A 57199-nucleotide genomic window follows, 5' to 3' on the forward strand; every position below is an offset into this window, starting at 1 on the left:
TCGTCCACAGCGGCGACCAGCAGACCGAGACCGACGGCGCCAAGCCGATCGACAGTGCGCAGTTCTACACCCGCCTGGGCCAGCGCATCATCCACCTGCTCACCGCGCAGACCGCTTCCGGTGCGCTGTACGAGGTGGACATGCGCCTGCGTCCCTCGGGCGTGTCCGGCCTGCTGGCCAGCTCGCTGGCGGCCTTCGAGCGCTACCAGGAAAGCGAGGCGTGGACCTGGGAGCACCAGGCGCTGGTGCGCGCCCGCAAGCTGGCCGGCTCCGACGCGGTGGCGACCCAGTTCGAGCAGATCCGCGCCCGGGTGCTCGGCCGCGAGCGCGATGGCGCCGCGTTGCGTGCCGAAGTCGGCGAGATGCGCGCCAAGATGCGCGACAACCTCGGCAGCAAGTCCACCCTCGGCGGCACCGCGCCAGAGGCGTTCGACGCGGCGGCGACCTTCAATCTCAAGCACGATGCCGGTGGTATCGTCGATATCGAATTTATGGTGCAATATGCCGTTCTCGCTTGGTCGCGGCAGTACCCCGAACTGCTGCGTTTCACCGACAACATCCGCATTCTGGAAGGGTTGGAGCAGGCTGGCCTGATCGCGAGCTCCGACGTCCGACTCCTGCAGGAGGCCTACAAGGCCTATCGAGCAGCCGCCCACCGCCTGGCCTTGCAGAAACAGGCCGGCAGCGTCGGCGGAGACCACTTCCACGAGGAACGCCGCGGCGTGATGCGGATCTGGCGCGAGCTGGGGCTGGCCTGAGCCGCCCCGAAGCAACCACGAATTCTTGAAGGAGCTGGCAAATTATGTCGATGGCCGATCGTGATGGCGTTATCTGGTATGACGGTGAACTGGTGCCGTGGCGCAGTGCGCAGACCCACGTACTGACCCACAGCCTGCACTACGGCATGGGCGTGTTCGAGGGCGTGCGCGCCTACAACACCCCGGATGGCACCGCGATCTTCCGTCTGCAGGCGCACACCGATCGCCTGTTCGACTCCGCCCACATCATGGGCATGAAGATCCCCTACACCAAGGAAGAGATCAACGAGGCCACCCGTGCCGCGGTGCGCGAGAACGGTCTGGAAAGCGCCTACATCCGTCCGCTGGCCTTCTACGGTTCGGAAGGCATGGGCATCCGCGCCGACAACCTGAAGGTGCACGTGGTCATCGCCGCCTGGCACTGGGGCGCCTACATGGGCGACGAGGCGCTGGAAACCGGCATCAAGATCCGCACCAGCTCGTTCACCCGTCACCACGTGAACATCTCGATGACCCGCGCCAAGGCCAGCGGTCACTACATCAACTCGATGCTGGCCCTGCAGGAAGCCGTCTCCGCCGGTGCCGACGAGGCCCTGCTGCTGGATCCGGAAGGCTACGTGGCCGAGGGTTCGGGCGAGAACGTGTTCATCGTCAAGGACGGCGTGATCTACACCCCCGAGGTGACCGCCTGCCTGAACGGCATCACCCGCAGCACCGTGCTGACCCTGGCGCGCGAGCAGGGCGTCGAGATCGTCGAGAAGCGCATCACCCGCGACGAGGTGTACATCGCCGACGAGGCCTTCTTCACCGGCACCGCCGCCGAAGTGACCCCGATCCGCGAACTGGACGGCCGCCAGATCGGCGCCGGTCGCCGTGGCCCGGTCACCGAGAAGCTGCAGAAGGCCTACTTCGACCTGGTCACCGGCAAGACCGCTGCCCACCCTGAGTGGCGCACCCTGGTCAAGTAAGTCGCTTGCCGCGTAGGTTGGGTTGAGGGCCGCGCTCGCTACCCAACAAGGGGCTTGTTCGCTGGCGCCGCGTTGGTTTTCGCGGCGCTCAACCCAACCTACGATTCTGTCGAATTCCTATGAATATCCTGATCATTGGCCCCAGCTGGGTCGGCGACATGGTGATGGCGCAGACGCTGTTCCAGTGTCTCAAGCAGCGTCATCCCGACTGCCAAATCGACGTGCTGGCCCCCGAGTGGAGCCGGCCGATCCTCGAGCGCATGCCCGAAGTGCGTCAGGCGCTGAGCTTCCCGTTTGGCCACGGCGTACTCGACCTCGCCGGCCGCCGCCAGATCGGCAAGTCGCTGGCCGGCCGCTACGACCAGGCGATCCTGCTGCCCAACTCGCTGAAATCCGCGCTGGTGCCGTTCTTCGCCGGCATTCCGCAGCGCACCGGCTGGCGCGGCGAGATGCGCTACGGCCTGCTCAACGACCTGCGCAAGCTGGACGAACAGCGCTACCCGCTGATGATCGAGCGCTTCATGGCCCTGGCCTACGAGCCGGGTGCCGCACTGGCGCAGCCCTATCCGCGTCCGCAACTGCAGATCGACCCGGTCAGCCGCGAGGCGGCGCTGGGCAAGTTCGGTCTGAGCCTCGACCGCCCGGTGCTGGCGCTGTGCCCCGGCGCCGAATTCGGCGAGGCCAAGCGCTGGCCGGCCAGCCACTACGCCGCGGTGGCCGACGCCAAGATCCGCGCCGGCTGGCAGGTCTGGCTGTTCGGCTCGAAGAACGACCACCCGGTCGGCGAGGCGATCCGCGACGAACTGATCCCCGGCCTGCAGGAAGAGGCGGTCAACCTGGCCGGCGAGACCAGCCTGGCCGAGGCCATCGACCTGCTGTCCTGCGCCAGCGCCGTGGTGTCCAACGACTCGGGCCTGATGCACGTGGCCGCCGCGCTGAACCGCCCGCTGGTGGCGGTGTACGGCTCCACCTCGCCGCAGTTCACCCCGCCGCTGGCCGAGCAGGTGGAGATCGTCCGCCTGGGCCTGGACTGCAGTCCGTGTTTCGAGCGCACCTGCCGCTTCGGCCACTACAACTGCCTGCGCGACCTGCCGCCGCAGCCGGTGCTGGATGCGCTGCAGAAGCTGGCCGGCGATCCGCTGGTCGACCCGCTGCCGCTGGAGCACTGAGTGCGCGTTCTGCTGATCAAGACTTCGTCGCTGGGCGACGTCATCCATACCCTGCCGGCGCTCACCGATGCGATGCGCGCCATCCCCGGCATCCGTTTCGACTGGGTGGTGGAGGAGGGCTTTGCCGAGATTCCGCGCTGGCATCCGGCGGTGGACAGGGTGATCCCGGTGGCCCTGCGCCGCTGGCGCAAGAACCTGTGGAGTACCCTGCGCGGCGGCGAATGGCGGCAGTTCAAGGCGCGCCTCAACGAGCAGCGCTACGACCTGGTGATCGACGCCCAGGGGCTGGTGAAGAGCGCCTTCCTGACCCGCTACGTCCCGGCCCCGGTCGCCGGACTGGACCGCGCCAGTGCCCGCGAGCCGCTGGCCAGCCGTTTCTATGATCGCGGCTACAGCGTGCCCTGGGGCATGCACGCGGTGGAGCGGGTGCGCCAGCTGTTCGCCCAGGCACTCGGCTATGCGCTGCCCACCGGCAGCGGCGACTATGCCCTGGACCGCCAGCGCCTGCTGGCCGGCCGCGCCGCCGCGCCCTACCTGCTGTTCCTGCATGGCACCACCTGGACCACCAAGCACTGGCCGGAGCGCTACTGGCGCGAGCTGGCCGAACTGCTCAGCCAGCAGGGCTGGGCGATCCGCCTGCCGTGGGGCAATGCCGATGAGCTGGCCCGCGCCGAGCGCATCGCCGCCGGGCTCGTCGGCGTGACGGTGCTGCCGAAACTCAACCTGGCCGGCGTCGCCGCCGAGCTGGCCGGCGCCCGCGCCTGCGTGGCGGTGGACACCGGCCTCGGCCACCTGGCCGCGGCACTGGATGTGCCGACCATTTCCCTCTACGGCCCGACCAACCCGGGCTACACCGGCGCCTACGGGCGCGGCCAGATCCATCTGGCCAGCGACTTTCCCTGCGCGCCCTGCCTGAAGAAGACCTGCGCCTACCAGCCCACGGCTGAGGACCGCCAGCGCTTCGATCTGACTAGCGAGCAGCCGCTGTGCTTCACCCGCCTCAACCCCGCGCGGGTGGCGAGCGAACTGCAGGCCCTGCTGGCGGAGAGAATCGCCTGATGCAACTGGCCTTCGTGCTCTACAAGTACTTCCCCTATGGCGGCCTGCAGCGCGACTTCCTGCGCATCGCCCTCGAGTGCCAGCGCCGCGGCCACGCCATCCGCGTCTACACGCCGATCTGGGAGGGCGAGGTGCCCGCCGGCTTCGATGTGCGCGTGGCGCCGATCAAGGCCTTCTTCAATCATCGGCGCAACGAGAGGTTCAGCGCCTGGCTGGCGGCCGACCTGGCCCGCGATCCGGTCGACCGGGTGGTCGGCTTCAACAAGATGCCGGGCCTCGACGTCTACTACGCCGCCGACGGCTGCTACGAAGACAAGGCGCAGACCCTGCGCAACCCGCTGTACCGCTTCAGCAAGCGCTACCGCCACTTCGCCGCCTACGAGCGTGCAGTGTTCGCTCCCGAGTCGAAAACCGAGATCCTGATGATCTCCGAGGTGCAGCAGCCGCTGTTCGTCAGGCACTACGCCACCCCGGCCGCGCGCTTCCACCTGCTGCCGCCGGGCATCGCCCAGGATCGCCGCGCGCCGGCCAATGCCGCGCAGATCCGCGCCGAGTTCCGCCGCGAGTTTGCGCTGACCGACGACGACCTGCTGCTGGTGCAGATCGGCTCCGGCTTCAAGACCAAGGGCCTGGATCGCAGCCTCAAGGCACTGGCCAGCCTGCCGCGCGAGCTGCAGCAGCGCACCCGGCTGATTGCCGTGGGCCAGGATGACCCCCGCTCCTTCCAGTTGCAGGCCAAGGCGCTCGGCGTGTCCGAGCGGGTACAGATCCTCAAGGGGCGCAGCGACATCCCGCGCTTCCTGCTCGGCGCCGACCTGCTGATCCATCCTGCCTACAACGAGAACACCGGCACCGTGCTGCTCGAGGCGCTGGTCGCCGGCCTGCCGGTGCTGGTCACCGATGTCTGCGGCTACGCCCACTACATCAGCGACGCCGACTGCGGCCGGGTCGTGTCGAGTCCGTTCGCACAGGAGCAACTCAACCGCATGCTGGCCGAGATGCTGGCCGACGATGCCGCCCGCTCCCGCTGGGCCGCCAACGGCCTGGCCTATGCCGACACGGCCGACCTGTATTCCATGCCGCAGCGCGCCGCCGACGTGATCCTGGGAGGGCAGGCATGAAGATGATCCGTAGGGGCGAATTCATTCGCCTTGTCGAGCCTCTGCAGGCAAATGAATTCGCCCCTGCGGGAGCGCTGCGATGCAACTGATCCTCGCCGAGCCGTTCAAGAGCCTGTGGGCCGGCCGTGACGCCTTCGCCGAGGTCGAGCGCCTCGAGGGCCTGGTCTATCGCGAGCTGGAAGGCCGCCGCACCCTGCGCACCGAAGTGGCCGGACGCGGCTATTTCGTCAAGATCCACCGCGGCATCGGCTGGGGCGAAATCGTCAAGAACCTGCTCAGCGCCAAGCTGCCGGTGCTCGGCGCCGCCCAGGAGTGGGCCGCCATCCAGCGCCTCACCGCGGCCGGCGTGCCGACCATGACCGCCGTGGCCTTCGGCGAGCGTGGCCGCAATCCGGCCGCCCAGCACTCTTTCATCATCACCGAGGAGCTGGCGCCCACCGTCAGCCTGGAAGACTTCAGCCGCGACTGGCGCGACACGCCGCCGGAGCCGCGCCTCAAGCGTGCGCTGATCCAGCGGGTCGCCGAGATGCTCGGCGCCATGCACCGCGCCGGAGTCAACCACCGCGACTGCTACATCTGCCACTTCCTGCTGCATACCGACAAGGTGGTGACCGCGGACGACTTCCGCCTGTCGGTGATTGACCTGCACCGCGCGCAGACTCGTGCTCAGGTGCCGACCCGCTGGCGCAACAAGGACCTGGCGGCGCTGTACTTCTCGGCGCTGGACATCGGTCTGACCCGTCGCGATGCACTGCGCTTTCTCAAGTCTTATTTCCAGCGCCCGCTGCGCGAAACCCTGCAGGGCGAGGCCGCCCTGCTGGGCTGGCTGGAGCGCAAGGCGGCCAGACTGCATGCCCGCTACCTGCGCAAGTACGCCCCGGGAGCCTCGGCATGAGCCACTGGCAGCTGGCGGCCGAGCTGCCCGCAGCGGCGTGTGAGGCATTTGCCGATCTCGATCGGGTGTTCGCCCTCGAGGGGGAGTGGATCGCCGGCGACCAGATGTCCAAGGTGCTGCGCGTCGAAATCGCCGGGCGGCGCTACTACGTCAAGCAGTACTGGGGCGCCGGCAAGGGCCTGCGTCGCTGGCTGGGCCGGCCGCGGGTCAAGGCCGAGTGGCAGAACCTGCGCCTTTTCGCCCAGTGGGGAATTCCCACCGCCCCGGTGGTGGCCTGGGGGCTGGAGCGCCGTTTCGGCAGCTTCGTCCGCGGCGCGCTGATCACCGCCGAGCTGGCGGGCACCGAGGATCTCGCCGCGCTGGCCCGCAACCACGATCCGCGCCTGCAGCAGCACGACTGGCTAGACAAGGTCAGCCGCCAGCTGGCCGAGGCAACCCGGCGCATGCACCTGCACGGCTTTGCCCACAACGACCTCAAGTGGCGCAACCTGTTGGTCGACCAGAGTGGCGAGCTGTACCTGATCGACTGCCCGACCGGCAGCTTCTGGTGGGGGCCGCTGCTCGACTACCGGATCATCAAGGACCTCGCCTGCCTGGACAAGGTGGCCAAGTACCACCTGTCGAGCACCCGCCGCATGCGCTTCTACCTGCAGTACCGCGGCCGCCAGCGCCTGTCGGCCAACGACAAGCGACGAGTGCGCAAGATCCTCGCTTTCTTCGCGGGGCGCGAATGAGCAGCCGCGTGGGGGAGGGCAAGCGATGCGCCTGAACGAGCTGGCTGCGGCCGGGCGCAGCCCGGCGCTGCCACTGAGCATCGAGCTGCCGGGTGGCGAGTTGCGCCTGCTCAGCCTGCTGCGCGTGCTGCCCGGCCAGCGCTACGTCGGCGAGGCCGAGTGGCAGGGCCGCCGCGTGCTGGCCAAGCTGCTGGTCGGCCCCAGGGCCGAGCGCCATCACGCCCGCGAGCTGGAAGGCGCACGTCTGCTCCGCGAGCAGGGTCTCAATACCCCCGCGCTGCTGGCCGAAGGCCTGGCGGTGGGCGAGGGTGGCTGGCTGCTGTTCGAGTTTATTGATCAGGCGGTCAGCCTCGGCGACGTCTGGCAGGCCGTAGCCGAGCAGCCGCTGCTGTCCGCTGCGCAGGAGGCGGTACTGGGCGAGGCGCTGGGCGCCATCGGCCGCCTGCACGCGCGCGGCCTGTGGCAGGACGACCTGCACCTGGACAATCTGTTGCGTCGCGACGGCCAGCTGTACCTGATCGACGGCGGCGGCATTCGCGCGCAACTGGCCGGCCAGCCGCTGGCCCGCGCGCAGGTCCTGCAGAATCTCGGCGTGTTCTTCGCCCAACTGCCGGCCGAGCTGGAACCGTTCATCGACCAACTGCTGGCGGCCTATCTGCAGGCCAATCCCGCGCACGCGCTGAGCGCCCAGGATCTGCGCGCGCCGACCGCCCAGGTGCGCCGCTGGCGGCTGCGCGACTACCTGCGCAAGCTCGGTCGCGACTGCACCCTGTTCTGCGTGCAGCGCAGTCGCGAGAAGCTGCGCATCGTGCGGCGCGACCAGGAATCGGTGCTGGCGCCGCTGCTGAACGATGTGGATGCCGCCATCGCAGCCGGCGTATCGCTCAAGCAGGGTGGCAGCGCCACCGTGGCGCGCATCGAGCTGGCCGGCCGCCCGCTGGTGATCAAGCGCTACAACATCAAGGGCTTCGCTCACTGGCTCAAGCGCTGCTGGCGCCCCAGCCGCGCCTGGCACAGCTGGGTGGAGGGCAATCGCCTGGATTTCCTCGGCATCGCCACCCCGCGGCCGCTGGCCATGCTGGAAAGCCGCCGCTTTGGCCTGCGCGGGCGCGCCTGGCTGATTACCGAGCATGCCGCCGGAGAGGATATACTCACCCGCTTTGCGGCTCATGTGGACGGTGCTCCTCCCGAGGCGGAGCTGCAGGCACTGGATCGGCTGTTCGCCGCGCTGTTGCGCGAGCGTATCGGGCATGGCGACCTCAAGGGCACCAACCTGCTCTGGCAGGACGGCCGCTGGGCGCTGATCGACCTCGACGCCATGCGCCAGCACCGCTGCCCGCGGCGCTTCGCCCGCGCCTACGCGAAAGACCGCGCACGCTTTCTGCGCAACTGGCCGGCCGACTCGGCCCTGTACCGGTTGCTCGACCAACGTTTACCGCAGGTGCCCGGCACCTGCCCTGAATAGATAGAGGGATACATCTGTGGCATTGACCGTCCTCGGCCTTTCCGGCGCCCTCAGCCATGACCCGTCCGCGGCCCTCTACATCGACGGCAAGCTGATCGCCGCCGTCGAAGAAGAGCGCTTCGTGCGCGACAAGCACGCCAAGAACCGCATGCCCTACGAGTCGGCCAAGTTCTGCCTGGAGCAGGCCGGCATCAAGCCGGAAGACGTCGACGTGGTGGCCATTCCCTTCGCGCCGATCAGCATCTTCGAGAAGGCGCGCTGGCAGTACGCCAAGCGCTACGCCTATGCTCCGGATCGTGCCCTCGACGCCATCCTGTTCGGCAATCGTCGCTACTATCGCTACAAGAAGCGCATCCAGTGGTGCCTGCAGCAGCTCGGCTTCGACCTCAAGAAGGTCAAGCTCGAGCCGGTCGAGCACCACCTGGCCCACGCCTCCAGTGCCTACCACTGCTCCGGCTTCACCGAGAAGACCGCGATCATGGGCATCGACGGCAAGGGCGAATACGCCACCACCTTCTTCGGCTACGGCGAGAACGGCAAGATCCACAAGATCAAGGAGTTCTACGACCCGGATTCGCTGGGCGGCCTGTACGGCGCGATCACCGAGTTCCTCGGCTTCGAGATGCTCGACGGCGAGTTCAAGGTGATGGGCATGGCGCCCTACGGTGACGCGGCCAAGTACGACTTCTCGCGTCTGGCCAAGTTCGAGAACGGCGAGCTGGTGATCAACACCGAATACGCCAACGTCATCGGCTTCCGCCGCTACAAGGAAAACGGCAAGGGCTACTACTTCTCGCCCAAGCTGATCGAGTGGCTGGGACCCAAGCGCGAGGGCGACATCGCCGACGATCCGTACATCCACTATGCCGCCAGCATGCAGGCGCTGTTCGAGAAGCTGGCGCTGGAGATGATGGACTACTACCTGGGCGACATCATCAAGCAGACCGGCAAGATCGCCTTCGCCGGCGGCTGCGCGCTGAACGTCAAGCTCAACCAGAAGATCATCGCCCGCGACGAGGTCAAGGAACTGTTCGTCCAGCCGGCCTCCGGCGACGCCGGCACCGCGGTCGGCGCCGCCGCCTACGTGTCGGTGGCCCGCGGCGTGCCGGTGGAGAAGATGGAGCACGTCTACCTCGGCCCGGCCTACTCCAACGAGGACGTGATCGCCGCCTGCGCCCGTCATCCGCAGCAGCCGGTGTTCAAGCGCATCGACAACACCACCGCGCGCATCGCCAAGATCATGGTCGACGGCAACCCGGTGGCCTGGTTCCAGGGCCGCATGGAGTTCGGCCCGCGCGCCCTCGGCGGCCGCTCGATCATCGGCTGCCCGAGCGCGGCCGGCGTGGCCGACCGCATCAACGAGCAGATCAAGTTCCGCGAGCGCTGGAGGCCGTTCTGCCCATCGATGCTCGACACTGTGGCGCCGCAGATGCTCAAGGTCGACCATCCCAGCCCGTTCATGACCTTCACCTTCGAGGTCAACGAGGAGTGGAAGAGCCGCGTGCCGGAAGTGGTCCACGAGGACGGTACCTCGCGTGCCCAGGTGCTCGAGCGCCGCCACAACCCGCGCTGGTACGACCTGATGCTCGAGCTGGAAAAGCTCACCGGCAACGGCGTGTCGCTGAACACCTCACTGAATCGCCGCGGCGAACCGATGGTCTGCTCGCCCACCGATGCGCTGAACATGTTCTTCGGCTCGGACCTGCAGTACCTGATCATGGAAGACATTCTGGTGGTGAAGGACGGGGTGGACTGGTATGACGCCGTCTGAGCCGCTGATCAGCGTCGTCATCCCGGCCTACAATTACGCCAGGACGCTGCCGCGGGCGCTGGTGTCGGTGCTGGTGCAGCTGGACGAGGCGGCGGCCGAGCTGATCGTCATCGACGACGGTTCGACCGACAGCACGCCGCAGGTCATCGCAGCGCTGCAGACGGAGCATCCCGGGTGCTTCCGGGCGATCCGCAAGGAAAATGGCGGGCTCTCCTCGGTGCGCAACCGCGGCATTCGCGAGGCGAGGGGGCCGTATCTGATGTTTCTCGATGCCGACGACGAGCTGGCGCCTGGCGCACTGGCAGCAGTCGAACGGCATCTGGCCGAGCATCCGACGACGCGGATGGTGATCGGTGGCCACTATGCCGTCTGGGACGATGGCAAACGCCGGGAGCACTTGCCCGCGGCCTTGCCGGCGTCCCCTCTGGAGCGGCTGCGTGGTTATCTGTTGGACAAGCGTATCGCGTTGTCCAATGGTGCTTGCGCCATGCATCGCGAGGTGTTCGAGCGCGGCGATTATCCGGAGCGCTTTCGCAGCGCCGAGGATATCCCGGTGTTTGCCCAGACGCTGGCCAACTATCCCTGCACGGTCCTGGCGCAGCCGCTGGCGTTGATCCACAAGCACGACGACAGCCTGCGCCATCAGTTCAGCCACGCCAAGGCCGGCGGGCTGGCGCTGGTCGACGAGGTGTTTGCGCCGCAGCGACTGGGCAGCGAGTTCCAGGGGCTGAAGCGCGCGTTCTATGTGCAGCGCTGCCTGTCGCTGTTTCGCAGCGCCTGGCTGGCCGGCGACGTCGAGGCGGCCAAGGAATACTTCCGTGCGGCGCTGAAGCAGGACTGGCGCGTGTTGCTGAAAGGCTCCTATGCGCGTAAGGCGTTGCGGTTGTGGTTGGGGCGTCGGCCATGACGCGCAAGATCAAGGTGCTGCAGTTGCAGAACCGCTACAACGTCAATGCATCCGATCTGGCCGAGCAGGTGATCCAGGGATTGCCTGCCGAGCGTTACGAGGTGACCACCGCCTTCCTGCGTGGTCGGCCGGGGCCGGGCGAGCCGGTCAGCCGGGCCGCTCGTTCGGTCTACTTCGGCTTCAGTCAGGGCGCTACCAAGGGCCTGCGCCTGCGGGTGCTCTGGACGCTCTACCAGCACTGTCGGGCTGAGCGCTACGACGCGGTGATCGCGCACCGCTTCAAGCCGATCAATGCGCTGATGCTGCTCAATCGCTGGCTGCGGATTCCTGCCTGCATCGGGGTGTTGCACGGCCTTGGCGAATACGATCGCGCCTACCGGCGCTGGGAACTGCGCCGGCTACTCACGCCTTTCTGGCGGCTGGTCGGCGTGTCGCGCGCGGTGCGTGACGATCTGCTGGGTTGCGGCGCCGGGCTCACGAGCGACACCGTCCGGCAGATCAACAATGCCATCGATATCGCCCGTGCCGAGCAACTGCAGCACCCACGCCAGCACGCCCGCGAGTTGCTCGGCCTGTCCGCGGACGACTTCATATTCGGCACCATCGGCCGGCTGGTGCCGGTGAAGGGGCACATCCACCTGATCGAGGCCTTTGCCAGGATCAAGGACGAATACCCAGGCACGACACTGGCGATCATTGGCGAGGGGCGCTCGCGCGACGAGCTGGAGGCGGCGATCGAGCGGCACGGGCTGCAGGGGCGCGTTCGCCTGCTGGGCGCGAAGGACGATGCGCTGCAGTACGTGCGGGCGTTCGATGTCTTCGTCATGCCGTCCCTCAGCGAGGGGTTGCCGCTGGCGCTGCTCGAAGGCATGAGCGGGCATCTCCCGGTGATTGGTTCGGACATCGACAGTCTGCGGCCGATTCTCGAGGACTGTGGCGGGCGCATCTTCCCGGTCGGTCAGCCGCAGGCACTGGCCGAGCGGCTGCGCGAGGTGCTGGAGCTGTCCTCCGCGCAGCGGGTGGAGGAGGGCGAGCGGGCCTATGCCTATCTGTGCCGGGCGCATGCCGTCGACGATTTCCGCCGGCAGTACCGCGAACTGCTGGACGAGCTGCAGGCCAGGAGAGGCTGAAATGAGCGAGCAACCTCTGGTCAGCGTGATCATCGCTTCCTACAACCATGGACCCTACATCGAGGCGAGCATTCTCAGCGTGCTGGAGCAGAGCTATCCGCACATCGAGCTGCTGGTCGTGGACGATGGCTCCAAGGACGACAGCGTCGAGCGAATCAGGCAGCTGCAGGAGCGTTACGATTTCGACTTTCGCGTGCAGGCCAACCAAGGATTGGCCACAACCCTGAACGACTGTATCGCTCGCGCCAAGGGCAGCTTGATTGCACCATTCGGCTCCGACGACATCATGTTGCCGGGGCGCATCGCCATGCAGGTGGCCTACCTGCAGGACAAGCCGGAAGTGGGCATCTGCGCCGGCAACATCGAGCAGATTGATGGCAGCGGTAATCCCTTGGTCAAGCGCAATCGCGAGCGGCCATTCCGGCGCCTTGATTTCGATGCGATGTTCAACTCCGACCAGGCCGGGCCGCCCGCACCGACCTTGCTGTTCAGGCGCGAAGCTTTGGAGAAAGTCGGCGGCTTCGATCCCGAGATCAAGCTCGAGGATCTGCTGATCGAGTTGAAGATCGCCCGCGCCGGCTATTTCATCGATGTGCTGGGCGAGGTATTGGCCAAGTACCGGGTGCATGACAGCAACACCTACAAGAACCGCCGCTTCATGATCGACAACGTGCTGAAGACCTATGCACAATTCAGCGATCATCCGGCCTATCCGCAGGTCTGCGCCCGCTTCGTCAACTCGATGCTGCTCAAGTGCGCCAGTCATGACAAGCCACTGGCCCGTGAGCTGCTCGGGCAGTTACCGCTGCGCCAGTGGAACGGCAAGACCCTGCGGGCGTTGGGGCGTCTATTGCTGGCTCGCTGAGCGGGTGCGCATGTAGTTGAGGAGTTCGCCGATCTCCGGCGAGCAGATTCGCAGTTTCGAGCCTTCGCTCCAGTCATGCACCTAGGACATGCCGTAGGTGCCGACGTTGACAAGGTAATGCGGGTGGCGGTCGCGGAACGTTTCCTATATCCAGTGCAGTTTGAGCGGCTTACGCAGCAGATGACGTAGCCGATTCAGCAATGAATTCATCAGTGTTCACCCGCCCCCTGCAGTCGGCGCAAGGCCTGCGCCAGTCGATCTGCGGACACCCGCCCGCAATACTGGGCGTAACCGCTCAACAGGTTCTGGCGATGTAGAACAGTCAGCCAGTGGCTGTCCTCTGCATACCGCAGCATGTGCTGCAGATTGCGTTCGCGCTTCCAGCGAGCCAGAGGCCGTCCGCTGATCTGCATGTCCGAGAGGTCGATCAGACCGAAGCGGCCATCTGGAAGGATCAGCACATTGCCCAGATGCAGTGAGCGGAAGTACACGCCGAGCTCATGCAGCTGGCCAAGAAAGGCGCCGAAGCGCTCCACTTCGGCAGCCCGTCGTTCATCATCCAGGGCTTGCCAGTGGCTGCGCAGGGTATCGCCGGGTAGTGGCTGGTAGCGCACGCCGTTGAGCTTGCGGCTGGGCACTCGCAGTGTCTCGACGATGGTCGGCGCAGGAATGTTCAGCCGTCTCAGGTGCTCGGCGTTGTCGGCGAAGCGGCGCGCCGGGGGGGACCACAGAGCGGAGCTGAGCAGGCGTTTGCGTCGGTACAGCTTTAGGTAGTCGCCGCTTGCAAGGCAGGCAACCTTGATGCCGTAGCCGTCCTCCTCGATGACTCGAGCACCCTGCAGGAGTGCGTCGAGGTTGTCTTCGTTCAGGTTTTTCATCAACCAGTCTGTTCCAGGCGTTTTCGTATGCTCAGGCTCGCGATCAGGGCTAGTGGGATCCAGCTCAGAAACCAGCTCTCATTGGGGCGGGAAAGGAAGTTGCTGCCTTCGGTCATACCGGCCATCAGGCCGTAGATCAGCAGCGCCGAGGAAATCGAGAATTCGGCGCTCGCACGGTAGCGGATGCAGGACGCTAAGGCAGCAGCATAAATCAAGCACCACAATAGCAGCCCAATGACTCCCAATTCGAACGCGATAGCTAGCTCCATGTTATGCGGGTCGGAAAGAGTTTGGCCCAAGGCGGGAGCCCAGATGGCCAGCGGGCTTCCATACCCCTTGCCTAGCCAAGGAGTTTCCATTATTTGCTGGAGTGCCTTCGACCAGATTTCCGGGCGATGCGAGAGGCCGCGTTGAGTGAATAAATCTGGTGTCAATGCAAAAATCACAGCGAGACCAATGACAAGTAAGGCGATAGGGAGAAATGCTCGTCTCGAGCGCCAAGTGCAAGCGAGCCACAGGCTGGTGGTGGCGAGGGCGAGTAGAGGGGTTCTGGAACCGGTTGCCAGCAAGGCTACCAGCAAGATGGAGCCGCAAATGATTGCAAGTGCCTGGTGCTGTTGTGCGCAGGTCCAGCGTGCTAGCCAATAGGCGCAGGCAAAGCCAAAGAGGTGTGATGTCAGCAACGGATTGGACAGGCTGCCGCTGCCAACCAGCCGATCTTGGTTTGGGTCGGATAGAAATAAGAAAAAGCTGTATGCGGCGCCGATTGTAGTGATAAGCGAGGCGTATAGCAGTGTATTGCCCAAGGTGGTGCTGGCTTGTGATAAGGCCATGAACGCGCAGCCGCCAAACAGCATCAGTACATAGAGCGGGCGTTTGATTTGGGATGACTGGCTATGGTCGCTGCTGCTCCAAAATGTGCTGGCAATGAGCCAGGCAGAAAATATGACAAAGAAAATAATGATCGGCTCTTTGGCTAGGAGTGCTGACTTTTTCGGGCTATTCAGCATTGCCAGTAATGCAGGGAAAGCGATCAGTGCATAGAATGTCTTCGAGAATAGGCTTCTTTCAGGTAGCCAGAAGAGGCCGGTCAGCAGCACAAAATATCCGATGGGTAACCAGCAGCTTGAAATTATCGTGTCGATTTTTTCCCTCAAAGGAAAGGGGGTGGGCATTTTTGCAACCCTTGCAGTGTAGGGGGAGGCATGGTCCATTGGCGGGGAGATTCTCGGTTCTCGTTTGCTATGTATCCAGCGGTCTTGGATACAAATTTGGTGAGTTCGTGAGTCCCGCTGGATTGCGCTTGCTAAGAACCTTGTCTAGCTTGGTGCCGTCAAGAGCCGACCAAACCGGGCGCTTTGCTGGGATTGGAGAATCTAATGGCATGCACCTGTGGCACACGACTCAGCCCTCCTGGCTCATGCGCTTGGCGGAAAATCTCACGGGCCTACTCATGCCAGTCGCAAGCTGGGCTGCCGCTGATAATGATAGATTCCCCATTGCAGTCGGCCACGGCCGTTGTACTGCCTGTGTGGCCAGGGAGCCGATGAAGCCGGCACCGCCGGTGACGAGTATTTTCATGCTAGCGTTCGAGACTGGGTCGCCGAGAGGAGAACTGCATCAATTGGGTACGGCGTAGTCTAACCCAAGCGGCAGAGTGGGGGCAGGCGTCTTTGTGCTAGACTCGCGCGCTTGAAGTCTTGGACTCGCGTCGAATGACCCATCGTGAACAGGGCGCCTCCGGCGCCTCCAGCCTCAAGATCTACTTCCGCCTGCTGTCCTACGTGAAGCCCTATATCGGCTACTTTCTGGTCAGCATTCTCGGTTACGTGATCTTCGCCTCCACCCAGCCGATGATGGCGGGGATTCTCAAGTACTTCGTCGATGGCCTCACCAACCCCGAGGCCGCCCTGTTTCCCGGGGTGGAGTGGCTGGCCGACCTGCCGCTGCTCTACGCCGTGCCGATATTGATCGTGCTGATCGCCGCCTGGCAGGGGGTGGGCTCGTTCCTCGGCAACTACTTCCTGGCCCGGGTTTCGCTGGGGCTGGTGCATGACCTGCGGGTCGAGCTGTTCAACAGTCTGCTGACCCTGCCCAACCGCTACTACGACAGCCACAACTCCGGACACCTGATCTCGCGGATCACCTTCAACGTGACCATGGTCACTGGAGCGGCGACCGATGCGATCAAGGTGGTGATCCGCGAGGGGCTGACGGTGGTATTCCTGTTCGCTTATCTGCTCTGGATGAACTGGCAGCTGACCCTGGTGATGCTCGCCATCCTGCCGGTGATCGCCTTGGTGGTGAGCAGTGCGGGCAAGAAGTTTCGCAAGCAGAGCAAGAAGATCCAGGTGGCAATGGGCGACGTGACCCATGTTGCCTCGGAGACCATCCAGGGCTATCGGGTGGTGCGCAGCTTTGGCGGCGAGCCCTACGAGCAGGCACGCTTCCTGCGCGCCAGCCAGGGCAATACCGACAAGCAGCTGGGCATGATCAAGACCTCGGCTGTCTACACGCCGACCCTGCAGCTGTTGATCTACACCGCCATGGCGGCGCTGATGTTCCTTGTGTTGCTGCTGCGCGGCGACGCCTCGGCTGGCGATCTGGTGGCCTATATCACCGCTGCCGGCCTGCTGCCCAAGCCAATCCGTCAGCTTTCCGAGGTCAGCGCCAATATCCAGAAGGGTCTGGCAGCGGCCGACAGCATTTTCGAACAGCTCGACGAGGCGCCGGAAGTAGACACCGGCAGCGTCGAGCGCGAGCGGGTCAGCGGTCGTCTCGAAGTGAAGCACCTAGGCTTCGTCTATCCTAGGACCGACAAGCGGGTGCTGCACGACATCAGCTTCAGTGTCGAGCCGGGCCAGATGGTGGCGCTGGTCGGACGCTCCGGCAGCGGCAAGTCGACCCTGGCCAACCTGATTCCGCGCTTCTACCATCACAGCGAAGGGCAGATCCTCCTCGATGGGGTGGATATCGAGGATTACCGATTGCGCAACCTGCGCCGGCATATCGCCCTGGTGACCCAGCAGGTCACCCTGTTCAACGACAGCGTGGCCAGCAATATCGCCTATGGCGACCTGGCCGGGGCGCCGCGCGAGGCAGTCGAGCGGGCTGCCGAGGATGCCTACGCCCGCGAGTTCATCGACAAGCTGCCGCAGAGCTTCGATACGGATGTCGGCGAGAACGGCGTGCTGCTCTCCGGCGGCCAGCGCCAGCGTCTGGCGATTGCCCGTGCGCTGCTCAAGGACTCCCCACTGCTGATTCTCGACGAAGCCACGTCGGCGCTGGACACCGAGTCCGAGCGGCATATCCAGGCGGCGCTGGATCGGGTCATGCAGGGACGTACCACCCTGGTGATAGCCCATCGCCTGTCGACCATCGAGAAGGCCGACCTAATCCTGGTGATGGATCAGGGGCGCATTGTCGAGCGCGGTACCCACGCAGAGTTGTTGGCACAGGGTGGCTACTATGCTCGTCTGCACGCCATGGGGCTGGATGAGGACCGTGGGGCAGAGATCGCCTGACCGTGCGCTCGCAGTTTCCTTCTGCGAGCGCCCATGGCGGCGGCTAGCCTGTGTGGTGTTGCTCCCAAGGCGTGCTGCGGCACGTCTGGCTAGCTTTACTGCCATGTTATGATCGCCGCCGATTTTCATACTCCCCCGGAGATCCCATGAAGCTGTCCATGCCCCGTTTCGATCAGGCCCCTGTGCTGGTGGTCGGTGATGTCATGCTCGACCGCTACTGGCATGGCGCGACCAACCGCATCTCGCCTGAGGCGCCAGTGCCGGTGGTCAAGGTCGAGCAGATCGAGGATCGCCCGGGTGGCGCGGCCAACGTCGCGCTGAACATCGCCGCCCTCGGCGCACCGGCCTGGCTGGTCGGTGTCACCGGGCAGGACGAGGCGGCCGACAGCCTGGCCGAGCGCCTGCATGCCGCAGGAGTCGACGCACACTTCCAGCGCATCGCCAGCCAGCCGACCATCGTCAAGCTGCGGGTGATGAGCCGCCACCAGCAACTGTTGCGCCTGGACTTCGAGGAGCCGTTCGCCACCGATGCCGATGCCCTGCTCGCCGACGTGGCGCAGTTGCTGGACAAGGTACGGGTGCTGATCCTCTCCGATTACGGCAAGGGTGCGCTGCAGAACCACCAGGCACTGATCCAGACCGCGCGGGCGTGCAACATCGCGGTGCTGGCCGATCCCAAGGGCAAGGATTTTTCCATCTATCGCGGTGCCAGCCTGATCACTCCCAACCTGGCTGAGTTCGAGGCGGTGGTCGGTCGCTGCGCGGATGAGGCCGAGCTGGTTGCCAAGGGCCTCAAGCTGCTCGCCGAGCTGGAGCTGGGTGCGCTGTTGGTGACCCGTGGCGAGCATGGCATGACCCTGCTGCGCCAGGGCTTTCCGGCCTTGCACCTGCCGGCGCGTGCCCGCGAGGTGTTCGATGTCACTGGCGCCGGCGACACGGTGATCTCCACCCTGGCCACCGCCCTGGCCGCTGGCGAGGAGCTGCCCCAGGCGGTCGCGCTGGCCAACCTGGCGGCTGGCATCGTGGTCGGCAAGCTCGGCACCGCGACCGTCAGTGCTCCGGAGTTGCGTCGCGCGGTGCAGCGCGAGCAGGGCGTCGGTCGCGGGGTGATGACCCTCGACCAACTGCTGCCGGTGCTCGAGGACGCCCGCGCTCACGGCGAAAAAGTGGTATTCACCAACGGCTGTTTCGATATCCTGCATGCCGGCCACGTTGCGTATCTGGAGCAGGCGCGCGCCCAAGGCGATCGGCTGGTCGTGGCGATCAATGACGATGCCTCGGTCACGCGCCTGAAGGGGCCCGGTCGGCCGATCAACAGCGTCGACCGGCGCATGGCGGTGCTGGCCGGCCTCGGTGCGGTGGACTGGGTGGTCAGCTTCACCGAGGATACCCCCGAGGCGCTGCTGGAGAAGGTGCGCCCCGACGTGTTGGTCAAGGGCGGCGACTACGGCCTCGAGGGTGTGGTCGGTGCCGACATCGTCTTGGCCTATGGAGGTGACGTGAAGGTGCTGAACTTCGTCGATAGTTGCTCGACCACTGCAATTGTCGAGAAGATTCGCGAGCGCTCCTGAGGTCGAAAGTTGCGCGCAAGCCGTGCAGCGACGCGGGGCGCAAGCATTTCTGCACGGACTGCTGGGACTGCAGCCAGCCATTGCTGCCGAGCGTGGGCTGGCGTGATCGGTTTAATTGTGGGAATTCATGATGATTGGAATAAAAAGTATCGCCAGTTATATCCCGGCAGGCCGGATCGACAACATCGCCCAGGCAGCCTCCTTCGACCGGGATGAAGCCTTCGTGGAGGCCAAGATCGGTACCGCCACGCTGTCCGTGAAGGACGCTGGCGAGGAAACCTCGGACCTGTGCGCCGCCGCGGTGCGCAACCTGCTGGCGAAGAATCCCGAACTGCGTCTCGAGGATGTCCAGGCGCTCATCGTGGTGACCCAGAACGGTGACGGCGAAGGGCTGCCGCACACCTCGGCCATCGCCCAGCACAAGATCGGTCTGCCCACCAGCGTGGCCTGCTTCGACGTTTCCCTGGGCTGCTCGGGCTTCGTCTATGGCCTCTACGTGATCAAGGGCTTCATGGAAGCCGCCGGTCTGAAGAACGGCATCCTGGTCACCTGCGATCCCTACTCGAAGATCATGGATCGCAACGACCGCATGACCACCCTGCTGTTCGGCGATGCCGCCACCGCGACCTGGATCGGCGAGGATCCGCAGTGGGAGCTCGGCCCGGCACGCTTCGGTACCGACGGCAGCGGCGCCGATCACCTGATCGTGCGCGATGGCTGTTTCCACATGAACGGTCGCCAGGTGTTCAACTTCGCCAGTCTGAAGATCATCCCGCACATGCAGGAAGTTCTCGAGGAGGCCGGCCTGAGTCTGGACAGCGTGGACGCCTACTGCCTGCACCAGGGTAGCGGCGCCATTGTCGATGCCATCGCCAAGAGACTAGGCGAGAATGGTGACAGAGTCGTGAAGGACATGTTCGGCGCTGGCAATACCGTGTCCTCGACCATCCCGCTGCTGATGGAGCGCTATGCCTTCGAGGGTTCGCAGTGGCAGAACCTGGTGATGAGCGGCTTCGGCGTCGGGCTGTCCTGGGGCTCGGCGGTACTGTTCCGCCGCGGCTGACCCGCTTTGCAAACGCATTCGCCGCTCTTGCGCAGGCGAATGCGTTTGCCCTTTGCTGCACGTAGCGCCCTGCTGGGCGCTCTTGTCGATCGGTCGCGGGGCTCAAGCACAGCGGCGCTGCGTCACCCAATCTTCCCAGCGTACCCGCTCCTCGCGGATCAGCCAGCCATCCTGAGCGGCAAAACTTTCCGACAGCCACACCCCGTCGGTGGCGGCGCTGTGCAGTTCGCCCCGCTGCAGGGTGAACAGCTCGTTGTCGGGGTTGTCCGTCGGCAGGAGGTAGAGGTCCGGGCTTAGGCGGTCGAGGCGACTGAGCAGAACGCCGTCCTCCAGGCATTCGTCGCTGTGGAACAGGCTCGGCTCCTGCAAGTCTTCCGGCAACTCGAGGCGCAGATCGTAGACGAGCTGCAGGGAGGCGGTGGGCAGGTGCACGTAGGCCTGCGGGCGCTCCAGCAGCGGCAGGTCGCCGGCATGCACCCGACGGGCGGCGCCGGATAACGGGCTGAGCCGGTAGTGATACTGGGCGTGATGGGGCAGGGCGGCGCCGTGTGGAGTGGGCAGCCAGTGCTCGCCGAAGCGCCCGCCGAGCCAGCCGCGCGGGGTTTCCACCAGGCATTCCTCGGCGACCTCCTGCAGGGCGGTATGCAGCGGCAGGTGCAGCTCGCGACTCGGCACGTAACCGGAAATCAACTTGAGCACACAGTCGCCGCGATCCTGACGCTGCTGGCGGACCAGCAGCCAGTAGTCGCGACCTTGCCAGTTGAGGGTCAGGCGCACGGATACGCCGAGGTTGGCCAGCTCGCAGATAAAGTGCTGGGGGGGGGCGATCTGCAGCGGGCGGCGCCGCTCGAGCATCTGGCTGAAGTTCAGCGGGGCGCCGAGCGGCTGGTAGACCAGGCGCTGTGCGGTGGCTTCGACATGCAGCGGCTGGGTCTTGAAGGTGCTCGGGTCCTTGCGGGTGAGAATCCTGGGCATGGCGACTCCTTGGGCTGACAAGAATGTATTGGAATTGTGCAGTCAGCCCCCGTCTGCATCACGCAGTCGCGGGGCTCGGGGTCAGGACAGGTTAGCCGAGCCGGCCCGTGCTGTCTGTGTGCATCGGTCAGGCGGATTGTCGCGCCCCGAGCAGGGCGGCCACCGTGGCCACGTTGTGCGCCAGGTGTGCAGGGGTGATCGTGCCGACGATCGCGCTGCTCACCGCCGGGTGGGCAAAGATCAGCTCGAAGCTGGCGCGCACCGGATCCATGCCGGCCAGACAGGCATGACCACTGGCCAGCGCCTTCTTGATCAGGATGCCCTTGCCGTGGGTCGCCGCATAATCGAGTACCGGCTTCTCGCCCTGCTCGGCGAGGTTGTAGGTGACCATGGCGCAGTCACCGCGTTCCAAAGCTTTCAAGCCGCCGGCGACGGTCTTGCCGGAGAAGCCGAAGGCGCGAATCAGGCCTGCCTGCTTGAGCTGGGCGAGGGTGGCGTACACATCGGTCTGCTCCAGCACGGTGAGATCGTTGCCATCGGAGTGCACCAGCACCAGATCCAGATAGTCGGTTTCCAGGCGCCGGAGGCTGCGCTCGACGGAAAAGCGCGTGTGCGCGGCGCTGAAGTCGAAGCGCGAGGCGCCGTGATCGAACTCCTCGCCGACCTTGCTGCAGATCACCCATTCCTCGCGCTGGCCGCGCAGCAGTGGGCCGAGACGCTGCTCGCTCACCCCATAGGCCGGTGCAGTATCCAGCAGGTTGATGCCCAGCGCGCGGGCCTGGCTCAGCAGCTCGCTGGCAGCGCGGTCGTCGGGGATGGTGAAGCCGTTGGGATACTTCACCCCCTGGTCGCGGCCCAGCTTGACCGTGCCGAGGCCCAGCGGCGAGACAATCAGTCCAGTACTGCCCAATGGCCGCCACAGACCGTGCAGGCTACTCATGCGAACAACTCCTCCCACAGCGGCTGGGCCACGGCCGGGCGCGGCAGCTCGGGCAAGTCCGGGTGGTTGCCCGGACGAACGGCCGCGCGCTCAAGGCTGGCAATCACCCGGTCGGCGAAGTCCGGCGCCAGCGCCAGCTTGGTCGGCCAGCCCACCAGCAGGTTTCCCTGTTCGCTGAGGAAGGCGTTGTCCGGGCGCACCAGGCCGGATTGCGCCGGTTCGGCGCGCTCCACGCGCAGGGTGCGCCACTCGGCGGCGGACAGATCGACCCACGGCAGCAGCTCGGCCAGCGTCTGCCGGGCAAAGCGCACCTGCGCCGCCTCGTCGCGCGCCACGCCATCGGCCTCGGCCAGATCGCCGCCGAGATACCACACCCACTGGCCATCGGCAGCCGGATGGCTGGTCACCGTGACCCGCGGTTTCGGTCCGCCGCCCAGGCAGTGGGCATACAGCGGTTTCAGCGTCGGCGCCTTGACCAGTACCATGTGTAGTGGGCGCAGCTGCTGCGCGGGTTGCTGGATGTCCAGTGCTGCCAGCAGATCGGCATTGCCCTGGCCGGCGCTGAGCACGATGCGTCGGGCGCGAATCTCGCGGCCATCGACCACCAGGCCGACCAGCTCGCCATCCTCGCGCAGCGGCGTGACGTGTTTGCCAGCCAGCAGGCCGTCGCCGCTCAGCTCGGCCAGGCGGGCGATCAGGCTCGGCACGTCGAGCACCAGTTCGGCCAGGCGGTAGACCTTGCCCTTGAACTTCGGGTGCTGCAGCGCCGGCGGCAGCGCATCGCCTTTGACCTGGTCGACCCGCCCGCGCATCGCCTTGCTGGCGAAGAAGCTGGTCAAATTGCCGGCCAGGGTGCCTGGTGACCACAGATAGTGGGCGTCGGAGAGCAGGCGCACGCCGCTCAAGTCCAGCTCGCCGCTGCCGGCTAGTGCCTCGCGCCAGCGTCTGGGCATGTCGGCGATCGCCTCTGAAGAGCCGGTCAACGCGCCGCTCAGCGCGTACTTGGTGCCGCCATGGATGATCCCCTGCGACTTGACGCTCTGCCCGCCGCCCAAGCGATCATTCTCCACCAGAAGGGTGGCGTAGCCGACCCGGCGCAGGCGGGCATTCAGCCAGAGGCCGGCGATACCGCCGCCGACGATGAGGATATCGGTGCTCAGGGCTTGGGACATGAACGGCTGCCTTCGGGGAACAAGGGGCAGAGTATAACGCTGGGTGCCGTTACAGTGCCGCCGGAAGCCCCCGAGTGCGCACGATCCTTGTGGGAGGCGCCACCTAGCGGCGATGCAGGCCAGCCGGCAAGATAAGAGGCCCATGACTCGGCTTCTTGATGATCACTGCCCGGCAGTGAGTTCCGCTGTGACGGATGGCCCCATAAAATGGCGGCCAACTGATATCCTTCGCCCCCATGAACCGCACCCTTTACACCCTGCTGCTGCACCTCGCCCTGCCACTGATCGCCCTGCGCCTGTACCTGCGCGGGCGCAAGGCGCCGGCCTACCGACAGCGCATCGCCGAGCGCTTCGCCTTCCAGATGCCGCCGCTGAAGCCCGGCGGCATCTGGGTGCATGCCGTCTCGGTGGGCGAGAGCATCGCCGCCGCACCGCTGATCCGCGCCCTGCGCGAGCGTCATCCCGAACTGCCGATCACCGTCACCTGCATGACCCCGACTGGCTCCGAGCGTATCCGCGCGCTGTTCGGCGACCGGGTCCAGCACTGCTATCTGCCTTACGACCTGCCCTGGGCTGTGGCGCGCTTTCTCGACCGCCTGCAGCCGAAGCTCGCGGTGATCATGGAAACCGAACTGTGGCCCAACCACATCCACCAGTGCGCCCTGCGCGGCATTCCCACGGTGCTGGCCAACGCCCGCCTGTCGGCGAAGTCCGCCCGCGGCTATGCGCGATTCGCCGGCCTGACCCGGCCGATGCTCGCCGAGATGAGCTGGATCGCCGCGCAGACCGAGGCCGAGGCCGAACGGTTTCGCCTGCTTGGCGCTCGCCCTGAGTGCGTTAGTGTCACTGGCTCGATCAAGTTCGATTTGGCCGTCGATCCTGGCTTGAAAGAGCGTGCTGAGGCGCTGCGGGCCAGTTGGGGGGCTGATAAGCGCCCGATATGGATTGCCGCAAGTACCCATGCCGGCGAGGACGAGATCATCCTCGCCGCGCATCGTCGACTGCTGGCCGAACAATCCGACAGCCTGCTGATCCTGGTGCCGCGCCACCCGGAACGTTTTGAGGCTGTCCATGTCTTATGCCAACGCGAAGGCTTCCGCACCGTGCTCCGCTCGTCCGGTCACCTGGTGGCCGGGGATACGCAGGTGCTTCTCGGCGATACCATGGGCGAGCTGCTGTTCCTCTACGCTTTGGCCGACGTGGCCTTCGTTGGCGGTAGTTTGGTGCCCAATGGTGGTCACAACTTGCTGGAGCCGGCCTCGCTGGACCTCCCGGTGCTCAGTGGGCAGCACCTGTTCAATTTTTTGGAAATTGCCGCGCAGCTGCGCTGCGCGGGGGGGCTGGTGGAAGTAGATGATGCCGAAGGCTTGTATCGACAGGTGCGGCGGCTGCAGGAGGATACTAGCTTGCGTCAGCGAATAGGCTCAGCCGGGTTGGGGGTGCTCAAGGGCAACCAAGGGGCGCTGGAACGTTTACTTGGGGGCGTCGGGCAGTTCTTGCAATCGGCACGCAAGTACAGCTGAAGACTTGGCATACGTGTTACTGGGTAGGCAGAATCCCGTCGGCACAGAGTGATGGCGTCTCGCTAGTATTAGGCTGGCAGGTTGATCCCGATGCTGAGACTGGCCATATGTTTCTTGTCAGCATTGAGGGTCTTGCATAGCATGCGTCACTTTTCTGGCCAGACGTACAAAAAAGGAGCTGAAAGTGGAGCAAGCAGGTAATCCCGCCCGCTACGATGTAAACGAAATCGACCTTCGCGAGTTGTTCACGGGCCTGTGGACCGAGCGTCTACTGATCCTGCTGGTCACACTGCTGGTCGGAGCTGGCGCAGCCGTCTATGCCTTCTTATCTTCACCGGTCTATGAGGCCAAATCCAGCCTTCTACCGCCACGGCAGAGCGATATCGCCAGCTACAATCTGGGGCGCAAGATCGCCAAATTGCCCGAATTCAAGGTAGAGGACGTTTACGGTATCTTCATCCGCAATCTGACTTCCGAAGCGGCTCGCCGTAGCTTCTTCCGCGAGGTCTACTTACCTTCGCTCAGTGAAGATGAGCGCCAGACTGCTCAGGACACGCTCTGGAGGCTATTCAATGAGAAGTTTTCCGCCAAGGCACCCGATGTGAAAAACCGCCCCGATTTCTTCGAGGTGCGTGTCGAATACAAGGATCCCGAACTTGCGGCGAAATGGAGCAATATCTACGTAGAGCGTGCAGCTGAACTGGCGCGCAACGACATGCAGCAGAACGTGCTGCAGGAAATCGATACCCGCGTCCAGGAAATCGATGGCCAGATCGAAGTGCTGCGTACGGCCGCACTCAAGCAGCGAGAGGACCGCGTCGCCCGCCTCAAAGAGGCATTGGTGGTGGCGGACGAGGTCGGGATGGAGGCTCCCCAAGTAACGCCTGGACGCATTGCTTCGGACGGTGAGCTTTCTTCTTTCGTTGACGGTAGCCTGATGTACATGCGTGGCGCGAAAGCCATTCGTGCCGAGTTGCAGGTGCTGGAAGCGCGCCAGTCAGATGACCCATTCATCAGCAAGTTGCGAGGTCTGCAAAGTCAGCTGGTCTTCCTAAAGGGGATCGAAGTAAAGCCTGGCAACGTCTCGGTTTTCACCCTCGACAGTGCCGCAGAGGTACCGGAAACTCCGGTCAAGCCCAAAAAAGTCCTGATACTCACCCTCGGTATAGTCATAGGCGGGATGCTCGGTGTTTTCGTCGCTTTGGTACGGTACGTGATGCGCAAAGGCAAGGCTGCGATCTGAGTTTGCTTGCCTGAAAGGCAAGACACAAGTTGGCACTATCGGCGGGGTGAGCAGTTTGGTTACTCCCTTGTCCTCAGGAAAATGACGCCTAATCCTGGGGCGGTAGCGTGCTTGAGGCCGCTCCTCGTGGGGGCGGCGCGAGATCAACCGTCATTACAGCTGAAGGGTTAACTCTGTATGCATCCATCAGCACATCAGTCAACCGATCTTGACCTGCAGTCTTGGACTCAGGGTTAAGCACTCACCCAAGACAAGACGGCCTTCTGGCTGATGTGGCCCAGCGTGCTGTGACAGCACTGCCGGTTGTAGTCAATTTAAATACGGGTTCACGCATCTGGGCACGCGATTAAAATGCTCGCCATGGATGCACTCAACCTTCTGACTGTGAAAGAAACTCTCAGCACAGGCATTGTCGTCGCAGTTGCCCTTGGCGCTCATGCAGCAATGCAGATGGTACACGCTGATCAGCATCCGGTAAGCCATCGAACAGTGCCGGTTGTCCCGGCTAGCCTACTGTATGTCGAATGTCAATGCGGGCCTGATTGATCTCACTCTCGCTGCTGAATTCGTGTAGATCTAGCGGGCGAAGTACAGCTTCAGGCGCCTGCTCCCGCTGACGTAGCAATACCACCAACATCTTTCTACCTGGCTGTTCGGTGGCCTTGCTGACGCTAATCTACTCGGCCAGACCAAGCACTTCTTCCTTTAGGGCTGGGAGTGACGAGGACGAGTTTATTTAGCGGCTGCTTGTCTTGCCATAGTTCGCCTCGTTGCAGTATATCGTTTTACGAGGGAGAGAGGCGGCACTGAGACTGATCAAGAGCAGTCAGTGCGTGAGGGGGATCTGTAAAATCCAGAGATATATAATAATTAATTTTTAATCGAGATGAATGCGCCAGTGGAAATAGGGGCATCAGGGAGAGATGAGGTGTTATTTTTGTGTGTTGATTTTTCAGTTTTTGGCGCTGGGAATGGCTATCCTCTGGTTGGAAAGAGGCATCAATTATAAATGAAGCTTATCAGGAGTTCGGCATACAATCTATTAGGGCTTGGTTTGCCCTTGGTAGTGGCTGTTTTTTGTATACCTGTTTTGATTGATGGGCTTGGTGAGGCCCGGTTCGGATTGCTCACGCTTATATGGGCAGTCGTCAGTTATTTCGGACTATTTGATCTTGGTCTTGGCCGTGCTTTGACGCAGCAGCTCTCTGTCGCTTTGGCTGAGAAGGATCAAGATCGTATAGGTCCTTTAGTGATGACTTCAACGGTGCTGATGGCTGGGCTAGGTATCGTTGCGGGCGCTGTGCTGGCCATTCTCGCGCCTTATGGTGTGGGGATGATTAATTCGGTGCCAAATAAGCAGGAAGCTATCAGTGCGGTTTTGTATATGGCCGCAGCGATGCCTGCTATCGTGCTGACTTCAGGGTTTCGCGGGATACTGGAGGCTAAAAATGCGTTCGGAGTTATTAATTTAATTCGTTTGCCGATGGGGCTTTTTACATTCTTGGGGCCCGTTGTGGTGGTTCTGAATGTTGGACCAAGCTTGGAGTGGATTGCTGCAGTCTTGGTTGGGGGGAGAATAATTGCCTGCGCTGTACATGCTTGGTATGCCTGGCTATGTATTCCAAAGGATCATGGTAATTTTGCTTTTTGTTTGAAGTTGTTAAGGCCGCTCTGTGTTTCTGGTGGATGGCTTACGGTTAGTAATATAATAAGTCCGCTGATGAGTTTTGTGGATAGGTTTGTAATTGGTGTTCTCGTTTCTAGTAGTGCTGTAGCTTACTACTCTACTCCTCAGGAAATGGTCACTAAGTTGGGTATTGTTCCTGGGGCGTTGACGTCTGCATTGTTTCCGCGGTTTTCTGCTCATTTCGCCATGCCGCAATCGGATTTTAGATTGATTTACTTTAAGTCATTACTTGGTCTTTTCGGTGTATTGTTTTTTCCTGTTATTTTTGTTTCGGTATGGGCTAAAGAAGTAATGGTGGCTTGGATATCCTTGGAGTTTGCCGAAAACAGTGCGTCATTGCTGGTTGTTTTTGTTTGGGGGATGTTTGCGGCCTGCCTCGCGGCAATCCCGTTTACGGTTATTCAAAGTGCTGGAAATGCTAGGTTGACAGCTACTTTGCATATTTTTGAGTTTCCTATTTTTGTTGGGATGCTGTTTGTTTTTATTGAGTGGTATGGTGTCTTGGGAGCTGCGCTTGCTTGGGCGGCCCGAAATATTATTGATGCTTTTTTGCTTTTTTACTATGCAAGGAGATATGTTTCTACCGGTCATGGTTGTAGCTCCTGTGGCTCGGCTTAGGTTTTGTTGATTTTTTAATTATATCTAAATGGCATGACTGATAGAATGAAAGGTTTGAAATCTGCGGGTGCGGCAAGTGAATTGATTTTTGCTTGTTTTTTTGTTCTTGGAAGGTTGCAGCCTGCGCTGTATGCTATTTTGATATTTGCATTCTCAATGATTGTTTTTCCTTACTATGAGGGGGGTGATCAGGAGCATTATAGGGGTTTTTACGATGCGGTTTCAGGTATGCCTCTTTCGGAGGCATATGATTATTACGCGAGCGCTCTTGGTTCGAGAGAGCCTGTATATTTTTTTCTTGTTTATGGCTTTTCTCCGTATCTTGAGAAAGATTTTCTTTTTTCATTAATCAATGCTCTGTTGGCTTTCGTTGTGGTTTCTTGGGTTGTTTCAAATAGGGTTAGATTTTATATAGTGCCATTGGTTGTATTTAATTTTTATGCATTAGTTCTTTTTTTTCCAGCTGAAAGGTTAAAGTTGGCTGTTTTGTTGTTCATGATCGGTTGCTTTTGGCGGGGTTGGGTAAGGTACTTTTTTTGGGGGGGGGCGATTTTTTCGCATACTCAGACAATTTTGCTTGTGCTGAGCGCTCAGTCGCGAAGGGTGATTAGCCTTTTCGTTAGCTTGATGAGGGGTAAAGTTGATGGTGGAGGGGTTTTCTTGGTGTTGATTGCTGTGTTGTTGTGTGTTTTTGTTTTTTTTATGAGAGGTCATATTTTTGATAAGTTGGAATTTTATATGGAGTTCGGTGGGGTTGGGGCTGTGATTAAGCCTCTTATTCTTTCTGGTCTTACTGCTTATTGCGCTTCGGGGCGAAGGCTGGAATCGTTGATTTCTTCGTTACCATTAGTTGTCGTTTCCTTTTTTGTTGGGGATGAGCGCATTGTAATCTTTTCTTACTTTGTATTCTTGTATTTTGCTTTAAATAGAAATCGTGGAGCCAATATTCCTGTTGTGCTAACGGGGGGTTATTTTTTGGTCAAAGGAGTATTTTTTCTAATTGGCATAATAGAGTATGGGGATGGGTTTGCTGAATTGGTGTTTTAGGGCGGGTGGTGTTGCTGTGGGTTTTTACTTTTCTCCTTGATGTTGGTGGTTGTTATGGTTCCTCTTATTTCGGTTGTTATTCCGACGCATAATCGCGCGCGCTACGCTATCTCTGCTATTCGTTCGGTTCTCGCGATTCAAGATGATCGAATCGAGTTGGTGGTGAGCGACACTAGTACGGATGCCAAATTGGCCGCTTTAATTGCGGACGAAAAAAACTCTTGCGTGGGGGATCCTCGCCTAAATTACTTTAGGCCTCGTGAAAATCTTGATATGACGGGTAATCATAATGCAGCTATTGGGGCGGCTAGAGGGGAGTACGTTTGCCTAATTGGTGATGATGATACAGTATCTGCCGAGTGTTTGGTCGCGGCAGAATGGGCCATGTCAAAAGGGATTGAACTGATTTCGCCTAATGTTGTGGCTAATTATGTTTGGCCCGATTTCAGGCACCGCTTCTTTGGAGGGGGGCATGCTTCTCGGCTGTATTTTTCCCGCCAAATGGGAGGTGTCTCTTTAGGTAAATCGGATGAGTCCTTGGCGAGAGCGCTTGTCAATGCTGCGCAAGGAACTGATGGTTTGCCAAAAATCTATCACGGGCTAGTAAAACGTACACTTCTTGAAAAGATACGTCAGATATCAGGAGCCTATTTTCATGGCTCGAGCCCTGATGTTTCCGGGGCGATTGGTCTTGCTCTCGTCGGTTCTGATTTTGTTGTGATTGATTATCCATTGACGATTCCAGGTGCATCTGGCGGAAGCAATACCGGGCGCAGCGCAATGAATAAGCACAAGGGTAAAATTGAGCAGGAAACTCAAACTAAAGGTTTTGAATCTGAGGGGTGGAGCCCTGGAGTCCCACGGTTCTTTTCTGTAGAGACTGTATGGGCACATGCAGCCCTGGAAACAATGCGCCGGATTGCGCCGCATATGATTTCAAGATTTAACTTTTCGCGATTGATAGCCATCTGCCATGTTTTGCACCCAGAATATGATTTGGAACTAAAGCAGGCGACTATTGAAGCTGGGGAGATTGTGGGGGATGCAGTTAAGCTTGTGGAAAACATTGGTTCGGAAATTAGGCGCTTTAAGCGTGAACGGATGAAGCGCCTAATTAAGCGGGTTCTAGTGCCGACTGTTGCAGGGGGAAGAAAGTATACAGGGGGGGTAGTTGAGGTTTTTGATGCGCCCGAAGCATTGATGAAATACATGAAGAAGAGTGGGGTCTCTTGGGGGGCTGTAAGCCAGAGTGTTGATCGACTTATTGAAGAAAGCAATAGTTGATTTTTGTAATTTATTCTTTATTTTGCTCTGCTTGAGTCGAGTTTAAATATTGTGAAGCAGCTCCATATTGTCCAGAGCATTGATGCGGGTTTTGGTGGGTTGGGCTTGGCTGCCTTGCGCTACGCAGAGGCTGTCGCTGAGGCTGGGGCAGAGGTTTTCCTGTTTGTTGCAGTCCGGGGGGGAGGGGAACTCCAGTATGGTGAGGCTTCTGGGCGTTTCTCTGTAATTGGCGCAAGCACGATACTTGGGGGTATGTCGGGAAGTGGGTTTGCTTCGCAGCTTCGGGCGTTATTGAAGTTTTTTGAAAATAATCAGGTCGATATTGTTCATGTTCATGGGGTATGGTCTCCCATACTGGCCGCTGCAACCTATATGGCGACCTCTCGGGGGATACGATTGGTTGTATCGCCGCATGGCTGTCTCGAGCCATGGGCGCTTGGGCATCGAAAATTTAAAAAGCGAATCGCATTAGCGCTTTATCAGCGACGTATACTTAAAAATTCATCTATGCTCATCGCAACAGCAAAGCAAGAGTTGGAGAGTATAAGGCGTCTCGGGGTTTTAAATCCGGTTGCGGTGCTGCCAAATGGGGTTGACTTGAATTTTTCTCGTGTTGAGCGTTCTAGTGGATTTCCCCGTAATATTCTTTTTCTATCAAGGGTTCATCCTGTTAAAGGAGTCAAGGATCTTATCTTGGCGTGGAAGAAGGTGCGCCAGCCTGGCTGGAAAATAATAATTGCTGGCCCCGATGAGTTGGGGCATACAGAGGAGCTGAAGGCGCTCATTCGGGCTGAAGAGTTAGAGTTGGATTTCGAGTTTTTAGGTTTGGTGGTTGGAGAAAAGAAAGAGAGATGCTTTGCAGAGGCAGACCTGTTTGTGCTTCCGACTTATTCGGAAAATTTCGGTATTGCTGTCGCTGAAGCTCTTGCTAGAGGGGTTCCCGTTATCACCACCACAGGCGCCCCGTGGGAGGAGTTGGTTGTCCACGATTGTGGGTGGTGGGTACGGCCAGGTGTTGAGGGTATTTCCAGTGCTTTGGCGTCAGCAATGTCCGTTTCGAGGAGCGCTCTGGCGGAGATGGGGGAACGAGGGATGAGGCTTGTTGAAGAAAATTATTCATGGGCCAAAATAGGCAGGTCAGCCTTGGGCGCAAGTGAATGGGTGATCGCGCATAATGAGACTCCACCATTTATTGATCAGGTAATATGATTTTTAATGTTACTTGCTGGGTGTTGTTGTGGGTTGTCGCTAATATCCTGATGGATTAACCAGTTTGGTTTGTGTTGAATGAAATCTAAGATACTTCTGGTTACTCAGTACTTCTGGCCCGAAAGTTTTATCATTAACGACATCGTTCGTAATTTGGTGGAGCTGGGGCATGAGGTTGTTGTTGCGACAGGTAAGCCAAACTACCCTGATGGAAAGATTTTCGATGGATACCGTGCGTGGGGAGGGCAGCGGGAGGTTTACCTCGGTAATGTTGAAGTGCTCCGTGTTCCTCTCTGGCCTAGAGGACAGGGTGGTGCAAAAAATCTAGTCATCAATTACCTGTCCTTTGTCCTGTCAGGGCTGATTTTTTTCCCTTGGCTGCTACGTAAGCGTGAGTTTGACGCTGTTCTGGTGTTCGCTCCTTCACCCGTTATACAAGCGATTCCCGCTATTTTTCTAAAGTGGTTGAAGCGGGCAAAATTAGTGCTTTGGGTTCAAGATCTTTGGCCGGAAAGTCTTTTGGCTACTGGCTTTGTGAGAAAACCATACCTACTCAAGGTTGTGGGTTGGGTGGTTAAGGGCGTCTATCAGTGCTGCGACACTGTGTTGGTCCAGTCTCGCGCTTTTATCGACCCGGTGGCACGATATACGGATCGTAGCAAGATCGTATACTACCCGAATTCGATTGATGCACGACCCCAGAAAGCTTCTATGCCAATTCCGCAGGGTCTGCGCGAGATTCTGGATCGTCATTTCTGTATTGTATTTGCTGGAAACCTCGGTACGGCACAGGCACTGGACACATTGGTGCAGGCCGCCATGCAACTGCGTGATGATCCGGATATTCGTTTAGTTCTAGTCGGAAGCGGTAGTCGTCTTGACTGGCTCAAGTCTCAAAAGCAGGCTCATAGGCTTGATAATCTGATCCTCCCAGGTCGCTTTCAGGTGGAAGCGATGCCACAGATATACGAGCGCGCATCTGCATTGTTGATATCGCTTAACGACGATGAGATTTTTGCTCAAACGATCCCGAGCAAGACTCAAGCCTATCTAGCGGCAGGGCGGCCTATTATTGCCTGTATGAATGGCGAAGGCGCACGGCTGGTATGTGAGGCGCGAGCTGGCTTTGCTTCTCCAGCTGAAAAGGTGTTACCCCTTGTAGAGAATATTCTTGCGATGAAGGCTTTGGGGGGGGTAGAGCGGGAGGCGATGGGCAAGTCGGGGCGGGAATATTTTGAGTCTCATTTTGAAATGAGGCGGCAGGTGCAAGTTTTAGTAGAGTTGCTTGCTAAAAAATCGACAGGTGGAGTTAGGTAAAAATGAAGGTTCTGGTGCTTGGTGTCACCGGTATGCTAGGAAATTCCGTGTTCAGGGTGTTTGAGGACGATGCAGAGCATGAAGTTTGGGGGACATTGCGTAGCAGTTCGTCGCTTCGCTACTTTCCCGAGACGAGTCATTCAAGGCTTATTTGCAGCGTGGATGTACTTGACCAAGATGCGTTGGTGTCGGTTCTGGCCCGTGTACGACCGGAGTTGGTGATCAACTGCGTTGGCCTGATCAAGCAACTGGCTGATGCAAAGGATCCGCTGACTGCACTGCCGATCAATGCCATGCTGCCGCATCGCTTGTCACATCTCTGTGCGCTGTCCGGGACTCGGTTGGTACATGTGAGCACTGACTGCGTTTTTTCTGGAACTAAAGGGGGGTACTTGGAGAGCGATCCATCAGATGCCGAAGATTTATATGGCAAGTCAAAGTTTATTGGTGAGCTTCATGATCAGCATCACAGCATCACTCTGCGTACCTCGATCATCGGTCATGAGCTGAATTCGCACTACGCGTTGGTGGATTGGTTTCTCGCGCAGCAGACCAGCGTTAAGGGATTCAAGCGGGCTATCTTCTCCGGCCTGCCGACAGTTGAGTTGGCGCGGGTGATGAAGGATTTCGTTCTGCCTCACCCGGAGCTAAATGGATTGTACCATGTTGCCGCCGAGCCGATCACCAAGCTTGAACTGTTGCGGCTGATCGCTGCGCAGTATGGTAAGGAAATCGAGATTAGACCGGATGACGCCTTGGTGATCGACCGCTCGCTTAGTGGCGAGCGCTTCCGTGAGGCGACAGGTTACGTTGCGCCGTTATGGCCGGAATTGATCCAGCGGATGCATGCGGGACGGTAAATTATTATTCTTGTTTTTTCTAAGAGACACATTGCTCGCTCTTTGGAGTGGAATTCTTACTCTCTAGGCCTATCTATTAACAGAGGGTTTGAGTTGTTTTCAGGTGCTGCGGTGTTTTCGTGGATTAATTTTTATACGGTCTGCCGAGGGTGGGCTGCATTTTGATCGGGAAGGTTATAAATGTTTGACGACAAAGTATTGATGATCACTGGTGGTACCGGCTCCTTCGGGCATACGGTGTTGAAACGTTTTCTCAATACCAGCGTGCGCGAGATCCGCATCTTCTCCCGTGATGAGAAAAAGCAAGAAGACATGCGGATCGCACTGGCTAATGATAAAGTGAAATTTTATATAGGCGATGTGCGTGAGTATGATAGTCTCAGTCAGGCTATGGTCGGTGTAGACTACATTTTTCATGCTGCAGCACTCAAGCAGGTACCTTCCTGCGAGTTTTATCCGATGGAAGCGGTGCGTACTAACGTGTTAGGCACCGAGAACGTATTGAACGCTGCTATCGCCAATGGTGTGCAGCGCGTTGTGGTGCTGAGTACTGATAAGGCAGTCTACCCCATCAATGCAATGGGCATTTCAAAGGCGATGGCCGAGAAGCTGATGGTAGCCAAGTCGCGGATGATCCCGGCGAAAGGGCCGGTGATATGTGCCACACGCTACGGAAACGTGATGGCATCGCGCGGTTCGGTAATTCCCCTGTTTGTTGATCAGTTGCGCGGTGTCGATAGTTTGACTGTAACCGACCCGGAAATGACTCGATTCCTAATGTCTCTCGAGGATTCGGTGGATTTGGTGCTGCACGCCTTCGAGCATGGTCAGCAGGGTGATATCTTTGTCCAGAAGGCCCCGGCTTCCACCGTGGGCGATTTGGCGCAGGCACTCAAGGAGTTGTTTGGGAAAGATAATTCGATCCGCGTTATCGGTACACGCCATGGCGAAAAACTATACGAATCACTGGTTTCTCGCGAGGAAATGGCCAAGGCGGAGGATATGGGGCGCTATTATAGAATTCCAGCTGATAATCGCGACCTGAACTACAAAAAGTACTTTGTTGAAGGGGAGCCAGAAATCTCTGAGCTTGATGATTATACTTCGCATAATACTGATCGCCTTGATGTTCGAGGAATTAAGCAGTTGCTGTTGAAGCTGGATTATATCAAGGAACAGCTTGATGCTTAAGGTTATGACCTTGGTCGGCACTCGTCCGGAGCTGATCAAAATGAGTCGGGTAATTGCTGAGTTGGATCGCCAGGTTAATCATGTGCTGGTGCACTCAGGGCAGAATTATGATTATGAGTTGAATCAGGTCTTTTTCGACGATTTGGAGATTCGCAAGCCCGATCATTTTTTGGGGGCTGCGGGCGAAACGGCAGCGAAGACCATCGCTGAGGTTATCTTCAAGGCCGACGAGGTGCTCGAGCAGGAGAGGCCGGATGCGCTGCTTCTGTACGGCGACACCAATACCTGCTTGGCTGTGATCGCCGCCAAGCGCCGTAAGATTCCGGTGTTTCACATGGAGGCAGGTAACCGCTGTTTCGACCAGCGGGTACCGGAGGAGCTGAACCGCAAGGTACTCGACCACCTCAGCGATATCAACATGGTGCTTACCGAGCATGCCCGGCGTTATCTGATTGCCGAAGGTATCCGCCCCGAAACCATTATTAAAACTGGCTCGCACATGGAGGAGGTCCTCGACTACTACATGCCGAAGATCCAGCAATCCGATGTGGTTAAGCGCTGCGGGCTGGAGGCCGGTAAGTTCTTCATCGTCAGCACGCACCGCGAAGAGAACGTCGATACTCCGGAAAACCTGAGCGATCTGCTCGTCACGCTGCGAGCGCTGGCCGACGAGTATGGCTACCCGTTGATCGTCTCGACTCATCCTCGCACTCGCAAGCGGCTGGAGGCCCTCGGCGAGTCGCTGGAGCATCCGCTGATCCGCTTCGTCAAACCGTTCGGCCTGCTGGATTACATCAAGCTGCAGATGTCGGCTTTCTGCGTGCTCTCCGACAGTGGCACCATCACCGAGGAAGCCTCGTTGCTCAACCTGCCAGCGGTGACTCTGCGCAACGCGCACGAGCGTCCGGAAGGAATGGATGAAGGAACATTGATTATGAGCGGCCTGAAAGCGGATTCGGTACTGGCGGCAGTCAAGGTTATTACCAGTCAGCACCGTGCCGAGAAGCGTGTGGTATCGGTGGTGCCGGACTATGAAGGTGGGCCTGTGTCATTGCAGGTGGTGCGGGTGGTGTTGAGCTACACCGACTACATCAATCGCACGGTTTGGCGTAAAGGCTGATTTTTTGTATGAGAACTCTTCTGACCGGTGCCAGTGGCTTCCTTGGGGGGGCGGTACAGGCGCGTTTGCTGGCAGATAATGCTGGCGAATTGCGTGCTGTCTTTCGTCGCTTGCCCGCATCATTGCCCAAAGGTGTGGCGGGCTTTGCTGTTCCGGATCTGGCAATTGACAGGGACTGGCGAGAACTGCTGGATGACGTGAACGTTGTAGTCCACTGTGCCGCGCGCGTCCACGTAATGGACGAGAAATCTGCCGACCCGTTGGCCGAGTTCCGCAAGGTCAATGTGGACGGGACTCTTAATCTGGCCCGGCAGGCTGCGGCAGCGGGTGTCAAGCGCTTCATCTTCATCAGTTCGATAAAAGTTAATGGCGAAGGCACTGGGCGAGGCAAGCCCTACAAGGCTGACGATGTTCCAGCACCGGTCGATCCCTACGGAATTTCCAAGCTCGAAGCAGAGCAGGGGTTGCTGGCGCTGGCGGCGGAGAGCGGGATGGAGGTGGTGATACTCCGACCGGTCTTGGTCTACGGCCCGGGAGTGAAGGCTAATTTCCGCAGCGTGATGAGCTGGTTGAGCAAGGGGATTCCGTTACCACTCGGTTCCATTCGCAACAAGCGCAGTTTGGTCGCGTTGGATAATCTGGTCGATCTGATCGTGACCTGTATTGACCATACGGCGGCGGCCAATCAGGTATTCCTAGTCAGCGATGGCGAGGATCTGTCTACCACAGAGTTGCTGCGGCGCATGGGTGCAGCCCTGGGCAAGCCGGCACGCTTGCTACCAGTGCCGGAAGCTTGGCTAGATGGAGCTGCATGTCTGCTGGGCAAAGGGGCTATTGCCCAGAGATTGTGTGGTTCCTTGCAGGTGGATATTGAAAAGACCCGCCGCCTGCTCGGCTGGACACCACCGGTGACGGTCGACGATGCCCTGCGCAAGACTGCCCGCCATTTTCAGGAACATCGTTGAATGACTTTCTGGTTTCTTCTGCCGGTCGTTGCCGGCCTTTCCCTCATGCTGACCGGTGGCTTGCGTCACTATGCCTTGGCGCGCAGCCTCATTGATATTCCCAACGCCCGGAGTTCGCACAGCGTGCCCACTCCACGCGGAGGAGGGGTGGCAATAGTTTTGAGCTTCCTGCTGGTCTTGCCGCTGCTGCCAGTGCTTGGTCTGGTGGACTGGGAACTGGTCAAGGCGCTATTGGGCACCGGCGCGGGCATCGCGCTACTTGGTTTTCTCGATGATCATGGCCATATCGCTGCCCGATGGCGACTGCTTGGCCATTTCGCTGGCGCGGGCTGGGCGTTATTCTGGTTGGGTGGTCTGCCGCCACTGATGATATTCGGTCACTCGCTAGAGCTGGGTTGGTTCGGACATGGGGTGGCGGCTGTATATCTGGTCTGGCTGCTCAATCTGTACAACTTCATGGATGGCATCGACGGTCTTGCAAGTGTCGAGGCTATCTGTGTCTGTGTGGGGGGGGGGCTGCTGTTTGCGTTGCTGGGACTCGAGGAGTCGCATCACTCGGAAGGTATCTGGGTGCTTCTGCTACTGGTCTGTGCAGTGGCTGGATTCCTGTTCTGGAATTTTCCACCTGCGCAGATTTTCATGGGCGATGCCGGTAGCGGGTTTCTCGGGGTTGCCCTTGGTATCCTGTCGCTGCAGGCGGCTTGGGTCGCACCGCAATTACTGTGGAGCTGGGTGATTTTGCTCGGTGTGTTCATCGTCGACGCTACATTCACCTTACTGCGCAGACTGTTGCGTGGCGACAAGGTTTACGAGGCCCACCGCAGTCATGCATATCAATACGCTTCCCGTCGGTTTGGTCGGCACTTGCCGGTGACCCTGGTTGTCGGGGCGATCAATCTGTTCTGGCTGCTGCCCATCGCACTGTGGGTGGGGGGGGGCGGTGTGGATGGTCTCCTTGGAGTGGTGATTGCCTACTCTCCGCTGCTGTTGCTGGCCGTCAAATTTCATGCAGGTGAATTGGAGAGCAAGGTATGACTAAGCGAACCTTGCTGGTTCTGGGTGCCGGAGGGCATGGCAAGGCTGTGGCCGAGGCTGCGTTGCTGTCTGGAGCGTGGCAGAGAGTGCTGTTCGTTGATGATCGCTGGCCAGAGCTGCGCGAGTCGTTCGGTCTGCCGGTAGTCGCCAACCTGGCCGGTTTGCCCGCAGTGACAGGGCAGGCGGAGGCGGCTATTGCTGCGGTGGGAAGCAATGCCCTACGCGAGCAATGGCTGGCGGCGATTCGCTCGGTCGGGTTGCCGGTAGCTACGGTGATTCACCCTCGTGCCTGTGTCAGCACCTCGGCCCGCATCGGTGACGGCACTGCGATCATGGCCATGGCGATGGTCGGGGTTGACGTGCAGATCGGTGAGGGCGCCATCGTCAATGCTGGTGCGGTGGTCGATCATGACGCCTGCTTGGGGGACCTTGCCCATTTGGGTGTGGGGGTGAACATTGCTGGTGGTGTGCGAGTCGGGGCTTGCGCCTGGCTGCAGGCAGGATGCTCTGCTGGTTATCGTGTTGTTGTGGCCGATGGGGCGCTGCATGCGCCCGGAACAGCGTTGAGTGTGTAGGGTGATGCCCTTACTGAATCAGTGCCCACGCTGAGGGATTAGAGTCGCCACGAGCTGAAAGTTTTACAGTCGGCCTGCGGGCTGGCTTTTGTTTTTTGTGCGCGAAAGGATGGCTTTATGTTGCGCGAGAGGTTGTTGGGGCTGCGGCGGCGCGACAAGCGCCTGCTGCAGGTAGCGGCGGATATTGTGCTGGTGTGGCTAGCCATGTGGCTGGCCTTCGTGGTGCGTTTGGGTACTGATGAGCTGATCGATCCGCTGGGCGGGCATCTGTGGCTGTTCGCGCTGGCTCCTGTGTTGGCTATTCCGTTGTTCGTCAGATTCGGCATGTACCGGGCGGTGATGCGTTATCTGGGCAACGATGCCCTGTTGGCGATTGTCAAGGCGGTGACCCTGTCGTCCCTGTTGCTGGCTCTCGCGGTCTACTGGCATCGCGACGCGCCGGCTTTTGTGCCGCGTTCGTTGGTCTTCAATTATTGGTGGCTGACTTTGGTGCTGATCGGTGGGCTGCGCTTGCTGATGCGCCAGTACTTCATGGGCGATTGGTACGCAGCCGGGTTGGGCATTCCCTTCGTCGGGCGAGACGATACACTGCCTCGGGTGGCCATCTATGGTGCCGGCGCTGCGGGCAACCAGCTAGCTGCTGCCCTGCGCATGGGCAAGGCCATGCGGCCGGTGGCCTTCATCGACGACGACAGCAGTATCGCCAACCGTGCCATCGCCGGTCTCAAGGTCTACAAACCCAAGCACATTCAGCAGATGATCGAGGAAACCAGCGCCAGCGAGGTGTTGCTGGCGATTCCCTCGGCTACGCGCGGGCGTCGGCGGGAGATACTGACTGCGCTGGAGCCCTTTCCGCTGCACGTACGCAGCGTGCCAGGCTTCATGGACCTGGCCAGTGGGCGGGTCAAGGTCGAGGATATCCAGGAGGTGGATATCGCCGACCTGCTCGGACGCGATGCGGTGGCGCCGCGGGTCGAGCTGTTCCAGCGCTGCATCCGTGGCCAGGTGGTGATGGTCACCGGCGCGGGCGGATCGATCGGCTCCGAGCTGTGCCGGCAAATCCTCACCCAGGCGCCGACCGCGCTGATCCTGTTCGAGCACAGCGAGTTCAATCTGTACAGCATCCATCAGGAGCTGGAGCGGCGTATCCAGCGCGAGGCGCTCAACCTGCAACTGGTGCCGATCCTCGGTTCGATTCGTAATCCTGGGCGCCTGCTGGACGTGATGCGTACTTGGAAGGTGGATACTGTTTACCACGCGGCAGCCTATAAGCATGTGCCGATAGTCGAGCACAATGTTGCCGAGGGCGTGTTGAACAATGTGCTCGGCACCCTGAACACCGCTCAGGCGGCCATCAAGTCCGGGGTCCAGCATTTTGTGCTGATCTCCACCGACAAGGCGGTACGGCCGACCAATGTGATGGGCAGCACCAAGCGTCTGGCTGAGATGGTGCTGCAGGCGCTCAGTGGCGAGCCCGCACCCCTGCTCTACGACGATGCCAGCGGTGTGCATCAGGTCAACAAGACCCGCTTTACCATGGTGCGTTTCGGCAATGTGCTGGGTTCGTCCGGCTCGGTGATCCCGCTGTTCCGCGAGCAGATCAAGCGCGGTGGGCCGGTGACGGTGACTCATCCGAAGATCACCCGCTATTTTATGACCATCCCCGAGGCGGCGCAGCTTGTGATTCAGGCCGGCTCCATGGGGCAGGGGGGCGATGTGTTCGTGCTCGACATGGGCGAGCCGGTGCGCATCGCCGAGCTGGCGGAGAAGATGATTCACCTGTCGGGGCTGTCGGTGCGTAGTGAGAAGAATCCCAGGGGAGATGTCGCCGTCGAGTTCAGTGGTTTACGCCCGGGCGAGAAACTCTACGAGGAGCTGCTGATCGGCGACAACGTGACGCCTACCGAGCACCCGATGATCATGCGCGCCAACGAGGAACACCTGCCATGGGACGAGTTCCGTCAGGTAGTGGCGGAGCTGGTGGCGGCGGTCAAGGGCGACGACTTCCAACGCGTGCGGCAGATCCTTCGTGCGACGGTAGATGGCTATGTCCCTGAGGAGGAGATTGTCGACTGGATTCACCAGCAGCGTCAGATCGCAGGCGAAGGGCCAGTGGCCTCCTGAGCTTTCGCGGTTGGCCGGTGGCACTCGTCCGAACCACTGGCCCCACCCGCAAAGGCCGATTAGACTAGTCAAGTTTCTTGTCGGGGTGCCTGGAGTCGCAGGCTGAGATCGGATCGTGCCGAATCCCGTTGAACCTGATCGGGTTAGTACCCGCGTAGGGAACAAGATGTCCTCGCCGTGCGGCGGGGGGTCTCCTGCTTCAGGTTCGCTCCGACATTTCCTGCCGCGTGCCGTGGAGAGTCCCGTCGATGAGCGCCACCGAACACAAGAACCTGAGCGAAAGCGCCCGGGTCGACCAGCAGTCCGTCCAGCCCCTGCCCAACTCCCGCAAGATCTACGTCCAGGGTTCACGCCCGGACATCCGCGTGCCGATGCGCGAGATCTCGCTGGCTGACACTCCCACCGACTTCGGCGGCGAGCCGAACGCGCCGGTGCTGGTCTACGACACCTCCGGTCCCTATACCGACCCGAACGTCACCATCGACGTGCGTCAGGGCCTGGCCGACGTGCGCTCGCAGTGGATCGCCGACCGCGACGATACCGAACTGCTCGCCGGCCTCAGCTCGAACTTCGGTCAGGAGCGCCTGGCCAATCCTGAGCTGACTGCCATGCGCTTCGCCCACGTGCGCAACCCGCGCCGGGCCAAGCCGGGCAAGAACGTCAGCCAGATGCACTACGCGCGCCAGGGCATCATTACGCCGGAGATGGAATACGTCGCCATCCGCGAGAACATGAAGCTGCAGGAAGCCCGCGCCGCCGGTCTGCTCGATGCGCAGCATCCGGGCCACAGCTTCGGCGCCAGCATTCCCAAGGAAATCACCGCCGAATTCGTCCGCGAGGAAATCGCCCGCGGCCGCGCGATCATCCCGGCCAACATCAATCACGTGGAATTGGAGCCGATGATCATCGGCCGCAACTTCCTGGTGAAGATCAACGGCAACATCGGCAACTCGGCGCTGGGATCCTCGATCGAGGAAGAAGTGGCCAAGCTGACCTGGGGCATCCGCTGGGGCTCGGACACGGTGATGGACCTGTCCACCGGCAAGCACATCCACGAGACCCGTGAGTGGATCATCCGCAACTCGCCGGTGCCAATCGGCACCGTGCCGATCTACCAGGCGCTGGAGAAGGTCAACGGCGTCGCCGAGGACCTGACCTGGGAGCTGTTCCGCGACACCCTGATCGAGCAGGCCGAGCAGGGCGTGGACTACTTCACCATCCACGCCGGCGTACTGCTGCGCTACGTGCCGCTGACCGCCAAGCGCGTCACCGGCATCGTCAGCCGCGGCGGCTCGATCATGGCCAAGTGGTGCCTGGCGCACCACCAGGAGAATTTCCTCTACACCCACTTCGAGGAAATCTGCGAAATCATGAAGGCCTACGACGTCAGCTTCTCGCTGGGCGACGGCCTGCGTCCGGGCTCGATCGCCGACGCCAACGACGCCGCGCAGTTCGGCGAGCTGGAAACCCTCGGCGAGCTGACCAAGATCGCCTGGAAGCACGACGTGCAGGTGATGATCGAAGGCCCCGGCCATGTGCCGATGCAGATGATCAAGGAGAACATGGACAAGCAGCTGGAGTGCTGCGACGAGGCGCCGTTCTACACCCTCGGCCCGCTGACCACCGACATCGCCCCGGGCTACGACCACATCACCTCCGGCATCGGCGCGGCGATGATCGGCTGGTTCGGCTGCGCGATGCTCTGCTACGTGACGCCCAAGGAGCACCTCGGCCTGCCCAACAAGGACGACGTGAAGACCGGCATCATCACCTACAAGATCGCCGCCCACGCCGCCGACCTGGCCAAGGGCCACCCGGGCGCGCAGATCCGCGACAACGCGCTGTCCAAGGCGCGCTTCGAGTTCCGCTGGGAGGACCAGTTCAACCTCGGCCTCGACCCGGATACCGCGCGCAGCTTCCACGACGAGACCCTGCCCAAGGATTCGGCCAAGGTGGCGCACTTCTGCTCCATGTGCGGGCCGAAGTTCTGCTCGATGAAGATCACCCAGGAAGTGCGCGACTACGCCGCCAACCTGGAGCGCATCGACGCGGTGGACGTCGACGTGGAGGAGGCGATGCAGGCCAAGGCCGAGGAGTTCAAGGCCCAGGGCTCGCAGCTGTACCACAAGGTGTGATGCTGTCACGCTGAACGACAAACGGGCCCGCGGGCCCGTTTGTCATTTCTGTGCCGGTAGAAACTCCGGCCGGAGCACCTTGCGCAGGCGGCTGTAGGGAATGCTCAGGGTCGGATGGCCCATGCTGTAGGGGGCGATGGTGTAGACGTCGTACTTGAGCAGCACCTTGTCCCTGAGCAGGGCAATGTTGGCGGTCTTCTCGAACGGCCAGTTGTTGCGCAGCGCCACGTCCTGTTCGAATTCCTGCTCGCGCAGCCAGCGCTGGTGGGCTTCGCGGGCCGCCTGCCAGAAGGTCTCCTCGCCGCCGGGGAGCAGCAGGTCGCTCGGCTGCAGCGCGCGCTGGCGGCTCAGCGAGTAGTTGATGAAGGCGCGCCCCGGCATGCCGTGGGCGCCGCCGCGGTACAGGTAGCTGGACAGCTCGATCACCAGCAGGTCGTCATGCTGGTCGACCAGCTTGGCCTGCAGCCAGGTTTCCTGACCCTGCGGCGCGCGTTGCAGTTGCTCGGCGCTGTACGCCTGCAGCGAAGCGGGCAGGGGGGCTTCGGCCTGTTCCACGGTCATCGCCAGCAGGGCGCGCTCGATCAGCGCGTTGAGCGGTGGTTGCTCGGCGAACTGCAGGGTATCGACGTTGACCAGGCTGCAGCGTTCGCCCTGGCAGGCGTCGGCGCGCTGCTCCCAAGTGATGCGTTGCGGCCGCAGTTGGTCGGATTGTCCGCCGAGGAACTGGCAGGCGCCGAGCAATGGCAGGCAGGCCAGGGCGAAAAGGGTATAAAGACGCATGAGGCTCCTTGAGCGGATCGGCAAGGCTGGGTAGGGTGGCGCATCGAGCGTATTCGACTCCGCAGCCGACCGCGGGTTCGCCGGTACGCGAGTGATCGCGGTCGGGGATGACGGTCGTCTCCGGGGGGGCGAGACATTCATTCATAGTGTGCATGGTGTGGCGGCTTGACCGCGCTGCAGTAAAGCGGGGGAAGTATATGAGCGAGTCGTCGAAAACGGCCGATCTGAAAGTGGAAATCGTCGAGCGCGAGGCCTGTTTCCGTGGCTTCTATGCGCTGGATCGCGTGCACCTGCGCCACGAACTGTTCGCCGGCGGCATGGGGCCAGTGATCAGCCGCGAGCTGTTCGTCCGCCACGATGCGGTCTGCGTGCTGCCCTACGATCCGCTGCGCGATGCGGTGGTGCTGATCGAGCAGTTCCGCGTCGGCGCGCTGGACAAGAGCGCACACCCCTGGCTGCTGGAGTTGGTGGCCGGGCTGATCGACAAGGACGAGGTGCCGGAGGAGGTGGCCCGTCGCGAGGCCATGGAGGAAGCCGGTCTGACCCTTGGCGAGCTGTGGCCGGTGACCGCCTACTACCCGTCGCCGGGCGGCAGCGACGAGCGTGTGCACCTGTACGTCGGGCGCTGCGACAGCCGCGGCGCCGGCGGCATCCACGGCCTGGTCGAGGAGGGCGAGGACATCCGCGTGCTGGTGATGAGTCTCGACGAGGCGCTGGCGGCGATGGAGGCCGGACGTCTCGACAATGCGGCGAGCATCATCGCCCTGCAGTGGCTGGCGCTGCACCGCGAGCGGGTACGGCAGACATGGCAATGACCCTGCTGGCCGAACGCTACCGGGTCGACCTGGCAGGCCTGCAGGCGGCCTGCGAGGCCAACTATGCGCGCCTGATGCGCCTGCTGCCGGGCATGCGCGAGGATCCGACCCTGCGCCGCCTGGCGCTCAGCGCCGGCGATACCGTCCTGGCGGTGCTGGCGCTCAAGGTCACCGAGGCCGGCCCCTATACCAGCACCGTCGAAGTGCGCGAGGAGCCCGGCCTGGCCTGGCTGCCGGCCCCCTGTCTGGAGGTGCGCGTCTATCACGATGCGCGTATGGCCGAGGTCACCGGCGCGGAACATTGCCGGCGCCTGCAGCCGCGCTATGGCTACCCGAACGCGGCCATGCACCAGCCGGACGAGAAGACCCAGCTTAACCTGTTCCTCGGCGAGTGGCTGGGGCACTACCTCAAATGTGGCCATCTGGCGGAAAACCCAGTGGATTGCTCGGTCGTTCGCCGGTAGTGTGAACCGCATAGCGGTTGCAGGCATCCACAGCATGCCAACATTGCAAATCCGCATTTGCGGTCCAATCGCCGACAGGAGACGGCCTTTGCCCAGCGCCAAGTCCCCCTCAACAGCTGCACCGCTGATGCTGGTGCAGCTCACCGACAGCCACCTGTTCGCCGAAGCGGACGGCCGTCTGCTGGGTATGGATACCGCAGACAGCCTGAGCCGAGTGGTCGAGCTGGTGCGCGCCGAGCAGTCGCGAGTCGACCTGATCCTCGCCAGCGGCGACCTGTCGCAGGATGGCTCCTTCGCGTCCTACCAGCGCTTTGCCGCCCTGACTGCGCCCCTCGAAGCGCCGGCGCGCTGGTTCGCCGGTAACCACGACGAGGCGCAGATGCTGCGCGAGGCCTGCGCCGGTACCGAGCGCCTGCAGATGGTCACCGATCTCGGCAACTGGCGGCTGATCGCCCTCGATTCGAGCATTCCCGGTGCAGTGCCCGGCCAGCTGGACGCCGAGCAGCTGGCGCTGCTCGAGGCCGCGCTGGACGGCGCCGGCGAGCGCCATGTGCTGCTGAGCTTCCACCATCACCCGGTTTCGGTCGGCTGCAGCTGGCTGGACCCCATCGGCCTGCGCAATGCCGACGCGCTGTTCGCGGTGGTCGACCGCTACCCGAACTTGCGCTGCATGCTCTGGGGCCATGTCCATCAGGAAATCGACCGCCAGCGCAACGGCGTGCGCCTGCTGGCCTCGCCGTCCACCTGCGTGCAGTTCGCCCCCGGCAGCGAGGAGTTCCAGGTCAGCAGCGAAGCTCCCGGCTACCGCTGGCTGCGCCTGCATGCCGACGGCGCGCTGGAAACCGGCGTGTCGCGGGTCAGCGACATCGACTTCGTCATCGACTACACCATCAAGGGCTACTGAGGCGACTTGAACTGGGCCGCTGGATAATGCTTTCCTTGTATATCCATCCAGCTTCAAGGCGCCATCGATGTCCCCGCGGCCGACCCTGATCTATCTCCACGGCTTCAACAGCTCGCCGCTGTCGCTGAAGGCCCGCGAGCTACAGAGCGCCTTCGCGCGCTGCGGCCTGGGCGAGCGCCTGCGCGTGCCGGCGCTGCACCACGACCCGCGCCAGGCCATCGCCCAGCTCGAGGCGGAGATCGCCGTGGCAGAGCGGCCGGTGCTGGTCGGCAGCTCCCTCGGCGGCTACTATGCGACCTTTCTTGCCGAGCGCCACGGCCTCAAGGCCCTGCTGATCAATCCGGCGGTGCGTGTGCAGCGTTATTTTGCCGACTACCTCGGCCCGCAGCAGAACCACTACAGCGATGAGCGCTGGGAGCTGACCGGCGAGCACATCGCCGCCCTGGCGGCGCTGGAAGTGCCGCCGCCGCAGGATCCGGCGCGTTTTCAGGTCTGGCTGCAGACCGGCGACGAGACCCTCGACTATCGCGAGGCCGCCGACTACTACCGGCACTGCACGCTGGATATCCAGTCCGGCGGCGACCATGGCTACCAGGGGTTCGCCGCGCGCCTGCCGGAGTTGTTCGCCTTCGCCGGCTTTGCCGCCGAGCTGTGGCGCGCGCCCGAGCATCCCGCTCGCCCACCGGCCTGACCGCTGCCGCCACTTCCGCTGCCCCCTTTTTTGCCAGACAGAATCCCATCCATGGCCAATACCTCCTATACCGCAGAAGCCATCGAAGTCCTCTCCGGCCTCGATCCGGTGCGCAAGCGCCCGGGCATGTACACCGACACCAGCCGGCCCAACCACCTGGCCCAGGAAGTCATCGACAACAGCGTCGACGAGGCGCTGGCCGGGCATGCCAGGTCGGTGCAGGTGATCCTCCACGCCGACAACTCGCTGCAGGTGCTCGACGATGGTCGCGGCATGCCGGTGGACATCCACCCGGAGGAGGGAGTCAGCGGCGTCGAGCTGATCCTCACCAAGCTGCACGCCGGCGGCAAGTTTTCCAACAAGAACTATCAGTTTTCCGGCGGCCTGCACGGCGTCGGCATCTCGGTGGTCAACGCGCTGTCGACTCGCGTCGAGGTGCGCGTCAAGCGCGATGGCAACGAGTACGCCATGGCCTTCGCCGACGGCTACAAGGCCAGCGAGCTGGAGGTGGTCGGCACGGTCGGCAAGCGCAACACCGGTACCAGCGTGCAGTTCTGGCCGGATGCCAAGTATTTTGACGCGCCGAAGTTCTCGGTCAGCCGCCTCAAGCACGTGCTCAAGGCCAAGGCGGTGCTCTGTCCGGGGCTGACGGTGACCTTCGAGGACAAGAGCAGCGGCGAGAAGGTCGAGTGGTTCTACGAGGACGGCCTGCGTTCCTACCTCAGCGATGCGGTCAGCGAGTTCGCCCGCCTGCCCGAGGAGCCGTTCTGCGGCAGCCTGGCCGGCAGCAAGGAGGCGGTGGACTGGGCACTGCTGTGGCTGCCCGAAGGCGGCGAGAGCGTGCAGGAGAGCTACGTCAACCTGATTCCTACCGCCCAGGGCGGCACCCACGTCAACGGCCTGCGCCAGGGCCTGCTCGACGCCATGCGCGAGTTCTGCGAGTTCAGGAGCCTCTTGCCGCGCGGCGTCAAGCTGGCGCCGGAGGACGTCTGGGAGCGCATCGCCTTCGTACTGTCGATGAAGATGCAGGAGCCGCAGTTCTCCGGGCAGACCAAGGAGCGCCTGTCCTCGCGCGAGGCGGCCGCGTTCGTCTCCGGAGTGGTCAAGGACGCCTTCAGCCTGTGGCTCAACGCCCATCCCGAGCTGGGCCTGGCACTGGCCGAGCTGGCGATCAGCAACGCCGGACGCCGCCTCAAGGCCGGCAAGAAGGTCGAGCGCAAGAAGATCACCCAGGGTCCGGCGCTGCCCGGCAAGCTGGCCGACTGCGCCGGCCAGGACCCGATGCGCGCCGAGCTGTTCCTGGTCGAGGGCGACTCCGCCGGCGGCAGCGCCAAGCAGGCGCGCGACAAGGAGTTCCAGGCGATCCTGCCGCTGCGCGGCAAGATCCTCAATACCTGGGAGGTGGACGGCGGCGAGGTGCTGGCCAGCCAGGAAGTGCACAACATCGCCGTGGCCGTCGGCCTCGATCCGGGCTCCAGCGATCTGTCCCAGCTGCGCTACGGCAAGATCTGCATCCTCGCCGACGCCGACTCCGACGGCCTGCACATCGCCACCCTGCTCTGTGCGCTGTTCGTCCAGCATTTCCGCCCGCTGGTGGAGGCCGGCCACGTCTACGTGGCGATGCCGCCGCTGTACCGCATCGATCTGGGCAAGGAGGTGTTCTACGCCCTCGACGAGGCCGAGCGCGACGGCATCCTCGAGCGCTTGCTGGCCGAGAAGCGCCGCGGCAAGCCGCAGGTCACCCGCTTCAAGGGCCTCGGCGAGATGAATCCGCCGCAGCTGCGCGAAACCACCATGGACCCCAACACCCGCCGCCTGGTGCAGCTGACCCTCGACGACTTCGCCGGCGCCCACGAGATCATGGACATGCTGCTGGCCAAGAAGCGCGCCGGCGACCGCAAGACCTGGCTGGAGAGCAAGGGCAATCTGGCCGAGGTGCTGCTTTGAGGGCGAGGCTGCGCCCGCTGCTGCACCTGGCAGGCGCACTGCTCCTGCTCGCCGGCATTCCTCCGGCCCGCGCCGAGGCGCCGCTGGAAGAGCTGGCGCTGCAGGCGGCCCAGCCGGTTGACGGCATGGCCGGCGGCAACCTGTCCGGGCTGGCGCGCTGCGCCGATGGGCGCTTCTGGGCGGTGTCGGATCGCGAGGATGGGCAGCTGTATCGCCTGCAGCCGGCAGGCGGCCACTGGCAGGCGGCGGCCGAGGTCTTCGCGGCCCCGCCACCTCCGCCCAATGCACTGCCCTGGGGGCTGCGTATGGGTAACCGGCTGCTGAGCCCGCTGCGCGGCGGCGCCCTGGATTTCGAGGGATTGAGCTGCGATGGTGCCGGCAACCGTTACCTGCTCAGCGAAAGCGAGCTGGCGGTGCTCCAGTTGCCGGTCGCCGGCGAACCGCGCTGGCTGCAACTGCCGCCCGAGCTGCTGCGCCAGGCGCGTGCCCGCGGCCTGCTGCTGCACTTCAACGCCCTGCTCGAGGGCCTGGCGGTGCAGCCGGACGGCCAGCGCCTGTGGCTGGCCGCCGAGCGCGAGAGTCGCGGCCTGCTCGCCCTGCAGCGCGGCAGCGAGCGCTGGCGCTGCGCCGCCGATGGCTGCGTGCTGCTGGCGCAGGGCGGCCGCGCGTCGCGCCCGCTGGATCCGCCGGACAGTCCGACGCAAGCGCTCGACTTCGGCGCCTTGAGCTGGCACGCCGGGCGGCTGTACAGCCTGGAACGCCTGCAGCACCGTATCTGTCGGCGCGATCCGCATAGCGGAGCGGTCGAGCGCTGCTGGTCGTTCGCCGCTGCCGCGCTGACGCCCGAGCGGCGCTACGACACGCCTTTTGGCGTGGCCGAGGCGCTGTGGCTGGACGATGGATCGGCCTGGATCGGCCTGGACAACGGCGAGCATGCCAATGCGGCCGGCGAACGGCGTCCGTTGATCCTCCAGCTGCAGGCTCCGGCCGGCGGCTGGAGCGGCTGACCCGGACCACACGAACCTATCCGGCGCGCCGGCCCGTGGCGGGCGCGCCTTGAGCAAACGAGTTTCTGAGGACGCAGATGAGCGAATCCCTCGATCTGAGCCTGGACGGCGTCGAACGCCGCCCGCTGGCCGAGTTCACCGAACAGGCCTATCTCAACTATTCCATGTACGTGATCATGGACCGCGCCCTGCCGCACATCGGCGACGGCCTCAAGCCGGTGCAGCGGCGCATTGTCTACGCGATGAGCGAGCTGGGCCTCAACGCCGACGCCAAGCACAAGAAGTCGGCGCGCACCGTCGGCGACGTGCTGGGCAAGTTCCATCCCCACGGCGACAGCGCCTGCTACGAGGCCATGGTGCTGATGGCGCAGCCGTTCAGCTACCGCTACACCCTGGTCGACGGCCAAGGCAACTGGGGCGCGCCGGACGATCCCAAGTCGTTCGCCGCCATGCGCTATACCGAGGCGCGCCTGTCGCGCTATTCCGAGGTGCTGCTGGCCGAGCTGGGCCAGGGCACGGTGGACTGGGTGCCCAACTTCGACGGCACCCTCGACGAGCCGGCGACCCTGCCGGCGCGGCTGCCCAACCTGCTGCTCAACGGCACCACCGGCATCGCCGTGGGCATGGCCACCGACGTGCCGCCGCACAACCTGCGCGAAGTGGCCGAGGCCTGCGTGCGCCTGCTCGACGAACCGAGCGCCACGGTCGAGCAGCTATGCGAGCACGTGCAGGGTCCGGACTACCCCACCGAGGCCGAGGTCATCACCCCGCGCAGCGATCTGCTGAAGATCTACGAGACCGGTCGCGGCTCGGTGCGCATGCGCGCCGTGTACCGCGTGGAGGACGGCGACATCGTGGTCACCGCACTGCCGCACCAGGTCTCCGGAGCCAAGGTCCTCGAGCAGATCGCTGCACAGATGCAGGCCAAGAAGCTGCCGATGGTCGCCGACCTGCGCGACGAGTCGGACCACGAGCACCCCTGCCGCATCGTCATCATCCCGCGCTCCAACCGCGTGGATGCCGCCGAGCTGATGCAGCACCTGTTCGCCACCACCGACCTGGAGTCCAGCTACCGGGTCAACACCAACGTCATCGGCCTCGACGGCAAGCCGCAGGTGAAGAACCTGCGCACGCTGCTGTCCGAGTGGCTGACCTTCCGCCTCGGCACCGTGCGCCGCCGCCTGCAGTTCCGCCTGGACAAGGTGGAGAGTCGCCTGCACCTGCTGGAAGGCCTGCTGATCGCCTTCCTCAACCTCGACGAGGTGATCCGCATCATCCGCGAGGAGGACGAGCCCAAGGCCGAGCTGATGGCGCGCTTTGGCCTCGACGAGGTGCAGGCCGACTACATCCTCGACACCCGCCTGCGCCAGCTGGCGCGCCTCGAGGAGATGAAGATACGCGGCGAGCAGGACGCGCTGGCCAAGGAGCGCAGCAAGCTGCTGGCCCTGCTCGGCAGCGAACGCCAGCTCAAGGCGCTGGTGCGCAAGGAACTGCTCGAGGACGCCGAGAGGTACGGCGACCCCCGTCGCTCGCCGATCGTCGCCCGCGCCGAGGCCAAGGCCCTGTCGGAAACCGAGCTGCTGCCCACCGAGCCGGTCACCGTGGTGCTCTCCGAGAAGGGCTGGGTGCGCTGCGCCAAGGGCCACGACATCGACGCCGCCGGGCTGTCCTACAAGGCCGGCGATGCCTTCAAGGCCGCCGCGCCGGGGCGCTCCAACCAGTTCGCAGTGTTCCTCGACTCCACCGGGCGCAGCTACTCGCTGCCGGCCCACTCGCTGCCCTCGGCGCGCGGCCAGGGCGAGCCGTTGACCGGCCGCCTGACCCCGCCGCCAGGCGCCAGCTTCGACTGCCTGCTGCTGCCCGAGGACGACGCGCTGTATGTGCTGGCCTCGGATGCCGGCTATGGTTTCGTGGTCAAGGGCGAGGATCTGCAGGCCAAGAACAAGGCCGGCAAGGCGCTGCTGACCCTACCCGCCGGCGCCAAGGTGCTGGCGCCGCGGCCGCTGGTCGATGTGGCCAACGACTGGCTGGCGGCGGTGACCAGCGAGGGGCGCCTGCTGGTGTTCAAGGTCGCCGACCTGCCCCAGCTGGGCAAGGGCAAGGGCAACAAGATCATCGGCATCCCCGGCGAGCGGGTGGCCAGTCGCGAGGAGTACCTCTGCGACCTGGCGGTGCTGCCGCAGGGCAGCACCCTGGTGCTGCAGGCCGGCAAGCGCACCCTGTCGCTGCGCCCCGAGGATCTGGAACACTACAAGGGCGAGCGCGGCCGTCGCGGTAGCCTGCTGCCGCGCGGCTTCCAGCGCGTCGATGCGCTGCTGGTGGAGGGCGTGCCAAACTGAGGCCGCACCCTGCCATGGCGAGGGTGTCGTCGGGGCGGGCCTCCTGCAGGTTCGTTGTGGGCTTTGCTCTTGTGGGAGGCCCGACCTCGGGGCGATGCTCTTGGCTGTTGGGGTGAGCCTGCGAGTTCGTGCCTGCTGCAGGGAAGGGCAGTTTGCAACCGCGGGTTGAGGGCTGTTTCCGGCAAGGAGGATGGATGGCAGAGGTAGGGCGAGCGCAGGCCCAGCTGGTCTGGGCGGGCCTGGATGAGGGCGAGGCGCGACTGCGCCTGTCCGGCAGCTGGACCCTGCCGGCCGACAAGCCCGACCTGCTGGCGGTCTGGCGCAGCCTGGCGGACAAGCCGGCGCAGCTGCTGCTGCAGGTGGACGCGCTGGACGCCTGGGACAGCAGTCTGCTGGCCGTGCTGCGCCGCCTGCAGCGCCTGGCCGCCGACGAACAGCTGCCGCTGGTCTATCAGGGCCTGCCCGAGGGGGTCGAGCGGCTGCTGGAGATGGGTGCCACGCCCTCCACTCAGGTCGCCGAGGACGCGCCGCCGCGCCTGGGGCCGGTGTCGCGCCTCGGCCTGGCCGGGTTGCAGGTGCAGGCCGCACTGGTCAATGCCTGCGCCTTCACCGGCGCGGTGATCCTCGCCCTCGGCCGCCTGCTGCAGGGCCGCGCGCGCATGCGCTCCGGCGACTTCTGGGCGGCGCTGCAGCAGTGCGGCCCCGGTGCGCTGCCGATCGTCGCGCTGATCGCCAGCCTGGTCGGCCTGATCCTTGCCTTCGTCGGCGCCGCCCAGCTGCAGGCCTTCGGTGCCCAGCTGTACATCGCCAACATGGTGGCCATCGGCATGACCCGCGAGATGGGCGCGCTGATGACCGCGGTGATCATGGCCGGTCGCACCGGCGCGGCCTACGCTGCGGAGCTGGGCAGCATGCAGGCCAACGAGGAGATCGACGCGCTGAAGACCTTCGGCTTCCCGCCGCTGGAGTTTCTCGTCCTGCCGCGCCTGCTGGCGCTGTTGGTGAGTATGCCGCTGCTCTGCGTGTTCGCCGACGCGCTGGGTATTCTCGGCGGCTTCGTCATCGGCTCCGGGTTGTTCGACATCTCCGCGCCGCTGTACCTCAACCAGAGCCTGGCGATGCTCAGCCTCGCCGACTTCCTGCTCGGCGTGTTCAAGAGCCTGGTGTTCGCCGTGCTGATCGGCTTGATCGGCTGCCACTACGGCCTGAGCTGCGGACGCAACGCCCAGGCAGTGGGCCAGGCCACCACCCGTGCGGTGGTCAGCATCATCGTCGCCCTGGTGGTCAGCGATGCGCTGATCACCCTGATCTGCACCCAGCTGGGGATCTGAGCATGAGCGAGGCGGTTCTCAGCGTGGAAAGCCTCAGCGCCGGCTACGGCAGCAAGGTGATCCAGCACGACCTCAATTTCACCATCCGCCGCGGCGAGGTGTTCGTCGTCATGGGCGGCAGCGGCTGCGGCAAGAGCACCCTGCTGCGCCACCTGATCGGCCTGCAGGCGCCGCTGGCCGGCCGAGTGCTGTTCCACGGCGAGGATTTCTGGGCCCGCGACGAGGATGCGCGCGCCGCCCTGCAGCAGCACTTCGGCGTGCTCTACCAGAGCGGCGCGCTGTGGAGCGGTATGACCCTGAGCGAGAACATCACCCTGCCGCTGGCGGCCTATCATCCCTGGCTGGAGCAGGTCGAGCTGGCCGAGCTGGCCGCCCTCAAGCTGGCGCTGGTCGGCCTGGCCGGCTGCGACACGCTGTATCCGGCCGAGCTGTCCGGCGGCATGCGCAAGCGCGCCGGCCTGGCGCGGGCGCTGGCCCTCGACCCCGAGGTGCTGTTCCTCGACGAGCCCTCCGCCGGCCTCGATCCGCTCAGCTCCATGGCCCTCGACCAGTTGATCCTCGAGCTGCGCGACAGCCTCGGCGCGAGTATCGTGCTGGTTACCCATGAACTGCCGAGCATCTTCGCGGTGGCCGATACCTGCCTGTTTCTCGACAACCAGAGCCATACCCAGATCGCCCTCGGTCCGCTGCAGCAGCTGCTCGACGAGTGTCCGCACCCGACAGTGCAGCGCTTCCTGCGCCGCGGCGACTGGTCGGCTGCCGCGGAGAGCACCCCATGAGCGAACCCCGCAAGCCGTTCTGGATCGGCGCCTTCCTGCTCAGCGGCATCGTCCTGCTGGCCGGCGGCCTGCTGCTGCTCGGCCGCGACAACTGGTTCAGCCAGCCCAGCGACTACGTGGTGTACTTCACCGGTACGCTGGACGGTCTCGACGTCGGCGCCGACGTCACCTACCGCGGCGTCAAGGTCGGCACCGTGCGCGAGATCCGCCTGTCCTACGACCGCGAGCTCAAGGATGTGGTGATTCCGGTGGTGCTGCGCATCAATCCCGACGCTGGCAGCAAGGGTCAGCGCTTCGACCGGGTGGTCGAGCGCCTGGTCGAGCACGGCCTGCGCGCCCAGCTGCAGACCCAGAGCCTGCTCACCGGCAAGGCCATCGTGGCCCTTGACCTGTTCCCCGATCAGAACGGCTATGTACGCGAGCCCCACGATCTGGAGCTACCGACCATTCCCAGCGTGCCGTCGCGGATCGACCAGGTGGCCAACCTGCTGCGCGAGCTGACCGGCAGTCTGCGCGAGATGCCACTGCGCGAGATGGTGGTGTCGGCCAACAACACCCTGCAGGCGCTGGAGCGCCTGAGTACCTCCCCCGAACTGCAGGGCGGGCTGCTTAGCCTGGGGCAGACCCTGCGCAATGTTGAGAGTCTGACTCAACAATTGCAGCGACAAATCCCGCCAATTCTGGATAATGCCCGCCAGGGTAGCGGCGAGTTGCGCACGGCCATTGGCGATCTCCGTCAGGCGGCGCAGGCCGCTACCGTCGCCCTGCAGCAGATGCAGGGGCTGGCTGGGGATACCCAGCGCAGCCTGGGCCCCGAGTCCGAGGTGCAATACCAGCTGCTGCAGACCCTGGAGGAGCTGGGGCGCGCCAGCAAGGCGCTGCAGCGCACGGCGGAAAGCCTCGAGCAGCAGCCCGAATCGCTTATTTTTGGCAACAAACGGTGAATTTTCCATGCGTGTTCCACGCTTGATCCGACTACTGGGCCTGGCGGGACTGCTCGCCATGGCCGGCTGTGCCGCGACGCCGCCGGCACAGTTCTTCCAGCTACAGCAGGGCAGTCCGGCACTGCCGCAGGCCGACAAGGGCGTGGCGGTGCTGCTCGGCCCGCTGAAGCTGGCCGACTACCTGCAGCGCGAAACCCTGGTGCAGCGTCAGAGTGACGACAGCCTGGTGATCACCCAGCAGGCCCGCTGGGTCGGCAGCCTGCAGGACGACGTGGCCCAGTTGCTGCTGCGCCAGCTGGCTGGTCGTCTCGACAGCAGCCGCCTAGCCCTGTATCCGGACCGGGTCGGCTTCAAGCCGGATGTGCAGCTGCTGCTCAGCATCAGTCGCCTGGATTCCGGGCCGTTCCAGCCCGCCGTGCTGGAGGCCCAATGGCGCCTGCTGGATGGCAGCGGCAAGATGTCCGACAGTCGCGTGGTGCGTCTGGAGGAGAAGCACAACGGCGAGCTGAGCGATCAGGTGCGCGCGCAGAGCGTGCTGCTGCAGAACCTGGCGAGTGAGATGTCCGCTGCAGTGACGACGCTGACCCGGGCTCGGGTGACTGCGGAGCGCGATGCGCAGGCCGAACGCAAGGCCGGTCAGCCGCGCCGGCCGGTGGCGCCGCGTATTCCCGCGGTGAACGCGCCGGTACCGGGAGCGGGTGCCGAGGTCTATCGGTTCTGATCCGAGGTTGCCGAGGCGGCTGATGCCCGCCCGGGAAGCACAACGCCGCGCCGGTTGATCCGGCGCGGCGTTGTGCTTTCAGAAGGCTTGCTGGGCGGAGGAGGTCGGCAACGCGTTCAGGCGTGTTGCAGCATCTGCCCCAGCTGCTGCTCCAGACGTGCCGGCAGGGGATCCTGCAGGCGCTCGACGCAGCTGGCTCCGGCCGGCGAGGCGAGGGTGCGGATGCGCGCCCGCTCGCGCACCGCCGGGTCGGCGCCGAGGCTTTGCTCGAGCAGCAGCAGGTTGCGGCTGTGCCGGCTGAGGCCCAGGGCGCTCTGGCTGCTGGCCTGTTGCAGGAGTTCGGCCGGCGGCAGGCCGTAGAGGCCTTCGCCATGGCTGAGGCCGAGCTGCAGCTGGAGGGTCAGGCCGCGGTCGGCCACCTCGATCTGCAGGGCATGGCCGAGGGCGCGCAACAGCTCGCCGCAGCACAGTGCCCGGCTCAGGTAGTGCTCGCCGGACTGGTTGCTGTGGAACAGGACCAGGCTGCTGCCATCGCTGAGGCGCACCAGATTGCCGTGATACAGGCGGGCCGCCTGTTCCAGGCTGTCGCGATAGCGCCGCAGCAGCTCGACCAGACGCTGCTGCGGAAGGCAGCGCTGCAGCTCTTCCTGCGCGCCCAGCTGGGTGGCCAGCACGGCGCTGTGCACCGGCGGCAGGCTGGGCATGCTCGGCGCGGCGGCCGGCTGGGCAGGGGGCTGGGAGACTGGCGCCAGGTCGTCCGGATCCAGGCCGAGGGCCTCGGCATCCAGCTCGAATCCGTCCGGCTCCTCAGGGTCGGCGACGGGCGCGGCTGGCTGCGCCACCGCCACGGCGGCGTGCGCGGTGGCGCGGCGGGCCGCCGGCCGTGGCTCGTCGAGCAGGTTTTCCAGTCCTTCGAACAGCTCTTCGCCGTCCTCCGCGGCCAGCGCGTCGAGTTCGCTCTCGGTGGGTGCGGGCCGTGGCGGTACCAGGCGATGCTGCAGCTGGCGGGCCAGATCGCCGATTTCGTCCTGGCGCTCGCTGGCCGGTGCCGGGTCGTCCGGGTCGCGCAGCCACAGACGCAGCTGCAGCAGCGGGGTGGTCAGCCGGCTGCCTTCGCGCAGGCTGAGGAACAGGGTCACGACCAGCACGATCAGGCCCAGCAGGCCGAAGTTCTGCAGGCTGACGGTCAGCGGCTGGCGAAACGCCGGCAGATCGAGGGTCAGCTGCAGCTGCCCGGCGGCGACCTCCTGGAAGGCGAGGGGGGCGCTGAACACGCCGGCATCGGCGTCGAACAGGCCCGGCTGCGGCCGGCGCCCGGCTTCGGCGATGATCCGGTTGTCGACGCCGTGGATCACCACATGGGCGACCAGCGGGTTGTCCACCAGGTTGTCGAGCATCACCTTGAGGCTCAGGCGGTCGTTGGCCGCCAGCAGCTCGGTGGCCGAGACCACGGCCTGGCGCTTGAGGCTCTCGCCGACGGCCTCGGTCTGCTGCTGCATGGCCTGCTTGACCTGCAGGTTGAACACCCAGGCGAAGGTCAGCATCACCCCCACGACGAGGATCAGGCTGAAGCTGACCA

The 57199-nt window shown here is 62.8% G+C and carries 48 protein-coding genes, 1 pseudogene and 1 riboswitch (2 of these 50 running past the window's edge); of the genes and pseudogenes, 41 read left to right on the plus strand and 8 right to left on the minus strand.

Translation table 11 applies throughout. The features are described from left to right. From glnE to BMZ19_RS03960, 12 genes are all read left to right on the plus strand, one after another. Nucleotides 1–758 carry the end of a bifunctional [glutamate--ammonia ligase]-adenylyl-L-tyrosine phosphorylase/[glutamate--ammonia-ligase] adenylyltransferase gene (gene glnE, locus BMZ19_RS03905; RefSeq protein ID WP_090307131.1) on the plus strand. The gene continues 2179 nt to the left of window position 1, outside the view, so the window shows 758 of its 2937 coding nt (coding positions 2180–2937); the start codon falls outside the window, past its left edge; the stop codon is at nucleotides 756–758. Nucleotides 759–802: 44 nt separating this feature from the next. Beyond that, nucleotides 803–1726, plus strand: a complete 924-nt coding sequence (locus tag BMZ19_RS03910; protein WP_090307134.1) for a branched-chain amino acid transaminase — start codon at nucleotides 803–805, stop codon at nucleotides 1724–1726. Between the two features lie 119 nt (nucleotides 1727–1845). Further along, nucleotides 1846–2895 (plus strand): lipopolysaccharide heptosyltransferase II, encoded by a 1050-nt coding sequence (gene waaF / locus BMZ19_RS03915; protein ID WP_090307137.1) that lies wholly within the window; start codon nucleotides 1846–1848, stop codon nucleotides 2893–2895. Beyond that, complete coding sequence (gene waaC, locus BMZ19_RS03920; RefSeq protein WP_090307139.1) at nucleotides 2896–3954, plus strand: lipopolysaccharide heptosyltransferase I; 1059 nt, start codon at nucleotides 2896–2898, stop codon at nucleotides 3952–3954. It abuts the gene before it with no gap. Next, on the plus strand, nucleotides 3954–5075 hold the full coding sequence (locus BMZ19_RS03925; RefSeq protein ID WP_090307142.1) for a glycosyltransferase family 4 protein: 1122 nt from the start codon (nucleotides 3954–3956) through the stop codon (nucleotides 5073–5075). Before waaC ends, BMZ19_RS03925 begins: the two co-directional genes overlap by 1 nt. A 79-nt stretch (nucleotides 5076–5154) precedes the next feature. Continuing rightward, nucleotides 5155–5970: a lipopolysaccharide core heptose(I) kinase RfaP gene (gene rfaP, locus BMZ19_RS03930; protein WP_090307147.1), complete on the plus strand. Its 816-nt coding sequence runs from the start codon at nucleotides 5155–5157 to the stop codon at nucleotides 5968–5970. Further along, nucleotides 5967–6704 (plus strand): lipopolysaccharide kinase InaA family protein, encoded by a 738-nt coding sequence (locus BMZ19_RS03935; protein WP_090307149.1) that lies wholly within the window; start codon nucleotides 5967–5969, stop codon nucleotides 6702–6704. Before rfaP ends, BMZ19_RS03935 begins: the two co-directional genes overlap by 4 nt. A 25-nt stretch (nucleotides 6705–6729) precedes the next feature. After that, on the plus strand, nucleotides 6730–8169 hold the full coding sequence (locus BMZ19_RS03940; protein ID WP_090307152.1) for a lipopolysaccharide kinase InaA family protein: 1440 nt from the start codon (nucleotides 6730–6732) through the stop codon (nucleotides 8167–8169). Between the two features lie 16 nt (nucleotides 8170–8185). After that, nucleotides 8186–9940 carry a carbamoyltransferase family protein gene (locus tag BMZ19_RS03945; RefSeq protein ID WP_090307155.1) on the plus strand — a complete coding sequence of 585 codons (1755 nt, stop codon included), beginning with the start codon at nucleotides 8186–8188 and terminating at the stop codon, nucleotides 9938–9940. Next, the gene (locus BMZ19_RS03950) at nucleotides 9927–10847 is read left to right on the plus strand and encodes a glycosyltransferase family 2 protein (RefSeq protein ID WP_090307161.1); all 921 of its coding nucleotides are present in this window, start codon (nucleotides 9927–9929) and stop codon (nucleotides 10845–10847) included. The genes BMZ19_RS03945 and BMZ19_RS03950 overlap by 14 nt, the downstream gene beginning before the upstream one ends. Next, nucleotides 10844–11977 (plus strand): glycosyltransferase, encoded by a 1134-nt coding sequence (locus BMZ19_RS03955; protein WP_090307164.1) that lies wholly within the window; start codon nucleotides 10844–10846, stop codon nucleotides 11975–11977. The genes BMZ19_RS03950 and BMZ19_RS03955 overlap by 4 nt, the downstream gene beginning before the upstream one ends. Before the next feature lies 1 nt (nucleotide 11978). Next, complete coding sequence (locus BMZ19_RS03960; RefSeq protein ID WP_090307168.1) at nucleotides 11979–12842, plus strand: glycosyltransferase; 864 nt, start codon at nucleotides 11979–11981, stop codon at nucleotides 12840–12842. Nucleotides 12843–13051: 209 nt separating this feature from the next. Here the strand turns inward: BMZ19_RS03960 and BMZ19_RS03965 are convergent, their stop codons facing one another. Both BMZ19_RS03965 and BMZ19_RS03970 read right to left on the minus strand, forming a co-directional pair. Continuing rightward, nucleotides 13052–13720 carry a lipopolysaccharide kinase InaA family protein gene (locus tag BMZ19_RS03965; protein WP_090307171.1) on the minus strand — a complete coding sequence of 223 codons (669 nt, stop codon included), beginning with the start codon at nucleotides 13718–13720 and terminating at the stop codon, nucleotides 13052–13054. Further along, on the minus strand, nucleotides 13720–14895 hold the full coding sequence (locus BMZ19_RS03970) for an O-antigen ligase family protein (RefSeq protein WP_170847696.1): 1176 nt from the start codon (nucleotides 14893–14895) through the stop codon (nucleotides 13720–13722). The genes BMZ19_RS03965 and BMZ19_RS03970 overlap by 1 nt, the downstream gene beginning before the upstream one ends. Nucleotides 14896–15435: 540 nt before the next feature. Here BMZ19_RS03970 and msbA point away from each other — a divergent pair. The 3 genes from msbA to BMZ19_RS03985 all read left to right on the plus strand — a co-directional run bounded on the left by msbA (nucleotide 15436) and on the right by BMZ19_RS03985 (nucleotide 19878). Then, the gene (gene msbA / locus BMZ19_RS03975) at nucleotides 15436–17244 is read left to right on the plus strand and encodes a lipid A export permease/ATP-binding protein MsbA (RefSeq protein WP_090307178.1); all 1809 of its coding nucleotides are present in this window, start codon (nucleotides 15436–15438) and stop codon (nucleotides 17242–17244) included. Nucleotides 17245–17390: 146 nt separating this feature from the next. Next, nucleotides 17391–18815, plus strand: a complete 1425-nt coding sequence (gene hldE, locus BMZ19_RS03980; RefSeq protein ID WP_090307180.1) for a bifunctional D-glycero-beta-D-manno-heptose-7-phosphate kinase/D-glycero-beta-D-manno-heptose 1-phosphate adenylyltransferase HldE — start codon at nucleotides 17391–17393, stop codon at nucleotides 18813–18815. A 130-nt stretch (nucleotides 18816–18945) separates the two neighbouring features. Continuing rightward, nucleotides 18946–19878 carry a ketoacyl-ACP synthase III gene (locus BMZ19_RS03985; protein ID WP_090307364.1) on the plus strand — a complete coding sequence of 311 codons (933 nt, stop codon included), beginning with the start codon at nucleotides 18946–18948 and terminating at the stop codon, nucleotides 19876–19878. Nucleotides 19879–19980: 102 nt separating this feature from the next. Here BMZ19_RS03985 and BMZ19_RS03990 read toward each other — a convergent pair whose 3' ends face one another. The 3 genes from BMZ19_RS03990 to BMZ19_RS04000 all read right to left on the minus strand — a co-directional run bounded on the left by BMZ19_RS03990 (nucleotide 19981) and on the right by BMZ19_RS04000 (nucleotide 22965). After that, nucleotides 19981–20853, minus strand: coding sequence for a metal ABC transporter ATPase (locus BMZ19_RS03990; RefSeq protein WP_090307184.1), 873 nt, complete (start codon nucleotides 20851–20853; stop codon nucleotides 19981–19983). A gap of 127 nt (nucleotides 20854–20980) precedes the next feature. Continuing rightward, nucleotides 20981–21793 (minus strand): aldo/keto reductase, encoded by an 813-nt coding sequence (locus tag BMZ19_RS03995; protein ID WP_090307187.1) that lies wholly within the window; start codon nucleotides 21791–21793, stop codon nucleotides 20981–20983. Continuing rightward, on the minus strand, nucleotides 21790–22965 hold the full coding sequence (locus tag BMZ19_RS04000; RefSeq protein ID WP_090307190.1) for an NAD(P)/FAD-dependent oxidoreductase: 1176 nt from the start codon (nucleotides 22963–22965) through the stop codon (nucleotides 21790–21792). The genes BMZ19_RS03995 and BMZ19_RS04000 overlap by 4 nt, the downstream gene beginning before the upstream one ends. A 236-nt stretch (nucleotides 22966–23201) precedes the next feature. On the opposite strand from BMZ19_RS04000, the gene waaA reads away from it, so the two are divergent. Both waaA and BMZ19_RS04010 read left to right on the plus strand, forming a co-directional pair. Continuing rightward, nucleotides 23202–24488 (plus strand): lipid IV(A) 3-deoxy-D-manno-octulosonic acid transferase, encoded by a 1287-nt coding sequence (gene waaA / locus BMZ19_RS04005; protein WP_090307192.1) that lies wholly within the window; start codon nucleotides 23202–23204, stop codon nucleotides 24486–24488. A 184-nt stretch (nucleotides 24489–24672) separates the two neighbouring features. After that, complete coding sequence (locus BMZ19_RS04010; protein WP_090307195.1) at nucleotides 24673–25731, plus strand: LPS O-antigen chain length determinant protein WzzB; 1059 nt, start codon at nucleotides 24673–24675, stop codon at nucleotides 25729–25731. A 233-nt stretch (nucleotides 25732–25964) separates the two neighbouring features. Here BMZ19_RS04010 and BMZ19_RS22585 read toward each other — a convergent pair. Further along, nucleotides 25965–26241: pseudogene (locus tag BMZ19_RS22585) on the minus strand (integrase core domain-containing protein); the annotation flags it as partial. Nucleotides 26242–26740: 499 nt separating this feature from the next. Between BMZ19_RS22585 and BMZ19_RS04015 the strand changes: the two are divergent. From BMZ19_RS04015 to thiC, 13 genes are all read left to right on the plus strand, one after another. Continuing rightward, nucleotides 26741–28036: a flippase gene (locus BMZ19_RS04015; protein ID WP_090307198.1), complete on the plus strand. Its 1296-nt coding sequence runs from the start codon at nucleotides 26741–26743 to the stop codon at nucleotides 28034–28036. 45 nt (nucleotides 28037–28081) lie between these two features. Next, nucleotides 28082–29083, plus strand: a complete 1002-nt coding sequence (locus BMZ19_RS22045; protein ID WP_139214634.1) for a hypothetical protein — start codon at nucleotides 28082–28084, stop codon at nucleotides 29081–29083. 54 nt (nucleotides 29084–29137) lie between these two features. Continuing rightward, nucleotides 29138–30367 carry a glycosyltransferase family 2 protein gene (locus BMZ19_RS04020; RefSeq protein WP_170847697.1) on the plus strand — a complete coding sequence of 410 codons (1230 nt, stop codon included), beginning with the start codon at nucleotides 29138–29140 and terminating at the stop codon, nucleotides 30365–30367. A 51-nt stretch (nucleotides 30368–30418) separates the two neighbouring features. After that, nucleotides 30419–31576 (plus strand): glycosyltransferase, encoded by a 1158-nt coding sequence (locus BMZ19_RS04025; RefSeq protein ID WP_090307203.1) that lies wholly within the window; start codon nucleotides 30419–30421, stop codon nucleotides 31574–31576. A gap of 78 nt (nucleotides 31577–31654) precedes the next feature. Then, the gene (locus tag BMZ19_RS04030; RefSeq protein ID WP_090307206.1) at nucleotides 31655–32893 is read left to right on the plus strand and encodes a glycosyltransferase family 4 protein; all 1239 of its coding nucleotides are present in this window, start codon (nucleotides 31655–31657) and stop codon (nucleotides 32891–32893) included. 2 nt (nucleotides 32894–32895) lie between these two features. Beyond that, complete coding sequence (locus BMZ19_RS04035; RefSeq protein ID WP_090307208.1) at nucleotides 32896–33753, plus strand: dTDP-4-dehydrorhamnose reductase family protein; 858 nt, start codon at nucleotides 32896–32898, stop codon at nucleotides 33751–33753. A 180-nt stretch (nucleotides 33754–33933) separates the two neighbouring features. Then, nucleotides 33934–34944 (plus strand): polysaccharide biosynthesis protein, encoded by a 1011-nt coding sequence (locus BMZ19_RS04040; protein WP_090307211.1) that lies wholly within the window; start codon nucleotides 33934–33936, stop codon nucleotides 34942–34944. After that, complete coding sequence (gene wecB, locus BMZ19_RS04045; RefSeq protein WP_090307214.1) at nucleotides 34937–36064, plus strand: non-hydrolyzing UDP-N-acetylglucosamine 2-epimerase; 1128 nt, start codon at nucleotides 34937–34939, stop codon at nucleotides 36062–36064. The genes BMZ19_RS04040 and wecB overlap by 8 nt, the downstream gene beginning before the upstream one ends. A gap of 8 nt (nucleotides 36065–36072) precedes the next feature. After that, a complete protein-coding gene (locus tag BMZ19_RS04050; RefSeq protein WP_090307216.1) occupies nucleotides 36073–37029 on the plus strand; it encodes a UDP-glucose 4-epimerase family protein in 957 nt (318 codons plus the stop codon). Continuing rightward, a complete protein-coding gene (locus BMZ19_RS04055; protein ID WP_090307219.1) occupies nucleotides 37030–38064 on the plus strand; it encodes an MraY family glycosyltransferase in 1035 nt (344 codons plus the stop codon). Further along, entirely contained in the window at nucleotides 38061–38639 is a 579-nt protein-coding gene (locus tag BMZ19_RS04060; protein WP_090307221.1) for an acetyltransferase, read from the plus strand. The genes BMZ19_RS04055 and BMZ19_RS04060 overlap by 4 nt, the downstream gene beginning before the upstream one ends. Before the next feature lie 117 nt (nucleotides 38640–38756). Continuing rightward, on the plus strand, nucleotides 38757–40763 hold the full coding sequence (locus BMZ19_RS04065; protein ID WP_090307224.1) for a polysaccharide biosynthesis protein: 2007 nt from the start codon (nucleotides 38757–38759) through the stop codon (nucleotides 40761–40763). Nucleotides 40764–40834: 71 nt separating this feature from the next. Continuing rightward, a riboswitch (TPP riboswitch) is annotated at nucleotides 40835–40941 on the plus strand. 70 nt (nucleotides 40942–41011) lie between these two features. Beyond that, nucleotides 41012–42898 (plus strand): phosphomethylpyrimidine synthase ThiC, encoded by a 1887-nt coding sequence (thiC, locus tag BMZ19_RS04070; RefSeq protein ID WP_090307226.1) that lies wholly within the window; start codon nucleotides 41012–41014, stop codon nucleotides 42896–42898. Between the two features lie 42 nt (nucleotides 42899–42940). On the opposite strand, the gene BMZ19_RS04075 is transcribed toward thiC, so the two are convergent. Further along, entirely contained in the window at nucleotides 42941–43678 is a 738-nt protein-coding gene (locus tag BMZ19_RS04075; RefSeq protein WP_090307229.1) for an RsiV family protein, read from the minus strand. 197 nt (nucleotides 43679–43875) lie between these two features. Here BMZ19_RS04075 and BMZ19_RS04080 point away from each other — a divergent pair, with 197 nt between their 5' ends. From BMZ19_RS04080 to BMZ19_RS04130, 11 genes are all read left to right on the plus strand, one after another. Further along, the gene (locus BMZ19_RS04080) at nucleotides 43876–44493 is read left to right on the plus strand and encodes an NUDIX domain-containing protein (RefSeq protein WP_090307233.1); all 618 of its coding nucleotides are present in this window, start codon (nucleotides 43876–43878) and stop codon (nucleotides 44491–44493) included. Further along, the gene (locus tag BMZ19_RS04085; RefSeq protein WP_090307236.1) at nucleotides 44484–44957 is read left to right on the plus strand and encodes a DUF1249 domain-containing protein; all 474 of its coding nucleotides are present in this window, start codon (nucleotides 44484–44486) and stop codon (nucleotides 44955–44957) included. Before BMZ19_RS04080 ends, BMZ19_RS04085 begins: the two co-directional genes overlap by 10 nt. A gap of 88 nt (nucleotides 44958–45045) precedes the next feature. Then, complete coding sequence (gene cpdA, locus BMZ19_RS04090; RefSeq protein WP_090307239.1) at nucleotides 45046–45861, plus strand: 3',5'-cyclic-AMP phosphodiesterase; 816 nt, start codon at nucleotides 45046–45048, stop codon at nucleotides 45859–45861. A gap of 67 nt (nucleotides 45862–45928) precedes the next feature. Continuing rightward, entirely contained in the window at nucleotides 45929–46552 is a 624-nt protein-coding gene (locus BMZ19_RS04095; protein WP_090307242.1) for a YqiA/YcfP family alpha/beta fold hydrolase, read from the plus strand. 51 nt (nucleotides 46553–46603) lie between these two features. Continuing rightward, nucleotides 46604–48499 (plus strand): DNA topoisomerase IV subunit B, encoded by a 1896-nt coding sequence (parE, locus tag BMZ19_RS04100; protein WP_090307245.1) that lies wholly within the window; start codon nucleotides 46604–46606, stop codon nucleotides 48497–48499. Next, on the plus strand, nucleotides 48496–49506 hold the full coding sequence (locus tag BMZ19_RS04105; RefSeq protein ID WP_244517095.1) for an esterase-like activity of phytase family protein: 1011 nt from the start codon (nucleotides 48496–48498) through the stop codon (nucleotides 49504–49506). Before parE ends, BMZ19_RS04105 begins: the two co-directional genes overlap by 4 nt. 77 nt (nucleotides 49507–49583) lie before the next feature. Beyond that, entirely contained in the window at nucleotides 49584–51845 is a 2262-nt protein-coding gene (parC, locus tag BMZ19_RS04110; protein WP_090307248.1) for a DNA topoisomerase IV subunit A, read from the plus strand. 194 nt (nucleotides 51846–52039) lie between these two features. Beyond that, complete coding sequence (locus BMZ19_RS04115; protein ID WP_090307251.1) at nucleotides 52040–53176, plus strand: ABC transporter permease; 1137 nt, start codon at nucleotides 52040–52042, stop codon at nucleotides 53174–53176. A 2-nt stretch (nucleotides 53177–53178) separates the two neighbouring features. Further along, on the plus strand, nucleotides 53179–53955 hold the full coding sequence (locus BMZ19_RS04120; protein ID WP_090307255.1) for an ABC transporter ATP-binding protein: 777 nt from the start codon (nucleotides 53179–53181) through the stop codon (nucleotides 53953–53955). Continuing rightward, nucleotides 53952–54899 carry an MlaD family protein gene (locus BMZ19_RS04125; RefSeq protein WP_090307258.1) on the plus strand — a complete coding sequence of 316 codons (948 nt, stop codon included), beginning with the start codon at nucleotides 53952–53954 and terminating at the stop codon, nucleotides 54897–54899. The genes BMZ19_RS04120 and BMZ19_RS04125 overlap by 4 nt, the downstream gene beginning before the upstream one ends. Before the next feature lie 7 nt (nucleotides 54900–54906). Continuing rightward, complete coding sequence (locus tag BMZ19_RS04130; protein WP_090307261.1) at nucleotides 54907–55620, plus strand: PqiC family protein; 714 nt, start codon at nucleotides 54907–54909, stop codon at nucleotides 55618–55620. 116 nt (nucleotides 55621–55736) lie between these two features. Here BMZ19_RS04130 and BMZ19_RS04135 read toward each other — a convergent pair whose 3' ends face one another. Continuing rightward, on the minus strand, nucleotides 55737–57199 hold the 3' portion of the coding sequence (locus BMZ19_RS04135) for a histidine kinase (RefSeq protein ID WP_090307263.1). 91 nt of this gene lie beyond the right edge of the window; the window shows 1463 of its 1554 coding nt (coding positions 92–1554); its start codon lies beyond the right edge, outside the window; its stop codon occupies nucleotides 55737–55739.

This window comes from Pseudomonas linyingensis (genome assembly GCF_900109175.1).
GTDB lineage: Bacteria > Pseudomonadota > Gammaproteobacteria > Pseudomonadales > Pseudomonadaceae > Geopseudomonas > Geopseudomonas linyingensis.

Excerpts from the sequence above, each read along its gene's own strand:
- BMZ19_RS04085 (WP_090307236.1), top strand. The coding sequence starts at position 44,484 with ATGGCAATGACCCTGCTGGCCGAACGCTACCGGGTCGACCTGGCAGGC.
- BMZ19_RS04040 (WP_090307211.1), top strand. The coding sequence starts at position 33,934 with ATGTTTGACGACAAAGTATTGATGATCACTGGTGGTACCGGCTCCTTC.
- BMZ19_RS03925 (WP_090307142.1), top strand. The coding sequence starts at position 3,954 with ATGCAACTGGCCTTCGTGCTCTACAAGTACTTCCCCTATGGCGGCCTG.
- BMZ19_RS04130 (WP_090307261.1), top strand. The coding sequence starts at position 54,907 with ATGCGTGTTCCACGCTTGATCCGACTACTGGGCCTGGCGGGACTGCTC.
- hldE (WP_090307180.1), top strand. The coding sequence starts at position 17,391 with ATGAAGCTGTCCATGCCCCGTTTCGATCAGGCCCCTGTGCTGGTGGTC.
- BMZ19_RS03970 (WP_170847696.1), bottom strand. The coding sequence starts at position 14,895 with ATGCCCACCCCCTTTCCTTTGAGGGAAAAAATCGACACGATAATTTCA.
- BMZ19_RS04125 (WP_090307258.1), top strand. The coding sequence starts at position 53,952 with ATGAGCGAACCCCGCAAGCCGTTCTGGATCGGCGCCTTCCTGCTCAGC.
- BMZ19_RS04020 (WP_170847697.1), top strand. The coding sequence starts at position 29,138 with ATGGTTCCTCTTATTTCGGTTGTTATTCCGACGCATAATCGCGCGCGC.
- BMZ19_RS04060 (WP_090307221.1), top strand. The coding sequence starts at position 38,061 with ATGACTAAGCGAACCTTGCTGGTTCTGGGTGCCGGAGGGCATGGCAAG.
- thiC (WP_090307226.1), top strand. The coding sequence starts at position 41,012 with ATGAGCGCCACCGAACACAAGAACCTGAGCGAAAGCGCCCGGGTCGAC.
- BMZ19_RS04000 (WP_090307190.1), bottom strand. The coding sequence starts at position 22,965 with ATGTCCCAAGCCCTGAGCACCGATATCCTCATCGTCGGCGGCGGTATC.
- BMZ19_RS04095 (WP_090307242.1), top strand. The coding sequence starts at position 45,929 with ATGTCCCCGCGGCCGACCCTGATCTATCTCCACGGCTTCAACAGCTCG.
- BMZ19_RS03910 (WP_090307134.1), top strand. The coding sequence starts at position 803 with ATGTCGATGGCCGATCGTGATGGCGTTATCTGGTATGACGGTGAACTG.
- BMZ19_RS04015 (WP_090307198.1), top strand. The coding sequence starts at position 26,741 with ATGAAGCTTATCAGGAGTTCGGCATACAATCTATTAGGGCTTGGTTTG.
- BMZ19_RS03985 (WP_090307364.1), top strand. The coding sequence starts at position 18,946 with ATGATTGGAATAAAAAGTATCGCCAGTTATATCCCGGCAGGCCGGATC.
- BMZ19_RS03955 (WP_090307164.1), top strand. The coding sequence starts at position 10,844 with ATGACGCGCAAGATCAAGGTGCTGCAGTTGCAGAACCGCTACAACGTC.
- BMZ19_RS04055 (WP_090307219.1), top strand. The coding sequence starts at position 37,030 with ATGACTTTCTGGTTTCTTCTGCCGGTCGTTGCCGGCCTTTCCCTCATG.
- wecB (WP_090307214.1), top strand. The coding sequence starts at position 34,937 with ATGCTTAAGGTTATGACCTTGGTCGGCACTCGTCCGGAGCTGATCAAA.
- BMZ19_RS22045 (WP_139214634.1), top strand. The coding sequence starts at position 28,082 with ATGAAAGGTTTGAAATCTGCGGGTGCGGCAAGTGAATTGATTTTTGCT.
- BMZ19_RS04115 (WP_090307251.1), top strand. The coding sequence starts at position 52,040 with ATGGCAGAGGTAGGGCGAGCGCAGGCCCAGCTGGTCTGGGCGGGCCTG.
- BMZ19_RS03995 (WP_090307187.1), bottom strand. The coding sequence starts at position 21,793 with ATGAGTAGCCTGCACGGTCTGTGGCGGCCATTGGGCAGTACTGGACTG.
- BMZ19_RS04035 (WP_090307208.1), top strand. The coding sequence starts at position 32,896 with ATGAAGGTTCTGGTGCTTGGTGTCACCGGTATGCTAGGAAATTCCGTG.
- BMZ19_RS03965 (WP_090307171.1), bottom strand. The coding sequence starts at position 13,720 with ATGAAAAACCTGAACGAAGACAACCTCGACGCACTCCTGCAGGGTGCT.
- waaA (WP_090307192.1), top strand. The coding sequence starts at position 23,202 with ATGAACCGCACCCTTTACACCCTGCTGCTGCACCTCGCCCTGCCACTG.
- BMZ19_RS03940 (WP_090307152.1), top strand. The coding sequence starts at position 6,730 with ATGCGCCTGAACGAGCTGGCTGCGGCCGGGCGCAGCCCGGCGCTGCCA.
- BMZ19_RS03950 (WP_090307161.1), top strand. The coding sequence starts at position 9,927 with ATGACGCCGTCTGAGCCGCTGATCAGCGTCGTCATCCCGGCCTACAAT.
- BMZ19_RS03990 (WP_090307184.1), bottom strand. The coding sequence starts at position 20,853 with ATGCCCAGGATTCTCACCCGCAAGGACCCGAGCACCTTCAAGACCCAG.
- rfaP (WP_090307147.1), top strand. The coding sequence starts at position 5,155 with ATGCAACTGATCCTCGCCGAGCCGTTCAAGAGCCTGTGGGCCGGCCGT.
- BMZ19_RS04080 (WP_090307233.1), top strand. The coding sequence starts at position 43,876 with ATGAGCGAGTCGTCGAAAACGGCCGATCTGAAAGTGGAAATCGTCGAG.
- parE (WP_090307245.1), top strand. The coding sequence starts at position 46,604 with ATGGCCAATACCTCCTATACCGCAGAAGCCATCGAAGTCCTCTCCGGC.
- BMZ19_RS04065 (WP_090307224.1), top strand. The coding sequence starts at position 38,757 with ATGTTGCGCGAGAGGTTGTTGGGGCTGCGGCGGCGCGACAAGCGCCTG.
- msbA (WP_090307178.1), top strand. The coding sequence starts at position 15,436 with ATGACCCATCGTGAACAGGGCGCCTCCGGCGCCTCCAGCCTCAAGATC.
- parC (WP_090307248.1), top strand. The coding sequence starts at position 49,584 with ATGAGCGAATCCCTCGATCTGAGCCTGGACGGCGTCGAACGCCGCCCG.
- BMZ19_RS04075 (WP_090307229.1), bottom strand. The coding sequence starts at position 43,678 with ATGCGTCTTTATACCCTTTTCGCCCTGGCCTGCCTGCCATTGCTCGGC.
- BMZ19_RS04050 (WP_090307216.1), top strand. The coding sequence starts at position 36,073 with ATGAGAACTCTTCTGACCGGTGCCAGTGGCTTCCTTGGGGGGGCGGTA.
- BMZ19_RS04120 (WP_090307255.1), top strand. The coding sequence starts at position 53,179 with ATGAGCGAGGCGGTTCTCAGCGTGGAAAGCCTCAGCGCCGGCTACGGC.
- BMZ19_RS03960 (WP_090307168.1), top strand. The coding sequence starts at position 11,979 with ATGAGCGAGCAACCTCTGGTCAGCGTGATCATCGCTTCCTACAACCAT.
- BMZ19_RS03935 (WP_090307149.1), top strand. The coding sequence starts at position 5,967 with ATGAGCCACTGGCAGCTGGCGGCCGAGCTGCCCGCAGCGGCGTGTGAG.
- waaF (WP_090307137.1), top strand. The coding sequence starts at position 1,846 with ATGAATATCCTGATCATTGGCCCCAGCTGGGTCGGCGACATGGTGATG.
- BMZ19_RS04030 (WP_090307206.1), top strand. The coding sequence starts at position 31,655 with ATGAAATCTAAGATACTTCTGGTTACTCAGTACTTCTGGCCCGAAAGT.